This is a genomic window from Streptomyces sp. NPDC004031 (assembly GCF_053604375.1).
Genome location: NZ_JBSGHL010000063.1, coordinates 1 through 51,276 on the forward strand (window position 1 = coordinate 1; position 51,276 = coordinate 51,276).

Sequence of the window (51,276 nt, forward strand, 5' to 3'; positions counted from 1 at the left end):
GGCGTCGCCTGGCGCCGCCGGGCACCCGTCGAGGCGATCATGCCGCTGCGGCTGGCCAAGTACGGGGTGCCGCTCGCCGACACCGCCGAGGCCGGGCTCGCCGCGGCGGGCCTCGACCCGCTCGCGGGCCCCGCGCCCAAGGAACTGACCGCCGCGGCCCCCGCGCCCGAGCAGGTGCCGGAGGCCGCGCCGCAGCAGGCCGCCCCCGCGCCTGGCCCTGTCGCTGTCCCTGGCCCCGCCGCCGTCCCCGCCGCCGTCCCTGGCCCCGCCCCCGTCGCCGAGCCGGAGCCGGAGCGCGCCGAGCAGCCCGTGCCGCCGTCGCTGCCGGAGGGCGCGGAGCAGCCGGTGCCGTACGCCGAACCGGCCGGGCACGCGTACGACGCCCGCTTCGACCCGCGCGACGACCCGAGGTTCGATCCCCGGTACGACCCGCGCTACGACCCGCGCCTCGACGCCGGGTACGACCCCCGGTACGACCCGAGATTCGACCCCCGCTACGACCCGCGGTACGCCGAGGTGGCGCCGCAGGGGCAGTACGCGCCGATGGACGTCCCGCCGCAGCCGCAGGCCGGGGGCGAGGTGGAGCAGCCCGGCAGCCCCTGGTTCCACGCCCAGCGGCTGCCGGAGCGCCCGCAGCCCGTCCCGGCACCGGCCCCCGAGCCCGAGCCCGCGGCGGACGGACCGCGTATCCCCACCGCCCCGGGCCGCGACCGCCCGCTCGGCGTCGGCACGGGCCCGAACGGCGCCCCGCTGCCCTTCCCTGGGCCGCGCGAGGAGTACGCCCCGGAGCCCGGCCCCGAGCCGCTGCCGGGACCCGGACCGGAGCCCGGACCGGCGCCCGTCGTCGCGGCCGAGCCCGCCGCGACGTTCGACCTCCCCGAGGGGATCTCCGTCGAGGAGGCCTACTTCGCGGCCTACCGCCAGTACGTGCGCGAGAAGGGCGAGTTCCCGAACGCCCGGCAGTTCTCCCGCTACCTCCCGACGGTGTACGGCGGCACCGCGCCGGAGGAGCGCACCCTCGTCGCGGTCATCCGGGACATGCGCTACCGCTTCCAGTCCGAGTCGGACATCGAGCACATCCCGTAACCCGCTGCGGGGTCCGGCTACGGCCGCGCGAGGACACCGGTCGGCTGGAGCGGCTCGTAACCGCGGGCCAGCAGCTCGGCGGTCACCGCGACCGGGCCCGTCGAGCCGTCGGCGCAGGTGACGGTGAGGGACGTGCGGTACGTGCCGCCCGGCGCCAGGTCGGTGGCGGTCGCCGGGGTCACGACGGCGACGAGCGTGCCGTCCGGGCCCTCGGTCAGGGTCACCGGCGCGCCGTCCGCGGTCACGGTCACGTCGTCCGGGTGCAGGCCGCCGGGCCGGGAGAGCACCAGCCGGGTGCCGACCTCGGTGAAGTACGGGCCGTCCGCCGGGCTCGTGAAGACGACCTCGCCCGCGAGGGAGCAGGCGTCGTCGCCGCACCCGTCACCACCGCCGTGCCCGCCGCCGCCGCGCACCGAGGCCGGGAGCGCGCCGACGCGGGCGGGCGTGCCGCCGACGTTGTACGTGCCGGGGTGGCCGGGGCCGCCCGGCGCGGTGGGCGCGAGGTGGATGTGGCCGGTCGCGGTGCCGTCCACCAGGAAGTCGTAGACGGTGCCGTCCACCGTGAGGTTGTCGACGTAGGTGTCCAGGCTCGCGCTCGCGTCGCCGAGCCGGCCGACGTTGGCGATGACGCCGATCGCGCCGCTGCCCACCCCGCCGCACTCCGCGGCGTAGTCGCTGAACGGGTGGTCGCTGCCCGCCGCGAAGGAGCCCACCGCGCGCGAGGTGCGCCACAGCGCGTCGCCGCCCGCGTCGAAGTGCCGCCAGATGTCGGCGACCGCGCCGGTCCTGCCCTGCGCGTCGGTGGCCAGCTGCGGCTGGAAGCTGAGCGTGGTGAAGGCGCCGCGGCAGAAGCCGGGCAGCTGGAGGTTCGCGCCGAAGGGGATCGCGGAGGGGGTGGAGTCGGCGCTGCCCACGTAGAGGTCGTACGACAGCGGGGACGCGGCGATCCGGCTCCACTGCACCGGAAGGCCGAAGTAGCGGGCGGCCTGCGACTGCTCGGCCTCGGCGGCACCGGTCACGGCCAGGTGCAGGCTGCCGTTGAAGCGGACCGGGTCGGCGAAGGGCGAGACCTCCTGCGTGCCGAACGGCCGCCCGGCGTTCCCCGGGTCGTCCTGCAACCGCAGCCACGGGCCCTGCGGCCCGAGGTCGGCCGCGGTGACGGGTTGGCGTACGGCGTCCGCCGCCCCGGCCGGTGCGGCGCAGACGAGGACGGCGGGGACTGCCGCGACGGCGGCGGCGGTGAGTGACGCGGCGAACCGCGCGGCAAGACGGGACATACGGTCGAGCTCCCATCGGGATCGGGCGCAGCAAGCGCCCCCGATGGATCCCCGCACGCCACCCCTGCCGATGCCCCGCCCCGCCAATCTCACCCTGACGGCCTTGCCCGTCCCACCGGGGAGCCCAGCCCGCCGGGGAGCGGGCGGAGCCCGGCGGGAGCCCAGCCCGCCCGGGAGCCCAGCCCGCGCGGGCCCCGCCCTCCCGGGGTCCGGCGGGTGGCCGGGCTCCCGGGCGGGTGCGGGGGCCGGGTCAGGCCGCGGGCGCGCCCAGCAGGGTGCGGACGCGGTCCTGGCCCACCGCGAGGAGCAGGGTCGGCAGCCGGGGGCCGGTGTCGCGGCCGACGAGCAGTTCGTAGAGCAGGGCGAAGAAGGCCCGCTGTGCGATCTTCAGCTCGGGTGTCGGCTTGGCGTCCGGCTCCAGGCCCGCCTGGACCTTGGGCACGGCGTAGACCAGCGTCGTCAGACCGTCCAGCGACCAGTGCGACGCCAGCCCGTCGAGCAGCAGCTTCAGCGCGCCGCGGCCCGCGTCGTCCAGCGCGGCGAGGCGGCCCTCGTCCGGTTCGGCCCGCACCACCGTGCGCTGCTCGGCGGGCACCTGCGTGGTGATCCAGGCCTCCGCCCGGTCCAGCCGCGGGCGCACCTCGTCCAGCGCCGCGATCGGACGCTCCGGATCCAGCTCGGACAGGATCCGCAGCGTCTGCTGCTCGGCGCCCGCGGTGATGTCGGCGACCGAGGCCAGCGTCCGGTAGGGCAGCGGCCGCGGGGTGCGCGGCAGCTCACCGGCCGCCGTGCCGACCGCGCGGCTGTAGGCGGCGAGGTCGGCGGGCAGCGCGGTGCCGTCCTCGACCTTGCGCGTCAGGGCGTCCCACTCGTCGTACAGCCGCTGGATCTCCTGGTCGAAGGCGATCTTGAAGGACTGGTTGGGGCGGCGGCGCGCGTACAGCCAGCGCAGGATCTGCGGCTCCATGATCTGCAGCGCGTCCCCGGGCGTGGGGACTCCGCCCTTGGAGGAGGACATCTTCGCCATGCCGGAGATGCCCACGAAGGCGTACATCGGCCCGATGGGCTGCTCCCCGCCGAAGATCGGCCCGACGATCTGCCCGCCGACCTGGAAGGACGACCCGGGCGAGGAGTGGTCCACCCCCGACGGTTCAAAGACGACGCCCTCGTACGCCCAGCGCATCGGCCAGTCGACCTTCCAGACCAGCTTGCCGCGGTCGAACTCGCGCAGCAGCACCGTCTCGGTGTGGCCGCACGTGCACGTGTACGTCATCTCGGTCGTCTCGTCGTCGTACGAGGTGACCGTGGTGAAGTCCTTGCCGCACTGGGCGCAGAAGGGCTTGTACGGGTAGTACTCCGCGCCGCTGCCGCTGCCGTCGTCCTCGGCGGCCGCGCCTGAGCCCTCCGCGGCGGCGACCTCCGCCTCGTCGAGCGGCTTCTGCTGCTGCTTGGCGGGCGCCTTCTTCGTCCGGTACTGCGCGAGGATCGCGTCGATCTCCCCGCGGTGCCGCATCGCGTGCAGCACCTGCTCGCGGTAAGCCCCCGAGGTGTACTGCGCGGTCTGGCTGATCGGGTCGTACTCCACGCCCAGCTCGGCCAGCGAGGCGACGATCTGCGCCTTGAAGTGCTCCGCCCAGTTCGGGAACGCGGAGCCCGCGGGCGCGGGCACGGACGTGAGCGGCTTGCCGATGTGCTCGGCCCACGACGCGTCCACGCCCGGCACCCCACCCGGTACCTTGCGATACCGGTCGTAGTCGTCGAACGAGATCAGGTGCCGCACCTGGTGACCGCGGCGGCGGATCTCGTCGGCGACCAGGTGGGGCGTCATGACCTCGCGGAGATTGCCCAGGTGGATCGGGCCGGAGGGGCTGAGCCCGGACGCGACGACGACGGGTTTCCCGGGGGCGCGGCGCTCCGACTCGGCGATGACCTCGTCCGCGAAACGGGAGACCCAGTCGGTCTCGGTGCTGGCAGCCACTGCTCTGTCCTTTCCCCTGCTGGGCGGGCCGCCCCGGAGGCGTCCCGCTCCCTTGATTCTCCCAGACCCGCGAGCCCCGCCGGGCCGCCCTGTGGACAACCGGCCCTCCGCCCCCGCCTCGCCCCCACCCCTGTGGATAACCTGCTCGCCGTCCGCCGCACACGTGGGAAACTAAGGACGGCGGCCCCGCGCGGGCCACCACCCACGATCCCGACACACGAAACGGCACCTTTCATGGCCTCGGTCGCTTCCCTTTCCGCTTCGCTCCAGCAGCGTGTCTCGGCCGCCCTCGCGGCAGCCGTGCCGTCGGCCGCGGGTGCCGACCCGCTGCTGCGACGCAGCGACCGGGCCGACTTCCAGGCCAACGGGGTGCTGGGGCTCGCCAAGCGGCAGAAGACCAACCCGCAGGCGCTCGCCGCCCAGGTGGTCGAGGCGCTGCCCGCACTCGCCGCCGCGCAGCCCGGGGAGGACCCGGTCGCGGCCGTCGAGGTGTCCGGCCCCGGCTTCCTCAACATCACGGTCACCGACGCGGCGATCACCCGCAATGTCGCGGCCCGCGCCGCCGACGAGCGGCTCGGCGTGCCTTTCAAGGAGCACCCCGGCATCACCGTCGTGGACTACGCGCAGCCCAACGTGGCCAAGGAGATGCACGTCGGCCACCTGCGCTCGTCGGTGATCGGCGACGCGATCGTGAAGATCCTGGAGTTCGAGGGCGAGCAGGTCGTCCGCCGGCACCACATCGGCGACTGGGGCACGCAGTTCGGCATGCTCGTGCAGTATCTGATCGAGCACCCGCACGAGCTGGACCACACCGCCGACGAGGCGGACGCGGGCGAGGCCTCGATGTCCCGGCTGGACCGGCTCTACAAGGCGTCGGGCGCGCTGTTCAAGTCCGACGAGGGCTTCAAGGAGCGGGCCAGGCGCCGGGTGGTGGATCTCCAGGCGGGCGATCCGGAGACGGTCGCGCTGTGGCAGCGGTTCGTCGACGAGTCGAAGATCTACTTCGACTCGGTCTACGGCAAGCTCGACATCCAGATCCGTGACGAGGACATCGTCGGCGAGTCCGGCTACAACCACATGCTCGCCGAGACGTGCGAGCTGCTGGAGAAGTCCGGTGTCGCGGTCGAGTCCGACGGCGCGCTGTGCGTCTTCTTCGACGACGTCAAGGGCAAGGACGGCGAGCCGGTCCCGCTCATCGTCCGCAAGTCCGACGGCGGCTTCGGCTACGCGGCCACCGACCTGTCCGCGATCCGGAACCGGACGGGCGAGCTGCACGCCGACACCCTCCTCTACGTCGTGGACGTCCGGCAGTCCCTGCACTTCAAGATGGTCTTCGAGGCCGCCCGCCGGGCCGGCTGGCTGACCGACGAGGTCACCGCCCGGCATCTGCCCTTCGGCACCCTGCTCGGCAAGGACGGCAAGCCGTTCAAGACCCGGGCCGGGGAGAGCGTCAAGCTGGAGGCGCTGCTCGACGAGGCGGTCCAGCGGGCCACCGCGGTCGTACGGGAGAAGGGCGAGAAGATCGGCCTGACCGAGGACGAGATCCTCGCCAACGGCGCGCAGGTCGGCGTCGGCGCGGTCAAGTACGCCGACCTGTCGACCTCGCTCGGCCGCGACTACGTCTTCGACCTGGACCGGATGGTCTCGCTCAACGGTGACACCAGCGTCTACATCCAGTACGCCTACGCGCGGACGCAGTCGATCTTCCGCAAGGCCACCGCGGAGCAGCGGCCCGCCGCCCACCCGGAGCTGCCGCTGGAGCAGGCCGAGCGCGCGCTGGGCCTGCACCTGGACGCCTTCGGCGACACCCTCGCCGAGGTCGCCGAGGTGTACGAGCCGCACCGGCTCGCCGCGTATCTGTACCAGCTCGCGTCGCTGTTCACGACCTTCTACGAGCAGTGCCCGGTGCTGACCGCCGACGGCGGCCCCGCCCAGGTGGAGAACCGCCTGCTGCTGTGCGAGCTGACCGCCCGCACCCTGCGGCAGGGCCTGGCCCTGCTGGGCATCCGCACCCCCGACCGCCTCTGACCCGCCCCGCCGTCCGACCGTCCGGGTGCGGCCCCCGCCGGGCCGCACCCGCCCGCCGTAGGCCGGTCGCCGCTCGGCGGGCGGCCGGGCGGCTCCTGTGGTCCGATGGAAGTGTCAGCGGCGGCACCGAAGGCGGACGGACGGGCACGTGTCAGGCGACGGCGACGGACCCGGCATCGACTACCGGGCGGTCTACAAGGGGCTCCCGGCGGGCATCGCGCTGCTCGACCCGCAGCTGCGCTACGTCGACGTCAACGACGCCTACACGCGCCTGTCCGGCCACACCGCGGCCGACCTGGCCGGGCGCTACATCTTCGACGTCTTCCCCGACAGCCCCGAGCGCGCCGACGAGGCGAACGGCCCGGCGAACCTCGGCGCCTCGCTGCGCCACGTCCTGGCGACCCACGAGCGCGACTCGCTCCCCCTCCAGCGCTACGACGTGGAGCGCACGGACCGCCCCGGCGTCTTCGAGGAACGCTACTGGAGCACGATCAACACCCCCGTCCTCGACGACGACGGCGAGATCGCCCTCATCGTGCACCGCGTCGAAGAGGTCACCGCCTTCATGAAGGCCCGCGACGGCGGCCCGGCCAGCCACAGCAAGCTGGAGGCCGAGCTGTACATGCGGGCCCGCGAGCTGCAGGAACTGAACATGCGGCTGCGCCGCGCGCACGCCCACGAGCGGGAGGTCGCGCTCACCCTCCAGTCCGCGCTGCTGCCTGCCACCCGCCCGGTCGGCCACCGGGCCGCGGTGCGCTACCAGCCGGCGGTCAGCGCGCTCAACGTGTGCGGCGACTGGTACGACATGGCCGACCTGCCCGGCAACCGCACCACGGTGGCGGTGGGGGACGTCGTCGGCCACGGCCTGCGGGCCGCGACGGTGATGGGCCAGCTCAGAAGCGCGCTGAGCGCCGCCGCCCGGGTCACCGAGGGGCCGGCCGCGGCGCTGGACGCGCTGGGCCTGTACGCCGAGTCCGTCGAGGGGGCGGAGTCCACGACCGTGGTCAAGGCGCACGTCGACTGGAGCGGCCGCACCATCACGTACAGCACCGCGGGCCACCCGCCGGCCGCACTGGTGCACCCGGACGGCACGGTGGAATTCCTCGACCGGGCGACCGACCCGCCGATCAGCGCCAGCCCCGAGCCCGAGCCGCGCCCCGAGGCCGTCGTCGGTTTCGAGCCGGGCGCCACGCTCGTCCTCTACACCGACGGGCTCATCGAGCGCCGCGGGGAGGACATCGACGTCGGGCTGGGCCGCCTCGCGACGTCCCTGGCCCGGCACCGCGAGGCCGACCCCGAGCAGGTCGCCGACGCGCTGCTGGACGAGCTGCTCCCGCCGGAGGGCGCCACCGACGACACCGCCCTGGTCGTCCTGCGGCTGTGACGGGCCCCACCGGGTGACGCGCCGGGTGCCCGCCCCCGTACGGGCACCCGGCGCGGGCTCAGCGGACCCGCGGCGCGGACGGCGCCGACGGGGACTTCGGGGACGACGGCGCCGACGGGACCGACGGGGACGCGGGCAGTGACGGCGGCAGCCCGAACCACGGGTAGGTGCTGCCCTCGAAACGGCACAGCGCGGACACCCGCCCGCCGCTGAGCCCGAGCACGATCACGCCGATCCCGTACCGCTCGCCGTCCGCCGCCCGCAGGTAGACCCCGAAGGCCGGCTGGCCGTTGGCGCGGCTCGGCACCAGATCGAAGGCGCGGCCGCCGCCGAACAGCTCGGTGCAGAAGCGGCCCACCGCGTCCACGCCGAGGTACTCGAACGGCACCGGCGGCATGGACATGAAAACGTCGTCGGTGAACAGCGCGACCAGCCCCGCCACGTCCGCGGCCTCGTACGCGCTCACGAAGCGCGCCAGGATCTCCTCCTCGGCGGGCGACCCGGCGGCCGGCGGCGGCTCGTCGCCGGGGTCGGCGGCACGGTGCCGCTGCAGGCCCGCGCGGGCCCGCTTGAGGGCGCTGGTCACCGACTCGACGGTGGTGTCCAGCATCCCGGCGACCTCGCTCGCCCGGAAGCCCAGCACGTCCCGCAGCACGAGCACCGCGAGCTGGCGCGGCGGCAGCAGTTGCAGCGCGGTCACGAAGGCCAGCGAGATCGACTCGGTCTGCTCGTAGCGGGCCTCGGGCCCCAGCGGTACGTCGATCGCGCCCGCGAGCAGCGCGTCCGGGAAGGGCTCCAGCCAGACGGCCTCGCCCATCCGCGAGGGCTCCGGCGGGTTCAGCCCGGGGGCGTTCCACTCCTGGGCGGGCCGCCGGGCCTGCGACCGCAGCGCGTTGAGGCAGCGGTTGGTGGCGATCCGGTAGAGCCAGGTGCGCAGCGAGGCCCGCCCCTGGAAGCCGTCGAGGCCCTGCCAGGCGGCGAGCAGGCTGTCCTGGAGGGCGTCCTCGGCGTCCTGGAGGGAGCCGAGCATGCGGTAGCAGTGCACCAGCAGTTCGCGCCGGTGCGGTTCGGTGAGCGCCCGGAAGGCGTCGCCGTCCCCGCCGCGCGCCCTGGTCAGCAGGTCGGACGCCGCCGCTCTCACCGTCATGTGCCGCTCGCCTTCTTCCCGCCCGCGCCGGGCACCTCCCGCCGCCACCCGTACCGACACCGGCCGGGGCGCGAACTGGGCGGTCCGCGCCGCCCATTGTGGACCCGTTGTCAGACCCCGCCCCTACAGTCGGGACATGGCGACGCTCCCCGACCCGCTCCCGGCTCTCGCGGCCGACCCGACCGGCTCCGCCCTCGGCCTGGCCCTGCCGCCGGGCCGGCTCGTGCACGAGACAGAGGACGGCCCGCGCGCCGAGCCGCTGCTGTGGATATCCGAGCAGGCGGCGGGGCCGCGGTCCTGGGAGGACGCGCTGCCCGCACGGGCGGTGGGACTCCTCCCGGTGCTGCTGAACCTCGACGGATCCCCGCTCGCGGGCTGGGAGCTGTCCCCCGCGACGATGTCCTACCCCGGCGACCACGACGCCGAGGAGGTGCTCGCCGGGTACTGGACGGGCGAGGCGTGGCGGGACGGGGAGGACGACGACGCGGCAGGCGCGGAAGCGCAGGCGGACGGCGAGGAGGCGCACCACGACTGGCCCGGCCTCGCCCCCGCCCTGCCGGCGCAGGCCGACCCGGACGAGCGCGCGGCCGAGATCGCCGGGGAGCTTGCCGCCGCGGTGCCCGCGAACACGCGCGTCGCCCTCGTCCACGCCCGCCGCAGCGCCGACATACCCGCCGCGATCGGCTGGAACGGCCCGCTCAACCACGAGGACGACGTGGCGCGGCTGTGCGCGGTGCTGCGCTCGTGGGAGGAGCGCTTCGGGATACGTGTCGTGGCCCTCGGCTTCGACACCCTCACCGTCTCGGTGGCCGCCCCGCCGCGTACCCCCGAGGAGGCCGCGGCGGTGGCCGCCGAGCACTACGCCTTCTGCCCGGACAACGTCGACCAGGGCTGCGGCTCGCTGGAGGAGTACGCGGCCGGGGAGGTGCTGGGCCGCACGCTGTGGACGTTCTGGTGGGACTGACCCCGCGGGGCCGTAGGCGGCCCTGCCGTCAGAGGTTCTGCGCGACCTCGGTCGCCCAGTACGTGAGGATCATGTTCGCGCCCGCCCGGTGTATCGAGGTCAGCGTCTCGGTGATCGCCCGCTCCCGCTCGATCCAGCCGTTCGCCGCCGCGGCCTCGACCATCGCGTACTCGCCGGACACCTGGTAGGCGGCCACCGGCACGTCCACGGACTCCGCGACCTTCGTCAGCACGTCCAGGTACGGCAGCGCGGGCTTGACCATGACCATGTCGGCGCCCTCGGCGAGGTCCAGCGCCAGCTCGCGCAGCGACTCGCGGACGTTCGCCGGATCCTGCTGGTAGGTCTTGCGGTCGCCCTGGAGCCCGGAGTTCACGGCCTCCCGGAAGGGCCCGAAGAAGGCGGAGGAGTACTTCGCGGTGTACGCCAGGATCGCCACGTCCTGCCGGCCGATCTCGTCCAGCGCCTCGCGGATCACGCCGACCTGGCCGTCCATCATCCCGGACGGCCCGACGACATGGACGCCCGCATCCGCCTGGACCTGCGCCATCTCGACGTAGCGCTCCAGCGTCGCGTCGTTGTCGACCCGGCCCTCGGCGTCCAGGACGCCGCAGTGACCGTGGTCGGTGAACTCGTCCAGGCACAGGTCCGACATGACGACCATCGCGTCGCCGACCTCCGCGACGACGTCGCGGATCGCCTGCTGGAGGATGCCGTCAGGGTCCGTGCCCTGGCTGCCGACCGCGTCCTTCACCTCGGGCACGCCGAAGAGCATGATGCCGCCGACGCCCGCGGCGGCGGCCTCCGCGGCCGCCTTGCGCAGGGTGTCGCGGGTGTGCTGGACGACGCCGGGCATCGAGGAGACCGCCTGCGGCGCGGTGATGCCCTCCCGGACGAAGGCGGGCAGGATGAACTGCGCGGGATCCAGCCGGGTCTCCGCGACCAGGCGGCGCATCGCCGCGGACGTCCGCAAACGCCGGGGCCGCGCCCCGGGAAACTCCCCATACCTAGCCATACGATCCACGGTACGCCCGCGCGCGCCATGCTCTTCCCGACGCGAAGTCGGGGGCTCGCGAGGTACGCAGGCGCTTGCCGCGCCGGGCACCCGTTTTTGGGGGCGCGGGGAACTGCGCGCTCAGCCCACCACCGGCCGGTGGTCCGGTACGGACCGAACTGCCCCTTCGGGCCGGTTGACTATCCGCGCCCCGGTGGGGGCTTGTCGCGCAGTTCCCCGCGCCCCTAAAAAAACCGGGTGCCCCACGCGGCACGCGCACCCCCGAAAAACGGGTCCCCCCACGCCGCACACGCGTCCCCAAAAAACGGGTCCCCCCACGCGGCACACGCGCACCCGAAAACGGGTCACCCACGCCGCCACGCGCGCCCCTGAGAAACGAGGGCCCGGCGCGGCGGGCGCGGCCCGGGGGCGGGTGCCCCGCGAGGCGGGGACGCGGGCTCGGCGGGCGATCCGTGCCCTCTGAGCGGACCGCAGGTCAGACGCGGCGGCGGCGGGCGCCGGGACGGCGTTCGCTGGGCCTCGTGACGGGGTCGCCCGCGAGGACCGCCGCGTCGCGGCGCGCCGCGCCGAAGTCCGCGAGGGCCTGCGCGAGGGCGTGCACGGACGGCTCCGGGGCCATCACGTCGACCCGGAGCCCGTGCTCCTCCGCGGTCTTGGCCGTCGCCGGCCCGATACAGGCGATGACGGTCACGTTGTGCGGCTTCCCGGCGATCCCGACGAGGTTGCGCACCGTCGAGGACGACGTGAACAGGACCGCGTCAAAGCCGCCGCCCTTGATCGCCTCACGGGTGTCCGCCGGCGGCGGCGAGGCGCGCACGGTGCGGTAGGCGGTGACATCGTCGACCTCCCAGCCGAGGTCGACGAGGCCCGCGACGAGCGTCTCGGTCGCGATGTCGGCGCGCGGCAGGAAGACGCGGTCGATCGGGTCGAAGACCGGGTCGTAGGGCGGCCAGTCCTCCAGCAGGCCCGCGGCGGACTGCTCGCCGCTGGGCACCAGGTCGGGCTTGACGCCGAACTCGACGAGCGCCTGGGCGGTCTGCTCGCCGACGGCGGCGACCTTTATGCCGGCGAAGGCACGCGCGTCGAGCCCGTACTCCTCGAACTTCTCGCGGACCGCCTTGACCGCGTTGACGGACGTGAAGGCGATCCACTCGTAGCGGCCGGTGACCAGGCCCTTGACCGCACGTTCCATCTGCTGCGGGGTGCGCGGCGGCTCGACGGCGATGGTGGGCACCTCGTGCGGCACGGCGCCGTACGAGCGCAGCTGGTCGGAGAGCGAGGCGGCCTGCTCCTTGGTGCGCGGTACGAGCACCCGCCAGCCGAACAGCGGCTTGGTCTCGAACCACGACAGGTGCTCGCGCCGCCCGGCGCGCTCGCCGACCACGGCTATGGCCGCGACGGAGTCCTCGGGGGTGGGCAGTGCCTTGGTGGCCTTGAGCTCGGCGGCGATGGTCGCGAGCGTCGCGGTCCAGGTGCGCTGCCGGGTCGTGGTGCCGGCCACGGTCACCGTCAGCGGGGTGTCGGGCTTGCGGCCGGCGCCGATGAGTTCGGCGGCGGTGGCGGCGACGGTCTGGAGCGTGGTGGAGACGACCAGCGTCGCGTCGCTGGCGCCCGACTCGGTCCAGCAGCGCGGCGAGGCGGTCGGGGCGTCCACGAAGCGGACCCCGCCGTCGAGCGGCACTCCGGCGTACGCGGGCACGCCCACCTCGGTGGCGACACCGGGGACGACCTCGAAGGGGATGCCGGCCTGCGCGCACGCGAGCATCTCGGCGGCGGCGCAGGCGTCCAGCCCGGGGTCGCCGGCGACCGCACGGACGACCCGCTTGCCGGTGCGCGCGGACGCCATGACAAGCTGGGCAGCGGCATCGGCGAGGGCGGAGGTGTCCAACACCGCGCTGCCGGCGGCCGGTTCGGCTGCCCCGGCGGTGTCGCCGGACGGCTCGGCGGTGCCGACGTCGGCACGGGCATGGGTGCGGACGACGTCGAGCACGGAGCGGTCGCCGACCAGCAGGTCGGCGAGGGCGAGCGCTTCGACGGCACGCAGGGTCAGCAGCCCGGGGTCACCGGGCCCGGCACCGAGGAAGGTGACGTGACCGTGGGCGGTCCGCCCGGCGGGGCCGGGGCTTGCGGCGTTGCCGGCCGGCAGTGCCGCACCGGCGGTCGTGGTCGTAGCGACGGCGGCGGGGTTCAAAGTGTGCGCTCCCCCATAAGACCGGCCGCGCCCTTCGCGAGCATCTCGGCGGCGAGTTCACGGCCCAGGGCACGTGCCTCGTCGCCGGACGCCGGAACGCGGCCGGTGATGGACATCTGCACCAGTTCGGTGCCGTCGGTGGTCCCGACGACGCCGCGCAGGCGCAGCTCGGTAGTCTGCCCGTCGTCCACAAGGTCGGCCAGCGCTCCCACGGGGGCGCTGCAGCCGGCCTCGAGGGCGGCGAGCAGGGATCGTTCGGCGGTCACGGCGGCCCGGGTGTCCGGGTCGTCGAGTTCGGCGAGCCGTGCGGCCAGCTCCGGGTCCGAAGCGGCGCACTCGACGGCCAGCGCACCCTGTCCGGGAGCGGGCAGTACGGCGTCGGCCGAGATCAGCTCGGTCGCATCGGCGATCCTGCCGATACGGTTCAGCCCGGCGGCGGCCAGCACGACGGCGTCGAGCTTGCCGGAAGTAACGTACCCGATCCTGGTGTCAACGTTGCCACGGATCGGAACGGTCTCGATGTCCTGGCCGTGCGACCGGGCCCACGCGTTGAGCTGCGCCATGCGGCGCGGCGAGCCGGTGCCGATCCGCGCGCCCGGCGGGAGCGTCGCGAAGGTCAGCCCGGAGCGGGCGACCAGCGCGTCGCGCGGGTCCTCGCGTACGGGCACGGCCGCGAGCACCAGGCCCTCGGGCGGTGCGGTGGGCAGGTCCTTCAGGCTGTGCACGGCGAAGTCGATCTCGCCGGACAGCAGCGCGTCGCGCAGCGCGGACACGAAGACGCCGGTGCCGCCGATCTGGGCCAGGCTCTCGCGGGAGACGTCGCCGTAGGTGGTGATCTCGACGAGTTCCACCTCCCGCCCGGTCAGGGCGCGGACCCGGTCGGCGATCATGCCGGACTGGGCCATGGCGAGCTTGCTGCGCCGGGTGCCGAGGCGCAGTGCGCGCCCGGGGGCGCCGGACGGGGGCGCGGGGGTGGTCGCCGGGGTGGCGGGGGGATTCGCGGGGGTGTTCGCGGGGTTAGTCATCGCCGCTCTCGATTCGGTTGGGCACCCGGGCCACCGCGGGCCTGGGGGTCTCGGCCCGGCTGACGGCGGCGACCGCCTGCGGGTCGAGGTCGAAGAGTTCCCGCAGCGCGTCGGCGTACCCGGCACCGCCGGGCTCGCCCGCGAGCTGCTTGACGCGCACGGTCGGCGCGTGCAGGAGCTTGTCCACGACGCGGCGGACGGTCTGGCCGATCTCCGCGCGTTGCTTGTCGTCCAGGTCGGGCAGCCTACCGTCGAGCCGCGCGAGTTCCCCCGCGACGACGTCGGCGGCCATCGCGCGCAGCGCGACCACGGTCGGGGTGATGCGGGCGGCGCGCTGGGCGGCGCCGAAGGCGGCGACCTCCTCGGCGACGATGCCCTGCACGGCCTCCACGTCGGCGGCCATGGGCGCGTCCGCGGAGGCCGCGGCGAGCGACTCGATGTCGACGAGGTGGACGTGGTCCAGGTCGTGCGCCGCCGGATCGACGTCCCGCGGCATCGCCAGGTCGAGTACGGCCAGCGGGCCGGCCGCCGCGAGGTCCTCGGCGGTGAGCACCAGGCCGGTCGAGCCGGTGCACGACACCACGATGTCGGCCTCCGTGAGCGCGGCCGCCAGCTTGGCCATGCCCACCGCGTGCGCCTGCGTGCCCTGCTCGGTGAGCTGGGCGGCGAGCCGTACGGCCCGCTCGGGGGTGCGGTTGGCGATCGTCACACCGGCCACGCCGGAGCGCGCCAGGGTGACCGCGGCCAGCGACGACATCGAGCCGGCGCCGACGACCAGGGCGCGCTTGCCGGTCAGCGGGCCGGTCACGGGGGCGAGCTGGGCCAGGCCGAAGGTGACCAGGGACTGCCCGGCGCGGTCGATACCGGTCTCGGAGTGCGCGCGCTTGCCGACCCGCAGGGCCTGCTGGAAGAGGTCGTTGAGCAGCCGTCCGGCGCTGTGCAGCTCCTGCCCGACGGCGAGCGCGTCCTTGATCTGGCCGAGGATCTGGCCCTCGCCGACGACCATCGAGTCCAGCCCGCACGCCACCGACAGCAGGTGGTGGACGGCACGGTCCTCGTAGTGGACGTACAGGTACGGCGTCAGCTCGTCGAGGCCGACCTCGCTGTGCCGCGCCAGCAGCGTGGACAGTTCGGCGACACCGGCGTGGAACTTGTCGACGTCCGCGTACAGCTCGATGCGGTTGCACGTGGCCAGCGCCATGGCCTCGCTCGCGGGTTCGGCGGCGAGCGTGTCCTGGAGCAGCTTGGCGCGCGCGTCCGCGCTCAGCGCGGCGCGCTCCAGCACGCTCACCGGCGCACTGCGGTGCGACAGTCCGACGACCAGAAGACTCATGCGGGCATCACGGCGGGGACGTCCCCGTCCGGGTCCTGGCGGCCGTTCTCGCCCTCGCCGGCCTTGCGCTGCTCGTGGAAGGCGAGGATCTGCAGCTCTATGGACAGGTCCACCTTGCGCACGTCCACGCCGTCCGGCACGGACAGCACGGTCGGGGCGAAGTTCAGGATGGAGGTCACACCCGCGCCGACCAGCCGGTCGGTGACCTCCTGCGCGGCGCCCGCGGGCGTCGCGATGACGCCGATGGACACCTGGTTGTCGGCGACGATGCTCTCCAGCTCGTCGATGTGCCGCACCGGCAGGCCCGCGACCAGCCGCCCGGCGAGTCCCGCGTCGGCGTCCAGCAGCGCGGCGACGCGGAAGCCGCGCGAGGCGAAGCCGCCGTAGTTGGCGAGCGCGGCGCCGAGGTTGCCGATACCGACGATGACGACCGGCCAGTCCTGGGTGAGTCCCAGTTCCCGGCTGATCTGGTAGACGAGGTACTCGACGTCGTAGCCGACGCCCCTGGTCCCGTACGAGCCGAGGTAGGAGAAGTCCTTGCGCAGCTTGGCCGAGTTGACCCCGGCGGCGGCGGCGAGTTCCTCCGAGGACACGGTGGGCACCGAGCGCTCGGACAGAGCGGTCAGCGCCCGCAGGTACAGCGGAAGCCTGGCGACGGTGGCCTCGGGGATCCCTCGGCTACGGGTCGCCGGTCGGTGTGATCGGCCAGTTGCCACGGTGCTCCTGCGGGTAGAGCTGGGCTGAGAGCGGCCACGGTCGTTGGAGCCGCCCCGTGCGTGCCAGGCTATGTCTTTGTGAACGCGTGCACAAAGATGGTGTCCGTTTTGCCCGGCGGAAGTGATGGGCATCACGCACTCCCATGTCGGACATTGGGCACGTACTGCCCGGCCGAAACGTTGCTGCGCCGCTTCCACAACGCGTCCGCCGTCCGCAGCGGACCACCGGCCTCGGGCCAGCGCACATCCGCTGCCTGCGACAACCGCTCCGCCAGCGCCTCCGCGGCCGAGACCGCGCCGACCGTACCCGTCTCCGCCACGAAGTGGCCGAAAAGCGCCGCCGCGGTCCGGGCGTCCCCCAGCGCGGTGTGGGCATCCTCACCCCCGAGCCCCAGCGCGCGGGCGCACGCCCGCAGCGACAGCCCGTAGGTGTCACCCGTGGAGTACGCGGCGGCCATCCGCATCGTGCACAGCTCCGGCACCGCGGGCAGCACTATCCCGATCCGCGCGTACTCCGCCGCGAGGAACGCCCGGTCGCACCCCACGTTGTGCCCCACCAGCACACGCCCGCGCAGCAGCGCGAGCAGCCGCCCGGCGATCCCGGCGAAGTGCGGGGCCCCGCCGAGGTGGGCGGGCTCGATCCCGTGGATGTGCGTCGGCCCCACGGGCCCCTGCGGATCGACGAGCGTGCTGAACTCCCCTTCCGGGGAGAGGTCGAGCCCGAGCAGCACCACCGCGACCTCGACGACCCGGTGCCGCCGCGACGACGACCCGGTCGCCTCGACATCCACCACCGCGAACCCGCTGGGCGCGGCGCCTTCCACCGAGGGCACTCGGCACACTCCTCATACTTCGCCCCCGGCCGTACAAAACGCCCCCGATCCTACCTGACCTCGCCTTCTGCGTAAGGCGGTGCTTATCAGGGGCGCGGGGAACTGCGCGCTCAGCCCCCACCGGGGGCGCGGGTAGTCACCGGCCGAAAGGGGCAGTTGCTGTCGTTCCCGGACCACCGGCCGGTGGGTGGCTGAGCGCGCAGTTCCCCGCGCCCCTGCGGGGCGCAGCCCCTCCGCAGGAGGGGGGTCAGGAGGTGAGGGCGCGGTGGAGGCGGGCGCGGTCGACGCGCCAGAACGTGTGCTGCTCACCGTCGACCAGCACGACAGGAATCTGCTCCCAGTACCGCGCGTACAGCGCCTCGTCCTGCGTGATGTCCTGCTCCAGGACCACCGCCCCGGTCGCGGCGGCGACCTCCTCCACCACAGCGCGAGCGTCCTCGCACAGATGGCACCCCGGCTTGCCGATCAGCGTCACCGTCCGCGCGGCAGCCGCGCCCGCGCCCTCGCCCTCGTTCGTCGTTCCGCTCATCCGCTCATTGTGACTCCTGGCCGACACAGCCGGTTCACGCCCCGGCATCGTGCGCGAACCGACCTTGTCGCACGGGATCGTTATGCTCGACGACATGGCCGCTCCCCGATGGCTCACCCCCCGCAGACAGTCCGCCACGCAGCGGAGTGTGCAGGCCGGCGAGGCTGCCGCAGAGGCGGCGCTCGCGACGACGCCCCGGCCGGAGGACACCGCGCCGAAGGAGGCGGACAGGACGGAGGAGGTTCCCTTCCCGGTCGCCGGGGATCCGCGGGCCGCCGCGTTCTTCGACCTCGACAACACCGTGATGCAGGGCGCCGCGCTCTTCCACTTCGGCCGCGGGCTGTACAAACGGCATTTCTTCGACACGCAGGATCTGCTGCGGTTCGCGTGGCAGCAGGCGTACTTCCGGATGGCCGGCTCCGAGGACCCCGAGCACATGCAGGACGCGCGGGACAGCGCGCTGTCGATCGTCAAGGGGCACCGCGTCGAGGAGCTGATGGCGATCGGCGAGGAGATCTACGACGAGTACATGGCCGGCAAGATCTGGCCGGGGACGCGCGCCCTCGCGCAGGCGCACCTGGACGCCGGGCAGCGGGTGTGGCTGGTGACGGCCGCGCCGGTGGAGACGGCGACGATCATCGCCCGTCGGCTGGGCCTGACCGGCGCGCTGGGCACGGTCGCGGAGTCGGTGGACGGCGTGTACACCGGGCGGCTGGTCGGCGAGCCGCTGCACGGGCCCGCGAAGGCCGAGGCGGTGCGGGCGCTGGCGATGAGCGAGGATCTGGACCTGTCGGCGTGCGCGGCGTACAGCGACTCGCACAACGACATCCCGATACTGTCGCTCGTCGGACACCCGTACGCGATCAACCCCGACAGCCGGCTGCGCAAGCACGCCCGCGCGGAGGGCTGGCGGCTGCGCGACTACCGCACGGGGCGCAAGGCGGCCCGTATCGGGATCCCGGCGGCGGCCGGTCTGGGCGCGCTCGCGGGCGGTACGGCGGCGGCGGTCGCGATCAGCCGGCGGCACAAGTAGCCGCGCCGGCGGGCGGCCCGGCATCGTACGGCCCCGTCCGGCGGGCGGGTGTACGCCCCGCGCACGGCGCGCACACGGTCACATCACGGCCTCTGCGCGAGCTGTTCACGAACCCAAGTGGTCAACAACAGTCGCCTGTTCGATAATTGGTCGATCGTCAATCCGCACAGGAAATGGCGCAAACGACGATTTGCGCAACTCGGTGTAGCGTCTCCTGTACGAAGCGTTATTCTCCTCAGACGCAATCCGGTACCCACACGTCGCCACGACGGGTGAACGGTCCCGTACTGCACGTGATGGAAGTTCTGCCTCTGGGAGTCCCGTGTACCCACACGACGGGGTTGACACCTCCGGCCTGGCTGCGCTGCGCGCCATGGTGCTCCGGCACCTTGTGCACGCCGTCCCCGCGCACGCCGTGCCCGCCCTCGCCACGTCAGGTCCCACCGTCCCCGGGCCCGCGTACGCGCTGGCCGAAGTCAGCACAGCCGCAGGCAGACGCACCCGCAACAGCTCGGGATCCGCCGGTACCCACGCCGCCGCCCCGGGCGCCCAGCCGCGCCGCCCCGCCGCCGACACCGACTCAGGCCGCATGATGGACCTGGTCGAACGCGCGCAGGACGGCGAGACCGAGGCCTTCGGCCGCCTCTACGACCACTACAGCGACACGGTCTACCGCTACATCTACTACCGGGTCGGCTCCAAGGCGACGGCCGAGGACCTGACCAGCGAGACCTTTCTGCGCGCCCTGCGCCGTATCGGCACCTTCACCTGGCAGGGACGCGACTTCGGCGCGTGGCTGGTCACCATCGCGCGCAATCTGGTCGCCGATCACTTCAAGTCGAGCCGTTTCCGTCTCGAAGTGACCACCGGCGAAATGCTCGACGCGAACGAGGTCGAACGAAGTCCCGAGGATTCGGTCCTGGAGTCGCTGTCCAACGAGGCGCTGCTGACCGCGGTGCGCAAACTCAACCCACAGCAGCAGGAATGCGTGACACTGCGCTTCCTGCAAGGGCTTTCGGTCGCCGAGACGGCCCGGGTCATGGGAAAGAACGAGGGCGCGATCAAGACGCTGCAATACCGCGCCGTCCGCACGCTGGCCAGACTCCTCCCGGATGACGCGAGGTGAGGCCCCGGTGCCACCGCACGATCATCACACCTGCGTAACCCAACTGGCGCGGTGCTCGTTGCTTCCCATGCGGACACCCGCGCACCGCCCCGCACCCCTCGCTTTTCACCCGTTCGGGTGCATGGCCGAGGGGCCGCGCAACCCCCGGGCGGTGCGGGGAGTCGAGTGTGGATGACGAGAGGAGGTGCCGCGCGTGATCGGACAGGCAACGGCACACCGCCGGGCGAACGCCTTCGCCCAGGCGCTTGAGGACCGCGAGGCCCTTGAAGAGCGCGAAGGCGCCGCGGCAGCCCAGGACGGCACCGCGGCAGGCCGTCGGCCCGGTACGTCCGGCGCCGCCCACGGCAGCCACGCGGCGGCCCGGCACGCCGACCCCGACCAGAACACCCTGCTGGCCCTCGCCACGGCGCTGGCCGAGCAGCCGCGGCCCACGCTCGACCCCGAGCGCAAGACCGTGCAGCGCGCCCAGCTCATCGCCGCCATGGAGCAGGCCCTCGCCGACGGCAGCTTCCCGGTCACCGCCCGGGTGCCCGAGCAGCGCGACGGCGGCCGGAGCGGCAGGAGCGGGCTGCGCCGGCTCACCCCCGGCAGCAAGCTGTCCCGGCGGCTCGCGGTCGGCGGGCTCACCGTCAGCGTCGCCGCGGGCGCCTTCGGCGGGGTCGCCGCGGCCAGCACCAGCGCGCTGCCCGGCGACACGCTCTACCCGCTCAAGCGCGGCATGGAAGACCTCAAGCTCGACATGGCCAGCGGCGACGCCTCGCGCGGCAAGATCTACCTCGACATGGCCTCCACCCGGCTCCAGGAGGCCCGCCGCCTCATGGACCGCGGGCGGGGCGGGCAGCTCGACGACGAGTCGGTGGCCGAGGTGCGCAAGGCCCTGTCGGGCATGCACCAGGAGGCCACCGAGGGCCACAAGCTGCTCAGCCAGGCCTACCAGCACGACGGCGACCTCCAGCCGATCGAGACGCTCAACAACTTCACGGAGGCCCACCGCCAGGGCTGGACGGAGCTGCGCGGCAAGCTGCCCAGCCAGCTCACCGACGTCTCCGACCAGGTCTCCTCGGTCTTCGACGCCATAGACCAGGAGGTCGCGCCGCTCCAGGGGCTGCTGCCCCAGCCGAAGAAGCGGGAGTCGCACGGCTCCGGCTCCGGCGGTACGGGCGGCGGTTCGACCGGCAGCGCGTCCGCCCCGCCCTCGGCGTCGTCCAGCGCGGCGCCCGGCGCGGACGGTACGCCCGGGGCCACCCCGTCGCCGTCCGCGACGACGCCCGCCCAGGGCCTCATCGGCGGCACGAACCCGCTGGGGCCGCTCCCGGGCCTCACCGCCCCGGCCACCCCGACGTCCCCGCCGTCCACGGACCACTCCGTGACCCTGCCCCCGCTCCTCCCGGGCCTGCTGCCCGGCCTGGGCCTGGGCGCGTCGGAGGACGACGAGTAGCGCCCCGCAGGGGCGCGTGGGGCACCTCCCACGCGCCCCTGACGGTTGCCCCGCGCGGGGCGCCCGGCCTCAGAAGAACACGGACCGGCGCTGCACGAGCAGCTCGTACAAGGTGTGCTGAATCGTTTCGCGTACCTGGTCCGTCAGGTTGAACACGAGCATCGGGTCCTCCGCCGCCTCCGCCGGGTAGCCGTCCGTGGGGATCGGCTCGCCGAACTGGATGACCCACTTCGTGGGCAGCGGCACGACACCCGCGGGCCCGAGCCACGGGAACGTCGGGGTCAGCGGGAAGTAGGGCAGACCCAGCAGCCGGGCAACGGTCTTCGCGTTGCCGAGCATCGGGTACGTCTCCTCCGCGCCCACCACCGAGCACGGCACGATCGGCACCCCCGTCTTGAGGGCGGTCGCGACGAACCCGCCGCGTCCGAAGCGCTGGAGCTTGTAGCGGTCGGCGAAGGGTTTGCCGATGCCCTTGAAGCCCTCCGGCATGACCCCGACGACCTCGCCCCGCTCCAGCAGGATCTCCGCGTCCTCCGCGCAGGCCAGCGTGTGGCCGGCCTTCCGGGCCAGCTCGTTGACCAGCGGAAGCATGAAGACCAGGTCGGCGGCGAGCAGCCGCAGATGCCGTTTGGCCGGGTGGTGGTCGTGCACGGCGACCTGGGTCATGAGGGCGTCCAGCGGCAGCGTGCCGGAGTGGTTGGAGACGACGAGCGCGCCGCCCTCGGCGGGGATGTTCTCGATGCCGCGGACCTCGACGCGGAAGTACGACTCGTACAGCGGTCGCAGCACCGACATCAGGACCTGGTCGGTCAGCTCGGCGTCGTACCCGAACTCGTCGACCTCGTAGTCGCCCGTCACCCGGCGGCGCAGGAAGGCCAGGCCGGAGGCGACCTTGCGGTCCCAGTCGTCGCCCAGCAGCCGTCCGGCCACCGCGCCGAACAGCCCGCCGCCCGGAGCCGCGGGCGGCTCCTGCGCGGCCTCCGGGCCGGTACGCCCGCCCGCGGCCTGCGCGGGGATGCCCGGTGCGCCCTCGCCGCCCGCGGCGGAACCCGCCTCCCGGCGGGCGGCGGCGCGGCGGCCGCGCGCGCCCTCGTCGAACGGGATCACCTTCGCGTCGCCCACGGCCCCTGCTCCTTCCGCCGAACCTGAAGCACCCCTCGGCGCGCTCTCGCTCATCGCGTGTTCCCCGTCCCGCCCGGGACCGCCGCCGCGAGCCGGTCCACGCCTGCGGCCAGCAGCTGCGGGGGCAGCAGCCCGGGGCCGTGGGCGCGGGCGAAGTCGTGGAAGGCCTCGGCGGTGGTGTAGGTCGGGGTGAAGCCGAGCGTCTCGCGCATCTCGCGGGTGTCGACGACCCGCCCGTGCGTGAGCAGCCGGATCTGCTCGGGCGAGAAGTCGGTGACCGACACGGTGCGCAGCAGCTGCCCGATCCATGTGACGGCGGGCAGCAGCACCGGCACGGTGGGCTTGCCGAGCCGCCGTGCGGTCTGCGACAGCAGCAGCACCCCGTCCCCGGCGATGTTGAACGTGCCGCTGTTGAGCGTGCCGCGGCGGGCCTCGCGGGAGGCCAGCATGAGGACATCGACGACGTCGTCCTCGTGCACGAACTGCAGCCGCGGGTCGTAGCCGAAGACGGTCGGCAGCACCGGCAGCTTGAAGAACTCCGCGAGCGGGGTGTCGGCGGTCGGCCCGAGGATGTTCGCGAAGCGCAGCACCGCGACCGCGACGTCCGGGCGGCGCCGCGCGAAACCGCGGACGTAGCCCTCGACCTCGACGGCGTCCTTCGCGAAGCCGCCGCTGGGCAGCGACTTGACGGGGGTCGTCTCGCGGAAGACCGCGGGGTCGCGCGGCGCGGAACCGTAGACGCTCGTGGTCGACTTCACCACCAGGCGCCGTACCGTGGGCGCCTTCTGGCACGCGCCGAGCAGCTGCATCGTGCCGATGACGTTGGTCTCCTTGACCTGCGTGCGGCCGCCGGAGCCCAGCGGGGTGCCGGTCACGTCCAGGTGCACGACGGTGTCGACGCCGTGCTGGGCCAGCACCCTGGCGATCATCGGCTGCCGGATGTCGGCCCGGACGAACTCGGCGCCGCCGAGGTCGTGCTCGGGCGGCACCGCGTCGACGGCGACGACCCGGGCCACCGCCGGATCGCGCTGGATACGGCGGACGAAGCGCCCGCCCAGCTGCCGCGCCGCGCCGGTGACCAGCACCACGCCGCCGCCCACTCTGCCCTCGCTCACGCTCAGCGCCTCCTCAGGGGAACACTCGCACCGTATCCCCTGCGCCCGGACGCCGCCCGCCCCGACACAGACCCGTCACAGCCGCGACCCGGGCCCGTTCCCCGGCGCCGTCCGGTCCCGGACAGCGCACTGCCCTCCCCCGCCGCCCGGAGGCGGTGGAGGAGGGCAGGAAGCGGGACGGCGGCCGCAGGGCCGGAAGGTCGCCCGCGCTCATCCCCGCCGTGGGCGGGGACGGCTGCTACTTCTTGTTGCGGCGCTGGACACGCGTCCGCTTGAGCAGCTTGCGGTGCTTCTTCTTGGCCATACGCTTGCGCCGCTTCTTGATGACTGAGCCCACGACTACCCTCGCTTCGGTTTCACTCGGTGCGGGGCGTCCGAGCCCACACGACCTTCGTCGGCCTAGCCTACCCGCCCCGAGCGGAGGGGCATAAACGAGGCCCGATCCAAGCCGTCATCTGCCCGCCGGGGCGTTCTCAGGCAGATTCCACCCCCACGTACGACTCCCGGAGGTACTCGTGGACGGCCTGCTCCGGAACCCGGAACGAGCGACCCACGCGAATCGCCGGCAGATGACCGCTGTGCACCAGGCGGTACACCGTCATCTTCGAGACCCGCATCACCGCCGCAACTTCGGCGACGGTGAGAAAGACGACCTCGTTCAGAGGGCGCGTTTCAGTAGTAGCCATGTCACACCTGAACCTTCCGCACACGCCGGGCACCGGCTTCCCCTCCGGCGACTCAAAGCGGCATGTGCGCTCCCCACCAGATTAGGGGCGCATGAGGTATGTGGGGAAGAGGAGTTGCCTATGGATGACTACTGTGACAGCCAGGCCCGTTTGAGCACGTAGCGCGTCAATGGCCGGTAGTAATCGGACCTTACGGCGTCGTCCACCGGCACCGCCACCGATACGCTGCCCTCCGCCTCGGCGACGAAAACGGCGGGGTCGTCGCAGTCCGCCAGCCCGATGGCTTCAACCCCCAACTGACCTGCGCCGCACACGAATCCGTGATCTCCGACCACGAGTCCGGGCAGCATTCCGCCGTCTTCGGCGGCGGCCGCGAGCGCCGCTCTGACCGGCAGCGGCGAGTGGGTGTGCGCACCCGGCTCGACCGGCGCACCGTCACCCTCCGTGGCCACGGGACGGACGACGGCGACCCCTCCGACGTAGCGCAGGAGGTGACGGCGTACGCCGAACTGCGTGCGCATGTCCACTCCCGGACCATACGCAGGGGTGAGGACGACACATCCCGCCGCCGAGAGAGCGGCCGCCAGAGATGCGTAGAAACCGAGGAGACGGTGTGGATGTCCTGTGCCCAGAAGGATCGGAATACGGTCACGGGCCGCCCGTGCGAGGCGCTCCGCGAACGCGTCCAGCGCCGCGACCGTGCAGTCCGGGTCGATCGCCTCCTGACCCGAGGTGTGCGCGGGATCCGCCGACACCCCGCACCGGTCGGCCATCAGCCGCAGCAACTCCGGTACGTCCCACTCCCCTTGCGGGTCAAGGCCCAGCGTCAGCCGCGGATCCCGGGCGGCGAACAGCCGGTAGCTCGCCAGGCTCTTCTCGCGCGGCGTCCCGACCTTGCCGGCCAGGCCCGTCGCCTCCAGATGCGCGCGCAGCGCGCCCACACTCACCACGCCATGATCGTCCCGGCCCGTCCGCGGGGCGGCACCCCGAACCGGCCGAATTCACCCGCCGGAAACCCGTCCGGTCCGTCCGGCAGCTCCCCGGCACCCCGCTACGGCAGCAGGCCGTGCAGCGGGAAGACGGCCCGCCGGGTCGCCAGGATGGCCTGGTCCAGCCGGTCCGCCGGGTCGTACCCGGCCTCCGCGAAGCCCGTCCAGCGCGGCTCGCCCCCGTCCGTCATGCGCAGCGGCGCGGGCTGCCGGGTGCGCGCGTACACCTCGTGCCGCCACTCCTGCGGCACCTCCGTGGCTGGTGCCAGCGGCTCCCCCGCGGCGATCGCCACCAGGTGCGTCCAGGTGCGCGGCACCACGTCGGTGACCGCGTACCCGCCGCCGCCCAGCGCCACCCAGCGCCCGCCCGCGTGCTCGTGCGCCAGCGCGTGGCAGGCCTCGGCCACCGCCCGCTGCGCGTCCACCGTCACCGCCAGATGCGCCAGCGGATCCTCGACATGGGTGTCCGCCCCGTGCTGGCTGACCAGCACCTGCGGCCGGAAGGCGGCCAGCAGTTCGGGCACCACCGCGTGGAAGGCCCGCAGCCAGCCCGCGTCACCCGTGCCCGCGGGCAGCGCCACGTTCACCGCGCCGCCCTCCGCGTCCGGGCCGCCCGTCTCCTCCGCCCAGCCGCTGGTGTGCGGGAAGAGCGTGCGCGGGTGCTCGTGCAGCGACACCGTCATGACCCGCGGGTCGTCCCAGAAGGCCGCCTGCACCCCGTCCCCGTGGTGGACGTCCACGTCGATGTACGCGACCCGCTCCGCGCCCAGCTCCAGCAGCCGCGCCACCGCGAGCGCCGCGTCGTTGTAGACGCAGAAACCGGCGGCCGCGCCGGGCATCGCGTGGTGCAGCCCGCCGGTGAAGTTCACCGCGTGCGCCGCCTCGCCGCGCCACACCGCCTCCGCCGCCGCGACCGACTGGCCCGCGATCAGCGCCGAGACCTCGTGCATCCGCGGGAAGACGGGATTGTCCGTGGTGCCCAGCCCGTACGCGGCGAAAGCGGCGAAGGAGGCCCGCACCGCGTCCGGGTCCTCGCCCGCGCGCATCACCGCGGCCATGTAGTCCCCGTCGTGCACGAGCGCGAGCGTCGACTCCCCGGCGGGCGGCGCCGCCACCACCGTCAGCGCCCGGTCCAGCCCCACCGCCCGCACCAGGCCCCGGGTGAGCGTCAGCCGCACCGGGTCCATCGGGTGTCCGGGCCCGAAGTCGTAGCCGGTGACCCGCTCATCCCACATCAACAGTGCTCGGCCGCTCATGGCCGACACCGTACCCGCCGCCCGCCGCCCCGAAGGAGCGCGCGTAGTGCAGTGTCGCCGCGACCAGCACCATCGGGACGAGCATGGCGCCGCGGTAGCTCCACGCGTCGCCCAGCGCGCCCACCAGCGGCGAGCCGACGAGGAAACCGACGTAGTTGAAGACGTTCAGGCGCGCGATGGCCGCGTCCGACCCGTGCGGGAACATCCGCCCGGCCGCCGCGAAGGTCTGCGGCACGATGACGCACAGCCCGAACCCCAGCAGCGTGAAGCCCAGCATGCCGACCCACGCCCCCGGCGCCACCGCCACCACCGCGAAGCCCGCGACCGCCACCACCGTCCCGAGCCGCACGACCGGCACGGCCCCGTACCGCCGCACCCCGAAGTCGCCGACCGAGCGGCCGAGCAGCGTCGTGACCATGTAGACGGCGTAGGGGACGGTGGAGAGCTGCTCGGAACTGTGCAGGGTGTCTTGGAGGTACTTCGCGCTCCAGTTGGAGACGGTCGAGTCGCCGATGTAGGCGAAGCTCATGACCAGGCACAGCGGCAGCAGCACCCGCATCGCGACCTGCGGGCCCTTCCCCGCGGCGGCCTCCTGGACGGCGGGCCCGTCGTCCGCGTCGCGGTACCAGCGGCTCGCGGCGAGCGTGAGCGGGATCATCACCGCGGTGAAGGGCCCGTAGACGGTCACCAGGGCGATGTGCCAGTGCGCCCCCGACCAGGCCAGCACCGAGCCGACGATGCCGCCGAGGCTGTAGGCGGCGTGGAAGCCCAGCATGATGCTGCGCCCGTACGCCCGCTGAAGGCTCACCCCGAGCATGTTCATCGACGCGTCCAGCCCGCCGACGCACACCCCGAACAGCGCGAGCGTCACCGCGGCCGCCCACATCCGGTCCCCGGCACCGAGCCCGACCAGCACGAGCGCGACGACCGGCTGCACCCAGCGCAGCACCACGCTCGGCCGCACCCGCCGCACCAGCTGCTCGGTCACGACGCTGCCCGCGCCCGCCAGGATCGGCACGGCCGCCAGGAACACCGGCAGCAGCCCGTCGCTGATCCCGTAGCGGTCCTGGATCGCCGGGATCCGGGTCACCAGCAGCGCGAAGAGCGCCCCTTGCGCGAAGAAGCTCACCGCGAGGGCGGCGCGGCCCAGCCGCAGCGGCCGGGCGGGCTGCGGGACGTCGCGTACGTCGCTAGCGTCGCTCATGAGCGAGCACGCTAGACGCGAAAGCTACGCTTGAGTAGGTGTCCGGCGTCACGATCCGGCGTCACCTCTGACCAGGCGCGGGAGCGGCCCCCGGTTCAGCCGGAGAGCAGCGCGGGAAGCTCGGCCATCCCGCCGAAGAGCGCGGTGGCGTCCGCGAGCTTCGCGGCCGGTGTCATCGCGGTGTAGCCGAAGACGTCCATCCCGGCCGCCCGCGCCGCCTGCACCCCGAGCGCGCTGTCCTCGACCACCACGCACCGCTCCGGCGCCACACCCATCGTGCGGGCGGCGTGCAGGAAGAGGTCCGGCTCCGGCTTGCCCCGCCCGACGTCCTGCGCCGAGAACAGCCGCCGCTCGTCGAAGCGCCCGTAGAGCCCCGTCGTCCGCAGCGCGACCCTGATCCGCTCGTGCGTCGCCGACGACGCCAGGCAGTACGGCACCCCGTCCGCCGCCAGCTTCTCCAGCACCGTCCCGGCCCCGTCCACCGCCCGCAGCTCCTGCTCGAACGCCGCGAAGACCCGCCCGTGGTAGGCCGTGTCGAAGCCCTCCGGCAACGTCCCGCCGTGCCGCTCCCGGACGACGTCGTGCACACGGTGCATGGCCGCGCCCATGAAGTCCCGGACCGACTCCTCCGTCGTCGTCGGATACCCCGCCTCGGTGAGGCACTGCGCGAGGATCCGGTTGGAGATCGGCTCGCTGTCGACCAGCACGCCGTCGTTGTCGAAGATGATCAGTTCATACCGCACGGACCCACTCTAGGCGGCTCCGGTACGCGGGCCGGCCGCGCAGGGTGGCCGCCAGCCCGCCCGCCTCAGTGGATGTCGTGGTCGGGGTGGGCGTCGTCGTACGCGTGCCGGGCCTCGGCGATGACACCGCGGTGGGCCAGCGACCAGTCGGCCAGCGCCTTGACGAGGTGGGTGAGCCCCGCGCCGGTCTCCGTCAGCCGGTAGTCCACCTGCGCGGGCACGGTCGGATAGACGGTACGCAGCACGAGCCCGTCGCGCTCCAGCCTGCGCACGGTCAGGGTGAGCATGCGCTGCGAGATGCCGTCGATCGCGCGCTGGAGCTCCCGGAAGCGCCGCGGCCCGCCCGCCAGCTCGACGATCACCAGCACCGACCACTTGTCGCCGATCCGGTCCAGGACGTCCCGGATCCCGCAGTCGGGATGCTCCGGCAGCCCGCACGGATCGAGGGCCGCGGGCGCCGTCGGCGCGCTGACCAGTGCGGTTACCGCGGTGTGCGTGACGGACATCGAAATGCCTCCTTGTGGCCGGTGGACGGCCGATCAAGGATCAAGCCTAGTTACCGAAGAGAACCACGGCGGCCCGCCGCACGTACACGGACCGCCGAGAACGACGACGTACAACGACGAACGACGACGAACGACAGAACGACGACGGAAGACGGCGACTGATCATGATCCTGGTGACCGGAGCGAACGGAAACCTCGGCAGGGCCACCCGTGCCGCCCTGCACGCCCGCGGCGAGACGGCCCTCGGCGGCAGCCGCACCCCGGCCGAGGGCATACGCCCCCTCGACTTCGACACCCCCTCGACCCTCGACCTCTCCGGCGTCACGACGCTGGTCCTGGTCTCCGCGGGCTACGCCGAGGACGACGTGGTGATCCGCCGCCACACGGCGGCCCTGGACGCGGCCGTACGGGACGGGGTCGGCCACGTCGTCTACACGAGCCTCACGACCGCGGGCGACCACCTGGGCTTCGCCCTCGCCCACCGCGCGACCGAACGCCTCCTCCGGGCGAGCGGGCTGCCCTGGACGATCCTCCGCAACGGCCTGTACGCCGAGCTGTTCGGCGCCCTGCTGACGCCGGCGGGCGACGCCGCTGTGCAGTCCCCGTTCGGTGACGGCGCCCTGGCCGCGGTCGCCCGGGACGACCTCGCCGAAGCCGCGGCCGTCGTCGCCGCCGACCCCGCCGCCCACCAGAGCCGCGTCTACGACCTGGTCGGCACCCCGATCACGGCGGCCCAGGTCGCTGCCGAGCTGAGCGCCCCGCACCACACCCTCGACCTCGCCGAATACCGCCGACGGCTGCTGGAGACGCCGGACCTGCTGCCCTTCCAGCCCCCCATGCTGGCCTCCCTCGCGTCGGCCGTCCGCCACGGCTTCCTGGCCGACACCACTCCGGACCTCGCCGCACTCCTCGGCCGCGAGCCCCAGGACCCGCTGCCGATCGCCGTAGCGGCGGCGAAGTGAGGGCGGGCTCAAGCGCATCGTCGGCTCGCACTTCGCCAACTACCGTGAGGCCTGGGAGGCCAACCGGCTGATCGCCAAGGGGAAGATCCATCCGACAGTGTCCCGCTCCTACCCGCTGGCGCAGACCGGCCAGGCCGCGTACGACGTGCACCGCAACCTGCACCACGGCAAGGTCGGCGTGCTGGCGCTGGCCCCTGAGGAAGGCATGGGAGTGACCGACCCCGAGATGCGTGAACGCCACCTGGCGTCCATCAACCTCTTCCGCGACGCGGCGCGCGCGGCCACCGCGGCAGGGGCCGCGGCGGCGCCCGCCCGGTCCGCCGCATCCGCGGGGGCCGCCGCGTGAGCGGCCCCGGGCAGCGCGACCGGCCGTGGCTGATGCGGACGTACGCGGGCCACTCGACCGCGGAGGAGTCCAACGCGCTCTACCGCCGCAACCTCGCCAAGGGGCAGACGGGCCTGTCCGTCGCCTTCGACCTGCCGACACAGACCGGCTACGACGCCGACCACGTGCTGGCGCGCGGCGAGGTGGGCCGGGTCGGGGTGCCGGTCGGCCACCTCGGCGACATGCGGCGGCTGTTCGCGGACATCCCGCTGGACTACATGAACACCTCGATGACCATCAACGCCACCGCGATGTGGCTGCTGGCGCTCTACCAGGTGGTCGCGGAGGAGCAGGGGGCCGAACTGCCCGCCCTCCAGGGCACGACGCAGAACGACATCGTCAAGGAGTATCTGTCGCGCGGGACGCACGTCTTCCCGCCCGGCCCGTCGCTGCGGCTGACCACGGACATGATCACGTACGCGGTCCACCACGTCCCGCGCTGGAACCCCATCAACATCTGCAGCTACCACCTCCAGGAGGCGGGGGCGACACCGGTACAGGAGATCGCGTACGCGATGTCCACCGCGGTCGCCGTGCTGGACGCGGTGTTCGCCTCCGGGCAGGTGCCCGAGGAGCGGCGCGGCGAGGTCGTGGGGCGGATCTCCTTCTTCGTCAACGCCGGGGTGCGCTTCGTCGAGGAGATGTGCAAGATGCGCGCCTTCGGCCGGATCTGGGACACCGTCACGCGTGAGCGCTACGGTGTCCAGGACCCGCGGCAGCGCCGCTTCCGCTACGGGGTGCAGGTCAACTCGCTCGGCCTGACCGAGGCGCAGCCGGAGAACAACGTGCAGCGCATCGTGCTGGAGATGCTGGCGGTGACGCTGTCGAAGGACGCCCGCGCCCGCGCCGTCCAGCTCCCGGCCTGGAACGAGGCACTGGGCCTGCCCCGGCCGTGGGACCAGCAGTGGAGCCTGCGCATCCAGCAGGTCCTCGCCTACGAGAGCGACCTGCTGGAATACCCCGACCTCTTCGACGGCAGCCATGTCGTCGAGGCGAAGGTCGCCGAACTGGTCGGTCAGGCGACCGCCGAGATGGCCCGTATCGAGGAGATGGGCGGCGCGATGGCGGCCGTCGAGTCCGGCTACCTGAAGTCGGAGCTGGTGGCCTCGCACGCGGCGCGCCGGGCGCGTATCGAGTCGGGCGAGGAGAAGATCGTCGGCGTCAACGTCCACGAGGCCACCGAGCCGAGCCCGCTGACCGCCGACCTGGACACCGCGATCATGACCGTCGACCCGGCCACCGAGGCCCGTGTGGTGGCCGCGCTGGAGGAGTGGCGGCGCGAGCGCGACCAGCCCCGTGCCAAGGCCGCGCTGGCGGCGCTGCGGGAGGCCGCCGAGGGCACGGACAACCTGATGCCGGCGACCCTGGAGTGCGCCCGCGCGGGCGTGACGACCGGCGAGTGGGCGGGCGTGCTGCGCGAGGTCTTCGGGGAGTTCCGCGCCCCGACCGGGGTGGGCGGCGCGCCCGTGGCGGTCACGGCGGACGACGGCGGGCCGCTCGCGGAGGTACGCCGCCGGGTCGCGGCGACCGCGGAGGAGCTGGGCGGCGGGCGACTGCGGCTGCTCGTCGGCAAGCCCGGCCTGGACGGGCACTCCAACGGCGCCGAGCAGATCGCCGTACGCGCCCGCGACGCCGGCTTCGAGGTCGTCTACCAGGGCATACGGCTGACCCCCGAGCAGATCGTGGCGGCCGCCGTGGCCGAGGACGTGCACTGCGTGGGCCTGTCGATCCTCTCCGGGTCGCACGGCGCGCTGGTGCCGGACGTGCTGGAGCGGCTGAGCGCCGCGGGCGCGGACGACGTGCCCGTGGTGGTCGGCGGCATCATCCCGGCCGCGGACGCGGACGCCCTGCTCGCCGCCGGTGTGGCGGCGGTCTTCACACCCAAGGATTTCGGTATCACCGGGATCATCGGCCGGATCGTGGACGAGATCCGGCGCGCGCACGGCCTCGCCGGGTCCGCCGGACCCGCCGGGCAGAACGAGCTGGAGGTATGACCGTGCAGTTCGGCCGCACATACGAGGAGTTCGAGGTCGGCGCCGTGTACCGGCACTGGCCGGGAAAGACGGTCACCGAGTACGACGACCACCTCTTCTGCCTCCTCACCATGAACCACCACCCGCTGCACATGGACGCCAACTACGCGGAGCGGACGACCGACTTCGGCCGCAACGTGGTCGTCGGCAACTACGTCTACTCACTGCTGCTCGGCATGTCGGTGCCGGACGTGTCCGGCAAGGCCATCGCCAACCTGGAGGTCGAGTCGCTGCGGCACGTCGCGCCGACCTTCCACGGGGACACGATCTACGGCGAGACGACGGTGCTGGACAAGTGGCCGTCCAAGAGCCGGGACGACCGCGGCATCGTCCGCGTCGAGACCCGCGGCCACAACCAGGACGGCACCCTGGTGTGCGTCTTCCACCGCAAGGTGATGGTGCCGACCGCCCGCTACATCGAGCAGCGCGGCGGCGAGCAGCCCGGCCGCCCGCAGCCGCAGACGCAGCCCCAGTCGCAGTCGCAGCCCCAGTCGCAGCCGGAAGGGAAGTGACATGACCGACCGTCTCGCGCACACCGACGGCCTGACCGAGATCCAGCGGGAGATCCTGAGCACCGTCCGGGATTTCGTCGACAAGGAGATCCTGCCGGTCGCCACCGAGCTGGAGCACCGCGACGAATACCCCCTCGCCATCGTCGAGGGCCTCAAGGAGCTGGGCGTCTTCGGGCTGATGATCCCCGAGGAGTACGGCGGGCTCGGCGAGTCGCTGCTGACCTACGCACTGGCCGTGGAGGAGATCTCGCGCGGCTGGATGAGTGTGTCGGGCATCATCAACACGCATTTCATCGTCGCGTACATGATCCGCCAGCACGGCACCCAGGAGCAGAAGGATTACTTCCTGCCGCGGATGGCAGCCGGTGACGTGCGCGGCGCGTTCTCGATGTCGGAGCCGGGACTGGGCTCGGACGTGTCCGCGATCCGGACGAAAGCCGTCCGCGACGGGGACGCGTACGTGATCAACGGCCAGAAGATGTGGCTGACCAACGGCGGCTCGTCCAACCTGGTCGCGGTGCTGTGCCGGACCGACGAGGGGCAGCCGGCGGACGCGCCGCCGCACCGCTCGATGACCACCTTCCTGATCGAGAAGGAGCCCGGCTTCGGCGCCAACGCCACGGTGCCGGGCCTGACCGTGCCGGGCAAGATCGAGAAGATGGGCTACAAGGGCGTCGACACCACCGAGCTGGTGCTCCAGGACGTGCGGATCCCCGCCGACCGGGTGCTCGGCGGCACCAGCGGCCGCGGTTTCTACCAGATGATGGACGGCGTCGAGGTGGGCCGGGTGAACGTCGCCGCGCGTGGCTGCGGCGTCGCCAAGCGTGCGTTCGAGCTGGGTATCGGCTACGCGCAGCAGCGGCACACCTTCGGCAAGCAGATCGCCCAGCACCAGGCCGTGCAGTTCAAGCTCGCCGAAATGGCCACCAAAGTGGAGGCCGCCCACCAGATGATGGTCAATGCCGCACGCAAGAAGGATTCCGGCGAGCGGAACGATCTGGAGGCGGGCATGGCGAAATATCTCGCATCAGAGTTCTGCAAAGAAGTCGTCGAGGACGCCTTCCGCATCCACGGCGGCTACGGCTTCTCCAAGGAGTACGAGATCGAGCGGCTGTACCGGGAGGCCCCGATGCTGCTGATCGGCGAGGGGACCGCTGAGATCCAGAAAATGATCATCGGGCGGCGACTTCTGGAGGAGTATCGAATCCAGGGGTAAATGTCCAATTTTGGATGGATTTACCCGAGGCAAACATCACACTGCGCCGTGGTTTCGGCCGTTGTAGAGCCACCAGAACCGGCCATCGACTCGCCCTCGCGCTTGCCCAGTTGCCGGTGTCAGCCGATACCATCGACCAAAGCCGCCGTCCCCAGAAGCAATTCGCGGCATCCTCCGCTACGAAGGTCTTCCATGCCCCACAGCCATTCCCCTGCACCGCGCGGCCGGGTCCGCCTCGCCCGTGGAGCATCACCGTGGCTCTTCCCGACCGTCGCCACCGCGGCGGTCTCCCTCGTCAAGGCGCGCCACTCCGGCCGCTGGGCGACCGTGGCAGTCCCCGCCACCGCCCTGGCGGCCGGGATGCTGTGGTTCTTCCGCGACCCTGAGCGGGAGATCGCCGAAGGCCGGGTGATCAGCCCGGCCGACGGCGTGGTCCAGAGCATCATGCCGTGGAAGGACGGGCGCACCCGCGTCGCGATCTTCATGAGCCCGCTCAACGTGCACGTCAACCGCGCTCCGCTGGCCGGCACGATCTCCTCCGTCGAGCACATCCCGGGCGGGTTCGTCCCGGCGTTCAACAAGGAGAGCGAGAACAACGAGCGGGTCGTGTGGCACTTCGACACCGACCTCGGCGACATCGAGATGGTGCAGATCGCCGGCGCCGTCGCGCGCCGGATCGTGCCGTACGTGCCGCGCGGCTGCAAGGTCGAGCAGGGCGACCGCATCGGGCTCATCCGCTTCGGCTCACGCGTCGACGTGTACCTCCCCGAAGGCATTGAGGCGGGCGTCGAGGTCGGGCAGACCACCACGGCTGGGGTGACACGCCTTGACCGTGACTGACGGTGATACGGCGCAGTCCGACTGGGTGACCGAACTCCAGGACGAGGTCGACGACCTCCCCCTGTCCACCCGGCTGTCCATCGCGGACGCGCTCACACTCGGTAACGCGATCTGCGGCTTCCTGGCGGTCTACTTCACCACCACCGGGGTGCTGGTCCCGCACCTGAACGGCACGAGCGACGGCGGCATGTCCAAGCACAGCGCCGCCACCGCCGTCTCGCTCATGCTGCTGGCCTCCGTCTTCGACCTCTGTGACGGCCTGGTCGCGCGCAAGCTGCGCAGCTCGGCGATGGGCGCGGAGCTGGACAACCTCTCCGACCTGATCAGCTTCGGGCTCGCCCCGGCCTACTTCGTGGTCGTCTGGGGCCTGGTCGCCGACGACGCCTACGGCAAGGTGTCCGCGGCAGCGGCCGTCCTCGTGGTGCTCGCGGTCGTCCTGCGCCTCGCCCGCTTCTCCTGCACGACCCTGCGGGACGGCGTCTTCCAGGGCATGCCCAGCCCCTTCGGGGCGATGACCGTGGTCTCCCTGGTCCTGCTGGAACTGCCCTTCGCGCCGACCATCGGGGCGATCGTGGGTGTGGCGTGGCTCATGGTCAGCCGCGTCGAATACCCCAAGCCGCGCGGCCGGCTCGCCGCGCTGACGTTCGCCTGGACGATCGTGAGCATGGGCTGCCTCACGGCCTGGACGCTGGACGTGCCCGGCGGGCACCAGCTGCTCCAGACCGGGGCCGCGCTCCAGTGCGTGGCCGCGGCGGTGATTCCGTGCTTTGCGACGACGCGGCGGGTGAACACGATGCGGGCGAATCGCCGCGAGGCGCGCGCCACCGCGCTTCGGTAATACCGCGGCCCCTTCCGGGCCGCACCCCGTAGTCCCTGCCCGGCTGCGCAGAGTGAGCTTTCACCCTGCGCGGCCGGGTTTCCGCATTCCACGCTCCCGCGCGGGGGGTGCGCATGCCGCGCGGGTCGAGCGCTCAGCGCTGCCGCGCCGGGCACGCGTTTCCAGGCCGCGCCTGCGCCGCCGGGCACCTCGTTTTTCAGGGGCACGCCTGCGCTGCCCGGCACCCGTTTTTCAGGCCGCGCCTGCGCTGCCGGGCACTCGTTTTTCGGGCCACGCCTGCGCTGCCGGGGCACTCGTTTTTAGGGGCGCGGGGAACTGCGCGCTCAGCCCCCACCGGGGCGCGGGTCGTCACCGACCCGAAGGGTCTCTTCGGTCCGATCCGGACCACCGGCCGGTGGACGGCTGAGCGCGCAGTTCCCCGCGCCCCTGGTGGTTGCCCGGCGCGGCAGGCGCGTTGTCCGCGCGGCTTGAAAAACGGGGTGCCCGGCGCGGGATGTGCAGGGTCAGAGGAGGAGCTCTTGCGCCAGGGTCGTGGCGACGCGTTCGAGGAGGGGGCCGGCCGCGGCGATGGAGCGGGCCGGGTCGGGTTCGAGGGCGGAGAGGGGGTAGGCAGCGGAGATGCCGGCCGCGGCGAGCGCGGAGGGCGGGACGGCGAGCCGTCCGCACACCGCGGCGACGCGGACACCGCGAGCCGCGGCCGCGCGGGCGACGCCGACGGGCGCCTTCCCGTGCAGGGTCTGCTCGTCGAGCGAGCCCTCACCGGTGATGACGAGGGTCGCGCCCTCGACCGCGTCGGCGAAGCCCAGGACGTCGAGCAGGACGTCGATGCCGGGCCGGAAGGCCGCCCGCAGGGCGACGAGCGCTCCGAAGCCGATGCCGCCCGCGGCCCCCGCGCCGGGCGCGGCGGCGAGGTCGGCCGCGCCGAGGACTTCCGCGTAGTGCGCGAGCGCCGCGTCCAGGGCGCGTACGTCGTCGGCGTCGGCGCCCTTCTGCGGCCCGTAGACCGCGGCGGCGCCCGTCGGGCCGAGCAGCGGGTTGTCGACGTCGCTGGCGAGGACGACCTCGGTGGCGGCCAGCCGCGGGTCGAGGCCGCCGAGGTCGGCGGTGGCGAGGGAGGCGAGCGCGGCGCCGCCGGGTGCGACGGGGGCGCCGTGCGCGTCCAGCAGCCGGGCGCCGAGCGCGGCGAGCATGCCGGCGCCGCCGTCCGTGGTGGCGCTGCCGCCGACGCCGAGCACGATGGTGCGGGCGCCCGCGTCCAGCGCGGCCAGCAGCAGCTCGCCGGTGCCGTACGTGGTGGCGGTGCGGGGAGCGAAGACGCCGGGCGGCAGGTGGCGCAGCCCGGAGGCCTCGGCCATCTCCACCACGGCGGTGCCGTCGCGCAGCGCGTACGCGGCCTGGACGCTCTCGCCGAGCGGCCCGGTGACGCGGACGGTGTGCCGGGTGAAGCCCGCGGCGACGGCCGCGTCCACCGTGCCGTCCCCGCCGTCGGCGACCGGCAGCGCGGCGATGTCGAGGCCGGGTACGGCGGCCCGCAGGCCTGCGGCCACGTGCGCGGCGACCTGTACGGCGGTGAGCGAGCCCTTGAACTTGTCGGCGGCGATCAGCACCCGCCCCGGCGACTTCTGTGCGGTGTCGGCCACCTTGGTCAGCTCCCGTCCGATCATGGTTCAACGGCAGCTCGGACCTTATCCCGCTGCCCGGAGTGGCCCGCGCGGCGGGGCGGCGGACCGTAGATTCGAGGGATGACGACCGATTTCGCGACGTACATCGCCGGGCTGCCGAGGATCCTCGCCGGGGCCAACATGCTCTTCCGCTCCACGGACGGCCGGGTCCTGCTCGTGGAGCCCAACTACCGGGAGACGTGGACGCTTCCGGGCGGCACGATCGAGACGGACGAGAACGAGACGCCGCGGGAGGCGGCCCGGCGCGAGTCGGTGGAGGAGGTCGGGCTGGACGTGGAGCCCGGCGCGCTGCTGGTGATGGGGTGGACGACCGCGGGACCGGTGCGGCCGCCGTCGGTGACCTTCCTGTACGACGGCGGGGTGCTGACCGACGACCAGATCGCGTCGATCCGCCTCCAGGAGAGCGAGCTGGACTCGTGGAAGCTGGTCGAGCCCGCCGAGGTGGACCGCTACCTCACCCCCAACAGCGCGGGCGCGGTGCGGGCCGCGGTCGAGGCGCTGGCCACCGGCAGCGCGCCCGTGGAGCTGGTGGACGGCCGCCCGGGGGCCGACGCTAGGTGAGCAGGTCGCCGACCGCGGCGATGCCCTCGGCGACGGCGCGGCGCGGGACGTTGCCGTAGCCGAGCACGATCTGTGCGGGTCCGGTGCGCGTCGCGCGGCAGGCGCCGATGCCGTACAGGCCGACGCGGCGGGCCGACGCCGCCGTCACGACGTCCTGCTCGGCGGCGCCCTCGGGCAGGTGGGCGACGGCGTGGAAGCCCGCCGCCAGGCCCGTCACCGGGAGCCCGGGGGCGTGTGCGGCGAGCGCGTCGAGCAGCGCGGTGCGGCGGGCGGCGTAGCGGACGCGCATCCGGCGCAGGTGGCGGTCGAAGCGGCCGGACGCCATGAGCCGGGCCAGGGCGAGCTGGTCGAGGGTGGGGGTGCCGCGGTCGCTGAGGTACTTGTGTTCGGTGACCGGCCCGGTGAGGCCGGGCGGGCACAGCATCCAGCCGATGCGCAGGGCGGGGACGAGCGTCTTGCTGACCGTCCCGATCGCGATGACGCGGTCGGGCGCCAGGCCCTGGAGCCCGCCGACCGGTTCGCGGTCGTAGCGGAACTCCGCGTCGTAGTCGTCCTCGACGACGACCGCGTCGCGGCGGCGGGCCCAGTCGGCGAGGGCGAGGCGCCGCTCGGGGGCCAGGACGACCCCGGTGGGCCACTGGTGGGCGGGGGTGACCACGACGGCGCGGGCGCCGGTGGCGTCCAGGGCCGCCACGTCGAGGCCGTGGTCGTCGACGGGTACGGGGACGGCGTGCAGGCCCGCTGCCGCGGCGGCGGCGCGGACGGTGCCGGGCGAGCCGGGGTCCTCGAAGGCCACGCTGCGCACGCCGGTGTCCGCGAGGACGCGCAGGGCCAGGCCGAGGCCCTGGGCGTAGCCGTTGCAGACGACCAGGTGCTCCGGTTCCGCGGCGGCGGCGCGTACCCGGCGCAGGTATCCGGCCAGGACATCGCGCAGTTCGGCGCTGCCGCGCGGGTCGCCGTAGTCGAGGGCGCTCACCGGGAGGGCGCGGGCGGCCTCCCGGACGGCCCAGAGCCAGTCCTGGACGGGGAAGGCGCCGAGGTCGGGCACGCCCGCGCGGAAGTCGGCCAGCAGCGGCGGGGGCGGGGCGGGCGGCGCTGCGGCCGCGGGCGGGTCGCAGGTTCCGGCGGCCACCCGGGTCGCGGAGCCGGGGCGGGTCACCAGGTAGCCCTCGGCCTGGAGCTGGGCGTAGCACTCCTGGACCAGGCCGCGGGAGAGGCGGAGCGTGCGGGCCAGCTCCCGGGAGGACGGCAGGCGTTCGCCGACCCGCAGCCGTCCGGTCCTGATCGCGTCCCGCAGCCCGTGTTCGAGCTGGGCGCGCAGCGGCACCGGGCCGGTCCGGTCGACGGCCAGCAGTAGTTCGGGGGACGAACCGGCCCACTCCAGCGACATGCAACCGGAGCTTACCGGCGGTCCACCGGGCCGCTTACCGTCCTTGCGTGACCGACATCCTCGACTCCGCGTCCCGCGCCCCGGTGTCCCGCCCGCCGCTGGTGACACGGCCGTTGCTGCTGCGCTTCGTCTCCATCCTGGGCGCCTCGACCAGCTTCTACCTGCTGCTGTCCGTCGTCCCCGGCTACGCCGCCGCGCACGGCGGGGGCGGCGGCGCGGCCGGGCTCGTCACCGGCACGCTGATGCTCGCGACGGTCGCGGGCGAGCTGGTCACACCGGCGCTGGCGGACCGCTTCGGATACCGGATCGTGCTGGCCGCGGGGCTGTTCCTGCTGGGCGCCCCGGCGCTGGTGCCGCTCGCGGCCGGGGGGCCGTTCTGGATCCTGCTGGTCTGCCTGCTGCGCGGTCTGGGGTTCGCCTTCACGGTGGTCGCGGGCGGCGCCCTGACCGCGTCGCTCATCCCGGCCGAGCGCCGGGGCGAGGGGCTGGCGCTGGTCGGGCTGGTCTCGGGGGTGCCGGGGCTGGTGGCGCTGCCGCTGGGGGTGTGGCTGGCGGCGCACGCCGGGTATCCGGTGGTCTTCACCGCCGCGGCCGTCTCGGCGCTCGCCGCGGTCCTGTCGGTGCCGGCCCTGCCCGACCGGATCCGGACCGCCGGGCGGCCGGTCGGCCTGGCGGAGGGGCTGCGCGCGGCCGGGCTGCGGCGGCCCGCGGTGGTCTTCGCGGCGACCACCGCGACCGCGGGCGTCGTCGTCACCTTCCTGCCGCTGGCGGTGCCGGCGCACCCGGGGCTGGTCGCGCTGGCCCTCTTCGCGCAGCCCGCGGCGGCCACCGCGGCCCGCTGGCTGGCGGGCCGGTACGGCGACCGCCACGGGTCCGCCGTGCTGGTCCTCCCCGGTCTGCTGCTGTCGGCCGGCGGGACGCTGCTCATGGCGGTGACGGGCAGCGCCGCCGCCGTGGCCGCCGGGGCGACGCTGTTCGGCGCGGGGTTCGGGGTGGCGCAGAACGCGACGCTGACGCTGATGTACGCGCGCGTCCCGGCCTCCGGCTACGCGACGGTCAGCGCGGTGTGGAACGTCGCCTACGACGCCGGTATGGGTGCGGGCGCGGCGGTCTTCGGCTGGCTCGCGGCGGGCACCGGCTACTCCTGGGCGTTCGCGCTGACCGGCGCCGCCATGCTGGCCGCCGTCGTCCCGGCGTGCCGGGACCGCCGGGAGGGGTCTCAGGCCTTGGGGATGTCGAAGAAGTAGGTGAGCGAGCCCGCCAGCCGGATGTCGCCCTTGAGTTTGAGCTTGCGGGTGAAGAAGAGGGTGGGGCCGGAGGCGTTGCCGGAGACGAGCTTGAGGAATTCCGGTGCGGCCATGACCAGGCTGAGCTGCGGCTCGCGGTCGGTGCGTTCGGGGGTGACGGTGCAGGTGCCGCCGCCGATGTGTGTCTCGTAGACGTCGTCGGGGCCGCCGTCGGCGGCGGTGATGCGCCAGCGGACGAGGGCGTCGCGGCCCGCGGCGGCGTCCGGCTTGAAGAGGGTGTGCATGCGCCCGAAGACCTCGTCGAGGACGCGGCGGCGCTGCCGTCCGGCCATCAGCTCGGCGATCCGCGCGGCGGGCAGGCCCTTGACGATCCGGGCGAAGTCGCGGGGCTCGACCGTGCCGAAGTCCAGGGTTTCCAGGTCGAGGTCGTCCAGTGCCGCCATGGGTCCACCGTCCTTACTCCAAAGTAAACTTACCGACGGGTAAGGATAGTTTCCGCGCCCGCCGCCGACAACCCGCACCCTCGCACCCGCACCGCCGCCCACCGGAGGCGGGGCATGGCGCTGTCCGCCCACCGTCCGAAGATCGGGCGATAGCCGGTAAAGCCGCGACAGAGGGCAACCTTTACCCCTAAGCTTCCGAGTCGGCGCGGGTGAACTGCGGCGTCCCGGGGGCGTCTTGCGACCGCGCCGCACTGTCCCCAGCGCTCGCTCGCGCACCGCGAAAGGCTCCACCATGTCCCAGCCCCAGACCCAGACCCAGCAGCTCGGCAGCGGCCAGACCACGTCCGCCGAGAGCTTCTGGTACGTCCTGAACTGCATCGCCTTCGGGGCGGGCTACTTCGCCAAGGTCCCGGTCAAGAAGGCCCTCAGCGAGTACGGCCTGGTCCAGATGACCGGTGCGGAGAAGTTCTGGTACGTGGTGCAGAACATCTTCTTCGCGTCGGGCTACTTCGCCAAGGTCATCTACAAGAAGGCGCTGTCCGAGGTGCGGTTCGGCGTGCAGCCCGGCTACGGTGCGCAGCCCGGCTACCCCGCGCAGCCCGCGCCCGGCCAGTCTCCGTACGCGGGCTGACGGCCCTTCGGGACCGGATCCGGAGCCGCGGCGGGAGGACCCGCCGCGGCTTTCGCGTTCTCCCGGCCCGGTGCCCGGCGGTTCAGCGGCGGGCCGTGCGGCGCAGGTGGCGCAGCACCGCGCGGGCGGCGTTGTGGCCGCTCATGCCGTGCACACCGGGCCCCGGCGGGGTCGCGGACGAGCACAGGAAGACCCCGGGGCGCGAGGTCGCGTACGGGATCGCGGCGAGCCGCGGGCGCAGCACCGTCTGGAGACCGGAGAAGGCGCCGCACCCGATGTCGCCGCCCACGTAGTTGGCGTTGCGCGCGGCGAGCCCGGCGGGGCCGGTGACGGCGCGGGCCAGCACCAGGTCGCGGAAGCCCGGGGCGAAGCGCTCGATCTGCCGCTCGACGGCGTCCGTCGCGTCGCCGTGCCAGCCGTTCGGCACGTGCCCGTAGGCCCAGAAGACATGCTTGCCCGCGGGCGCGCGCGAGGCGTCGGCGACGCCCGGCTGGGCGGTGATCAGGAACGGGGTGTGCGGCGGGCGCCCGGTGACCGCGCGGTTCAGGGCGTCGCCGATCTCGGTGTACGTCGGGCCGACATGCACCGTTCCGGCCCGCCGCGCCTCGGGGGCGGTCCACGGGACGGGGCCGTCCAGGGCGTAGTCGATCTTGAAGACGGAGGGGCCGTAGCGGTAGCGCCGGTAGGCGTCGCCGAGCGCGGCGATCCGGGCCAGCGCGGTCGGCGAGGTGTCGAAGACGTAGGCGCGGGCGGGCGGCAGCTCGTCGAGCTTGCGGACCGTCACCCCGGTGCGGATCACCCCGCCCAGCTCGGTCAGGTACCCGGCGAGCGCGTCGGCGATCGACTGCGAGCCGCCGCGCGCGACGGGCCAGCCGCGCTCGTGCCCGGCGAGCGCGAACATCATCGCCATCGCCCCGGTGAGGGGCTGGCTCAGCCTGGTGATGGCGTGCCCGGCGAGGCCGGCGAGCATCCCGCGTGCCTTGGGGCCGTGGAAGCGCAGCGCGAGCAGCGACAGCGGCGGGGCGCCGGTGAGCCCGAAGCGCGCGAAGCGGTAGGGGTCGCGCGGTATCCCGGACCACTGCGGGCGGAAGAAGTCCGCGGCGATCGACTCCCAGTGGCCGATGTAGGGCGCCATCAGCCTGCGGTACGTGCCCGCGTCGCGCGGCCCGAGCGACGCGGCGGTCTCCCCGACGCTACGGGCGAGCACGGCGGCGGTGCCGTCCGGGAACGGGTGGGCCAGCGGCAGTTCCGGGTGCAGCCACTCCAGGCCGTGCCGGGCCAGCGGCAGCGCCTGGAAGGCGGGCGAGCCGACGCCGAAGGGGTGGACGGCCGAGCAGGGGTCGTGCCGGAAGCCGGGCAGCGTCAGCTCCTCGGTCCTGGCGCCGCCGCCGACGGTGTCCGCGGCCTCGTAGATCTGCACGCTCAGGCCCGCGCGGGCCAGTTCGACGGCGGCGGTCAGCCCGTTGGGACCCGCCCCGACGACGACCGCGTCCGCGACCACGGCCCGCCTCACGGCCCGACCGCCGTCCGGCCGCGGGCGCCCGTCCCGGCGTCGTCGCGGGGTGCGCGCGGGCCGCCCGCCGCCTCCGCCCCACCGGTCACCGCACCGACTCCGTTGCCCATGCGGCCCATCCAACCAGACCGCGGGGCCCTGTGGTCCGGTACCCCGGTACGGATGGCAGGGTCACGCCATCGCGGGGATGACATGCTCGCCGTACGCGTCCACGGTGGCCTGCTTGGCGTCGTGCATCGCGTAGAGGGCGAAGTGGTCGACGCCCAGGCCGCGCAGCGCGCGCATCCGGGCCACATGCGCCTGCGGGGGGCCGACGACGCAGAAGCGGTCCACGATCGCGTCCGGTACGAAAGCGGTGTCGGGGTTGCCGCTGCGGCCGTGGTGGGCGTAGTCGTAGCCCTGCCGCTGCCGGATGTACGCGGTCAGCTCCTGCGGCACCTCGGCGGAGTGCGCGCCGTAGCGGGCGACCAGGTCGGCGACGTGGTTGCCGACCATGCCGCCGAACCAGCGGCACTGCTCGCGGGCGTGCGCGAGGTCGGCGGGCGCGGCTCCCTCGGTGACGTACGCGGGCGCGGCCACGCACACCGTGACCGACGCCGGGTCGCGCCCGGCGCGTTCGGCCGCGGTGCGCACCGCCTTGACCATCCAGGCCGTCAGATGGACGTCGGCCAGTTGCAGGATGAAGCCGTCGGCCAGCTCGCCCGCCATGGCCAGCGCCTTCGGCCCGTACGCGGCCATCCACACCGGCAGCCGCCCCTCCCGTACCCACGGCAGCCGCAGCGCGGTGCCGTCGACGACCGCCTCGCGGCCCTCGGCCAGGTCGCGGATCGCGGTGATCGCGCGGCCCAGCCGGGCCAGCGTGGCGGGCGGCCGGCCCGCGACGCGCATCGCCGAGTCGCCGCGGCCGATGCCGCACACGGTGCGGTTGCCGTACATGGAGTTGAGGGTCGCGAAGGTGGAGGCGGTCACCTCCCAGGCGCGCGTCGAGGGGTTGGTGACCATGGTGCCGACGGTCAGCCGTTCGGTGTGCTCCAGGATGCGGCTGTGGATGACGAAGGGCTCCTGCCACAGCACGGCGGAGTCGAAGGTCCAGCCGTGCCGGAAGCCCCGGCTCTCGGCGCGCCGCATGAGCGCGACGACGTCGGACGCGGGCGGGTCGGTCTGCAGCACGAGGCCGAAGTGCATGGGGCCGCGCTCCTCGCTGGTGCGTGACGGTCACGGACACGGGTCACAGGTACTGGCACAGGCCCCGCGGGACGAACTGGCCGTGCCCCGCGCGGCCCACGTACGTACCGCGGTCGACGACCGGGACACCGCGCGACAGCACGGTCTCGACCCGGCCGGCGAGGGTGCGGCCCTCGTAGGCGGAGTAGTCGACGTTCATGTGGTGGGTGCGCGCGGAGAGGGTCTGCTCGGCGTGCGGGTCGTAGACGACGACATCGGCGTCCGCACCGGGCGCGATCGTGCCCTTGCGCGGGTAGAGGCCGAACATCCGGGCGGGCGCGGCGCACGCCACGTCGATCCAGCGGCGGCGGCTCAGCCTGCCCTCCACGACGGCCTGGTGCAGCAGGTCCATCCGGTGCTCCACGCCCGGCAGGCCGTTGGGGATGCGGGAGAAGTCGCCGCGGCCCAGCTCCTTCTGCCCGGCGAAGCAGAACGGGCAGTGGTCGGTGGACACCACCTGGAGGTCGTCGGTGCGCAGGCCGCGCCACAGCGCCGCCTGGTGCTCGCGCGGCCGCAGCGGGGTGCTGCACACGTACTTGGCGCCCTCGAAGTCCGGTGCGGCGAGATCGGCGGTGGACAGGAACAGATACTGCGGGCAGGTCTCGCCGAAGACCGGGAGCCCCAGGTCGCGGGCGGCGGTCAGTTCGGCGAGCGCCTGCTCGGCGGAGACGTGCACGACGTAGAGCGGGGAGCCCGCGACGCGGGCGAGCTGGACCGCCCGGTGCGTCGCCTCGGCCTCCAGCAGCACGTGCCGCACCTCGCCGTGCACGCGCGGGTCCGTCCGGCCCGCCTCCAGGGCCTGCCGGACCAGCACGTCGATGGCGATGCCGTTCTCGGCGTGCACCATCGGCAGGGCGCCGTTGGCCGCGGCCCGCTGGAAGGCGCGCAGGATCCGCCCGTCGTCGCTGTAGAAGACGCCGGGGTAGGCCATGAAGAGCTTGAAGCTGGTGACGCCCTCCTCGACCAGGGCGTCCATCTCGCGCAGCGTCCGGTCGTGGACGTCGGCGACGATCATGTGGAAGCCGTAGTCGACCGCGCAGCGCCCGTCGGCCTTCTCGTACCAGGTGTCCAGGCCCGCGCGCAGCGAGCCGCCGACCTGCTGGACCGCGAAGTCCACGATCGTCGTGGTCCCGCCCCACGCGGCGGCCCGGGTGCCGGTCTCGAAGGTGTCGGACGCGGTGGTGCCGCCGAACGGCATCTCCATGTGGGTGTGCGCGTCCACACCGCCGGGGACGACGTAGCGGCCCGTCGCGTCGATCACGGTGTCGGCGGTGAAGGACGCGGCGGCGGCGCTGTCGTGCGCCGCCAGCGCGGCGATCCGGCCCGCCTCGATCAGCACGTCGGCGTGCGTCTCCTCGGCGGCGGTGACGACGAGGCCGCCGCGGATCAGGGTCCGCGGCGTCACAGGGCCACCCGCGCCGCGTAGTCCTGGTGGGCCGCGGCGAGCGCCGTCTCCAGGATGTCCGCGCCCTCCTCGGCCTCGGCGACGGTCAGCGACAGCGGCGGCGCGATCCGCAGCACGTTGCCCGCCCTGCCGCCCTTGCCGACGAGCAGGCCGTTCTCCCGCGCGGCCTCCAGGACCGCGCTCGCGGCCTGCGCCGAGGGGCGGTCGGTGCCGGGCACGACCATCTCCACCCCGAGCATCAGACCGCGCCCGCGCACCTCGCGCACCAGGTCCAGCCGCGCGGCGGCGGCCTCGATCCGGGCCCGCAGCAGGCCGCCGACCCGGCGGGCGTTGCCCTGGAGGTCGTGGCCGACGAGGTAGTCGAGGTTGGCGAGCGCCGCGGCGGCCGTGACCGGGCTGCCGCCGAAGGTCGAGATGGAGTTGGCGGTCAGGCAGTTCATCACCTCGGCGCGGGCCACGACACCGCCCATCGACATGCCGTTGCCGATGCCCTTGGCGAAGGTGAGGACGTCCGGCGGCCCGGCCGCCGCGTGCGCCTGCCAGCCCCAGAAGTGGTCGCCGGTACGGCCCCAGCCGGTCTGCACCTCGTCGGTGATCCACAGGATGCCGTGCTTGTCGAGCACCTGCTTGAAGGCCGCCAGCAGCCCGTCGGGCGGCATCGTGAACCCCCCGACGCCCTGCACCGGTTCGGCCACCAGCGCGGCGACCCGGCCGCCCGCCTGCCCGAGCACGTCCTCCAGATCGGCCACGCACGCCGTCACGAAGTCCGGGTCCGCCAGGTGAGCGTACGGGCCGCGGCCGCGTACCCCGCCGTGCACGTACAGCGTCTGGAGCGGGGACAGACTCGTCGGCGACCAGGCCGCGTTGCCGGTCACGCCGACCGCGCTGAAGGAACGGCCGTGGTAGCCGTTGCGCAGCGCCAGCACCTGGTTGGAGCCGCGGTAGGCGGTGGCCAGCAGCAGCGCGGTGTCGTTGGCCTCGGTGCCGGAGGTCGTGAAGAACACCCGGGCGTCCGGGATGCCCGACAGTCGCGCGATCCGTTCTGCCAGCTCCACGGCCTGGCTGCTCAGGTAGAGGGTCGAGGAGTGCAGCAGCCGCCCTGCCTGCGCCGCGACCGCCGCGGTGACCTCGGGCAGCGCGTGCGCGGTCATGGTCGTGAGGATGCCGCCGAAGAAGTCCAGATAGCGGTTGCCCTCGGCGTCCCACACATGGCGGCCCTCGCCCCGCGTCAGCTCGATCGGCCGCTCGTAGTACGTCGCCAGCCAGTCCGGCAGCACCGCGCGGTGCCGGGCGTACAGGGCCTCGTGCGGTCCCTCGGTCACGGTGGCCACGTCCTCACGCCCCCGTCAGGATGCCGTACGCGTCCGGGCGCCGGTCGCGGTAGAAGGCCCACTGGGTGCGGACCTCGTCCAGCAGGCCGAAGTCCAGGTCGCGGACGAGGAGTTCCTCCTCCGTGGCGGACGCGGGATCGCCGACGAGCTGCCCGCGCGGGTCGGCGAAGTAGCTGGTGCCGTAGAAGTCGTCGTCGCCGTACTCCTCGCGGCCCACCCGGTTGATCGCCGCCACGAAGTACTCGTTGGCCACCGCCGCCGCAGGCTGCTCCAGCTGCCACAGGTACGACGACAGGCCACGGCTGGTCGCGCTCGGGTTGAACACCAGCCGCGCCCCCGCCAGCCCCAGCGCCCGCCAGCCCTCCGGGAAGTGCCGGTCGTAGCAGATGTAGACACCGACCCGGCCCACCGCCGTGTCGAAGACCGGCCAGCCGAGATTGCCCGGCCGGAAGTAGAACTTCTCCCAGAAGCCCGGCAGTTGCGGCAGATGGTGCTTGCGGTACTTGCCGAGGTAGCTGCCGTCCGCGTCGATCACCGCGGCGGTGTTGTAGTACACGCCGGGCTGCTCGATCTCGAAGACCGGTACGACGATCACCATGCCCGTCTCCCGGGCGAGGTCCCGCATCCGCCGGACGGTCGGCCCGTCCGGCACGGCCTCCGCCCAGCGGTGGTGCGCGGTGTCCTGCACCTGGCAGAAGTACGGGGCGTTGAACAGCTCCTGGAAGCCGATGACTTGCGCGCCCTGCGCGGCGGCGGAACGGGCGTGCGCTTCGTGCTTGGCGACCATCGAGTCGGTGTCGCCGGTCCAGGCCGCCTGGACCAGTGCGGCGCGTACGACGTTGCTCATGCGGCTGTTGCCCCTCTGACGTGGCGTCACGTCGCCCCACTGTCCCCCGCGGGGTGCGCTCGCGCGCGGCCGTCGCCCCTGTGTCGCCGCGGGCTGACCCGTACGGCCCACTCGCCGTGGGGGCGTTGGCCTTTCCGGCGCGGGGGAGGGCGCTTCGCCCTGCGGGCTGCCGGGCGCGGTGGCCCCGGGACCCTGCGACCAGCCACGACGGCGGGAAGGTCACGCGGACCACCGCACGAGGCACCCCCCGGCGAGAAGGGCGCGTGGCCGGAAGGTGACGGTCGTGTTCGAGGGCGCGGCCCTCGGAAGCCGCACCGAGGGGGCGGGGTGTTCGAACCCCGGGGGACGCGCGGTCGGTTCACGCCATACTCCCCCATTCCGCTGACCTGATGGAATATCAGCTTTTACCGTAATGTTCGTGAAAGCCGTACGCCGTCCGCGGTGGCCCCTCCCCGTGGCCACCGCGTCCGCACTCCTGCTGGCCGCAGGCCCCTCCGCAGCGTCCACGCCCGCGCCCGGTCCCTCGCACGGGCCGCGCGGGGTGACCGTCGTCGTGTGCGGGCGGGACGGGCGGGTCGAGGTGCTGGTGCGGGTGGACGGGGTGGTCCTGCTGCCGATCGGCCCGGTCACCGTCCGGGTGGGCGACGCGTGCGGCCCGCATCCGAGTGCCCCGCCGACTGCTCCGCCGAGCACCCCGCCGGGCACGCCCCCGGCGACGCCGACCGGACCGCCGCCCGTCACCCCGCCGCCCACGACGCCGCCCACGACCCGGCCGGTGACGTCCCCTCCCCCACCGCCGCCCCCGGCGGCCTCACCGCCCGCCGCCTCTCCCGTCGCCGGGTCCGCACCCGGGCCCGCACGAAAGCGGCCGGACCCGCCCGTACGCAGCGGTCCGGGCAGGGCGCCCGCCGCCCGCGTGTCCGCGTCGCCGTCCGGTGCGCAGGCCTACGCCCTTCCGCAGCCGGGCGGTGAACCGTACCCGCACGGGGCCGGGGGCGGCGCCGCGCGCTGGTGGCTGCTCACGATGGCGGTCGTGCTGCTGCCCGCCGTGCTCGCGGCCGTCCCCTACCGCACGTTCCGGCGCCGGCGCTGACGCCCGCGCCGTCCCTCCCCCTCCCGTCGCACCCCTGGGAGCGCCATGCCGCACTACCTGCTCTTCGTCCTCTCCGCGCTCGGCGGCGCGGCCTTCGCCCTCACCACCGGGTGGTTCCTCGGACGGCGCCGCGTGCCCGCACCCGACGGCGACTCCGGCAACGGACTGTCCCTGATCGGGGCAGTGCTGCTCAGCTCCTTCATCCTGCTGACGGGCTTCCAGGTCGCGGGCAGCTGGTCCGCGCTGGGCAACGCGCGCACCGGCACGTACGACGAGGCGCGGGCGCTCACCGACACGTACTGGGCGGCGGGCGGGCTCGCCCCCGCCGACCGCACCTCGGTGCGCGGGCTGCTGCGCGCGTACACGGAAGACGTCCGCGACGTCGAATACCCGCAGCTCGCCCGTGGGCGGACCAGTCCGCAGACGTGGCAGGCACTCGACCGGGTACGGGCGGCCGTGCGCGGCGCCTCGGCGGCGCGGCCGGAGGAACAGGCGGCGAAGGCGGCGGCGCAGTCGGCGCTGGCGACCGTGTACGAGACCAGGTCCGACCGCGCCGCCGCGGTCACCGCGGGGATCCCGCGGGTCGTGTGGGTGGCGATGGTCGTCTCCGGGGCCTTCCTGCTCACCTTCCCGGCGGTGCTCGGGCTCACGGCCGCGCCGCGCCACCTCGTCGCGGTGGGGTTCGCCGGGGCGGCGGTGGCCTTCGCGATCGTGCTCGCGGCTCAGCTCAACCAGCCCTTCCGCCAGCCTTTCGGGGTGGGGGGCGGCGCGTTCCGCTCCGCGGAGGCCCGCTTCACACAACTGGACGCGCCCCGTCCTTGAGCTCGCCCCCAAGAACGGAGGCCTCTCCCCCCGGCGCGGGGGGCACGCTTCGCCCTGCGGGCTGCCGGGTGCGGTGGCCCCGGGACCTTACGGCCGGTGGGTGGCTTGTCGCGCAGTTCCCCGCGCCCCTGAAAACGCTCACCCTTCACCGCAGGGCAAGCCCCTCCAGGGACGCGAGAACCTGCGCGACCAGCCACCGCGGCGGGAAGGTCACACGAACCACCCCAAGAGGCACCCCGGCGTGAAAGGGGCGCGGGGAACTGCGCGACAAGCCACCACAGGCCGGAAAGTCACGCGAACCACCCCAAGAGGCACCCCGGCGTGAAGGGGGCGCGGGGAACTGCGCGACAAGCCACCACAGGCCGGAAGATCGCGCAAACCACCCCAAGAGGCACCCCCAGGCGAAAGGGGCGCGGGGAACTGCGCGACAAGCCACCACGGCGGGAAGGTCACGCGGACCACCGCGAGAGGCACCCTGGGGTGAAAGAAGCCAAGCCCCGCAAGGGTCATCCGCGGAGGAGGGCCGCGGCCACGTCGCGGCGGCAGGGTGGGGCGACGCGGGCGGCAGCGGCGAGGAGGGCCGCCGTGAGGGCGGGGCGGGCGCGGGCGATGTCCGCCGCGGCGTCCGCGGGCCGCGCACGGGCCACCGTTTCGAGGAGTTCCGCCGCCTCCCCGGTGTGCCCGGCGGAGTGCAGGAGGTCGGCGACGGCCGCGACCTCGGCCGCGGGCCGGGCGGCGATCTGGTGCAGCAGCGTGCGGGCGTGCGCGTCGCGCCGGTCGACGGCGAGCGCGGCCACCGCCGCGGCGACCGCGGCGGGCGGCAGCGCGGCGATCTCCCACAGGAGGGTCCCGGCGTCGGCGGTGAGCCCCGTGCGTTCCAGGGCCCGCACGAGGTACGGGATGCGCTCGGCGGGCCCCTGCGCGGCAGCGCTGAGCACGAGGTAGGCGGCACCGGTGTCCCCGGCCGCGAACCCGATGCCGCTAGATCCGCCCTCCCTAATGTTGACAATCGATGACATTGGAATTCTGGGCAGCGCAGTGCGATAGGTAAAACACGAGTTCTGTGATCCAGCGGTACGCGAAAGGTATCGCATGATCGATCTGCGCCAGTTCAGGCGGTTCATCGCGGTCGCCGACACGTTCAGCTTCCGGCGCGCGGCCGAGCGGCTGCACATGGCGCAGCCGCCGCTCAGCGCGGCGATACACAAGCTCGAGGACGAGCTGGGCGTCGACGCGCTGCGCGACACTACGCGCCACGCGGTGCGCGAACAGGGGCTCGCGCTGGTGACGTGACCGCCCGCGCGGCGCTCAGCCGCCGAGGATGTTGAGCGCGACCGTGAGCACGGCCTGCTTGAATTCCTGCTGCCGCGTGGGCAGCGACGTGAACTCGCGAATCATGTGGCTGTACGACACGGCCGAGCCGACCGCGCTCGCGACCATGAAGAACAGCACGTCGGGATCCGCCGCGCGAATCTCGCCGGCTTCCACTGCCTCCGCCAGCAGCGGGAACATCACGTCGCGGTACGGGCGGACGAGCCGCTCCTGCAACATCTCGAGCCGCACGCCCTCCTCGGTCGCCG

Annotated in this window: 47 protein-coding genes and 2 pseudogenes; 20 read left to right on the forward strand and 29 right to left on the reverse strand. The window is 73.7% G+C overall.

Annotation, left to right across the window (positions count from 1 at the left end):
- Nucleotides 1-1,086 (forward strand): annotated as a pseudogene (locus ACWERV_RS30250) (hypothetical protein); the annotation flags it as partial.
- A gap of 17 nt (nucleotides 1,087-1,103) precedes the next feature.
- Here ACWERV_RS30250 and ACWERV_RS30255 read toward each other — a convergent pair.
- Entirely contained in the window at nucleotides 1,104-2,363 is a 1,260-nt protein-coding gene (locus tag ACWERV_RS30255; RefSeq protein WP_452939087.1) for a hypothetical protein, read from the reverse strand.
- 250 nt (nucleotides 2,364-2,613) lie between these two features.
- Nucleotides 2,614-4,341: a lysine--tRNA ligase gene (gene lysS / locus ACWERV_RS30260; protein ID WP_452939088.1), complete on the reverse strand. Its 1,728-nt coding sequence runs from the start codon at nucleotides 4,339-4,341 to the stop codon at nucleotides 2,614-2,616.
- A gap of 234 nt (nucleotides 4,342-4,575) precedes the next feature.
- Between lysS and argS the strand changes: the two genes are divergently transcribed.
- Together argS and ACWERV_RS30270 are read left to right on the forward strand one after the other, a co-directional pair.
- Nucleotides 4,576-6,369, forward strand: coding sequence for an arginine--tRNA ligase (gene argS, locus ACWERV_RS30265; RefSeq protein ID WP_452939091.1), 1,794 nt, complete (start codon nucleotides 4,576-4,578; stop codon nucleotides 6,367-6,369).
- Between the two features lie 148 nt (nucleotides 6,370-6,517).
- A complete protein-coding gene (locus ACWERV_RS30270) occupies nucleotides 6,518-7,753 on the forward strand; it encodes a PP2C family protein-serine/threonine phosphatase (RefSeq protein WP_452939094.1) in 1,236 nt (411 codons plus the stop codon).
- A gap of 58 nt (nucleotides 7,754-7,811) precedes the next feature.
- Here ACWERV_RS30270 and ACWERV_RS30275 read toward each other — a convergent pair whose 3' ends face one another.
- Nucleotides 7,812-8,900, reverse strand: a complete 1,089-nt coding sequence (locus ACWERV_RS30275) for a sigma-70 family RNA polymerase sigma factor (RefSeq protein WP_452939097.1) — start codon at nucleotides 8,898-8,900, stop codon at nucleotides 7,812-7,814.
- A gap of 136 nt (nucleotides 8,901-9,036) precedes the next feature.
- On the opposite strand from ACWERV_RS30275, the gene ACWERV_RS30280 reads away from it, so the two are divergent.
- Nucleotides 9,037-9,864, forward strand: coding sequence for a DUF4253 domain-containing protein (locus tag ACWERV_RS30280; RefSeq protein ID WP_452939100.1), 828 nt, complete (start codon nucleotides 9,037-9,039; stop codon nucleotides 9,862-9,864).
- Nucleotides 9,865-9,892: 28 nt separating this feature from the next.
- On the opposite strand, the gene hemB is transcribed toward ACWERV_RS30280, so the two are convergent.
- The 7 genes from hemB to ACWERV_RS30315 form a co-directional block, all read right to left on the reverse strand.
- Nucleotides 9,893-10,876: a porphobilinogen synthase gene (gene hemB, locus ACWERV_RS30285; protein WP_452939103.1), complete on the reverse strand. Its 984-nt coding sequence runs from the start codon at nucleotides 10,874-10,876 to the stop codon at nucleotides 9,893-9,895.
- A gap of 475 nt (nucleotides 10,877-11,351) precedes the next feature.
- Nucleotides 11,352-13,022, reverse strand: coding sequence for a bifunctional uroporphyrinogen-III C-methyltransferase/uroporphyrinogen-III synthase (locus ACWERV_RS30290; protein ID WP_398192833.1), 1,671 nt, complete (start codon nucleotides 13,020-13,022; stop codon nucleotides 11,352-11,354).
- A 41-nt stretch (nucleotides 13,023-13,063) separates the two neighbouring features.
- Entirely contained in the window at nucleotides 13,064-14,092 is a 1,029-nt protein-coding gene (gene hemC / locus ACWERV_RS30295) for a hydroxymethylbilane synthase (RefSeq protein ID WP_452939105.1), read from the reverse strand.
- A complete protein-coding gene (locus tag ACWERV_RS30300) occupies nucleotides 14,085-15,425 on the reverse strand; it encodes a glutamyl-tRNA reductase (protein ID WP_452939107.1) in 1,341 nt (446 codons plus the stop codon). Before ACWERV_RS30300 ends, hemC begins: the two co-directional genes overlap by 8 nt.
- Complete coding sequence (locus ACWERV_RS30305; protein ID WP_398192819.1) at nucleotides 15,422-16,141, reverse strand: redox-sensing transcriptional repressor Rex; 720 nt, start codon at nucleotides 16,139-16,141, stop codon at nucleotides 15,422-15,424. Before ACWERV_RS30305 ends, ACWERV_RS30300 begins: the two co-directional genes overlap by 4 nt.
- A gap of 131 nt (nucleotides 16,142-16,272) precedes the next feature.
- Entirely contained in the window at nucleotides 16,273-16,974 is a 702-nt protein-coding gene (locus ACWERV_RS30310) for a 3'-5' exonuclease (protein ID WP_452939109.1), read from the reverse strand.
- A gap of 247 nt (nucleotides 16,975-17,221) precedes the next feature.
- A complete protein-coding gene (locus ACWERV_RS30315; protein ID WP_398192821.1) occupies nucleotides 17,222-17,503 on the reverse strand; it encodes a glutaredoxin family protein in 282 nt (93 codons plus the stop codon).
- Nucleotides 17,504-17,597: 94 nt separating this feature from the next.
- On the opposite strand from ACWERV_RS30315, the gene ACWERV_RS30320 reads away from it, so the two are divergent.
- The 3 genes from ACWERV_RS30320 (at nucleotide 17,598) to ACWERV_RS30330 (ending at nucleotide 21,100) form a co-directional block, all read left to right on the forward strand.
- Entirely contained in the window at nucleotides 17,598-18,536 is a 939-nt protein-coding gene (locus ACWERV_RS30320) for an HAD family hydrolase (RefSeq protein WP_452939111.1), read from the forward strand.
- Nucleotides 18,537-18,858: 322 nt separating this feature from the next.
- Nucleotides 18,859-19,662, forward strand: coding sequence for an ECF subfamily RNA polymerase sigma factor, BldN family (locus tag ACWERV_RS30325; RefSeq protein ID WP_398192823.1), 804 nt, complete (start codon nucleotides 18,859-18,861; stop codon nucleotides 19,660-19,662).
- A gap of 193 nt (nucleotides 19,663-19,855) precedes the next feature.
- Nucleotides 19,856-21,100 carry a DUF5667 domain-containing protein gene (locus tag ACWERV_RS30330; RefSeq protein ID WP_452939113.1) on the forward strand — a complete coding sequence of 415 codons (1,245 nt, stop codon included), beginning with the start codon at nucleotides 19,856-19,858 and terminating at the stop codon, nucleotides 21,098-21,100.
- A 69-nt stretch (nucleotides 21,101-21,169) separates the two neighbouring features.
- On the opposite strand, the gene ACWERV_RS30335 is transcribed toward ACWERV_RS30330, so the two are convergent.
- The 9 genes from ACWERV_RS30335 to ACWERV_RS30375 form a co-directional block, all read right to left on the reverse strand.
- Complete coding sequence (locus ACWERV_RS30335; RefSeq protein WP_452939114.1) at nucleotides 21,170-22,222, reverse strand: lysophospholipid acyltransferase family protein; 1,053 nt, start codon at nucleotides 22,220-22,222, stop codon at nucleotides 21,170-21,172.
- Between the two features lie 50 nt (nucleotides 22,223-22,272).
- A complete protein-coding gene (locus tag ACWERV_RS30340; RefSeq protein ID WP_452939117.1) occupies nucleotides 22,273-23,337 on the reverse strand; it encodes an NAD-dependent epimerase/dehydratase family protein in 1,065 nt (354 codons plus the stop codon).
- 238 nt (nucleotides 23,338-23,575) lie between these two features.
- Nucleotides 23,576-23,674, reverse strand: a complete 99-nt coding sequence (locus ACWERV_RS30345; RefSeq protein WP_003948845.1) for a 30S ribosomal protein bS22 — start codon at nucleotides 23,672-23,674, stop codon at nucleotides 23,576-23,578.
- Between the two features lie 136 nt (nucleotides 23,675-23,810).
- On the reverse strand, nucleotides 23,811-24,023 hold the full coding sequence (locus tag ACWERV_RS30350; protein ID WP_031524045.1) for a helix-turn-helix domain-containing protein: 213 nt from the start codon (nucleotides 24,021-24,023) through the stop codon (nucleotides 23,811-23,813).
- A 128-nt stretch (nucleotides 24,024-24,151) separates the two neighbouring features.
- Nucleotides 24,152-24,973, reverse strand: coding sequence for a phosphatase (locus ACWERV_RS30355; RefSeq protein ID WP_398192827.1), 822 nt, complete (start codon nucleotides 24,971-24,973; stop codon nucleotides 24,152-24,154).
- A 101-nt stretch (nucleotides 24,974-25,074) separates the two neighbouring features.
- Nucleotides 25,075-26,268 carry an acetoin utilization protein AcuC gene (locus ACWERV_RS30360; RefSeq protein WP_452939120.1) on the reverse strand — a complete coding sequence of 398 codons (1,194 nt, stop codon included), beginning with the start codon at nucleotides 26,266-26,268 and terminating at the stop codon, nucleotides 25,075-25,077.
- Nucleotides 26,237-27,472, reverse strand: a complete 1,236-nt coding sequence (locus tag ACWERV_RS30365) for an MFS transporter (protein ID WP_398192829.1) — start codon at nucleotides 27,470-27,472, stop codon at nucleotides 26,237-26,239. Before ACWERV_RS30365 ends, ACWERV_RS30360 begins: the two co-directional genes overlap by 32 nt.
- Before the next feature lie 95 nt (nucleotides 27,473-27,567).
- A complete protein-coding gene (locus ACWERV_RS30370; protein WP_398192830.1) occupies nucleotides 27,568-28,215 on the reverse strand; it encodes an HAD family hydrolase in 648 nt (215 codons plus the stop codon).
- A 65-nt stretch (nucleotides 28,216-28,280) separates the two neighbouring features.
- Nucleotides 28,281-28,721 (reverse strand): winged helix-turn-helix transcriptional regulator, encoded by a 441-nt coding sequence (locus tag ACWERV_RS30375; protein WP_452939121.1) that lies wholly within the window; start codon nucleotides 28,719-28,721, stop codon nucleotides 28,281-28,283.
- Nucleotides 28,722-28,885: 164 nt separating this feature from the next.
- Here ACWERV_RS30375 and ACWERV_RS30380 point away from each other — a divergent pair, with 164 nt between their 5' ends.
- The 7 genes and pseudogenes from ACWERV_RS30380 (at nucleotide 28,886) to pssA (ending at nucleotide 35,507) form a co-directional block, all read left to right on the forward strand.
- Nucleotides 28,886-29,683 (forward strand): NAD(P)H-binding protein, encoded by a 798-nt coding sequence (locus ACWERV_RS30380; protein WP_452939124.1) that lies wholly within the window; start codon nucleotides 28,886-28,888, stop codon nucleotides 29,681-29,683.
- 7 nt (nucleotides 29,684-29,690) lie between these two features.
- A pseudogene (locus ACWERV_RS30385) lies at nucleotides 29,691-30,029 on the forward strand (hypothetical protein); the annotation flags it as partial.
- Nucleotides 30,026-32,062, forward strand: a complete 2,037-nt coding sequence (locus ACWERV_RS30390) for a protein meaA (RefSeq protein WP_452939127.1) — start codon at nucleotides 30,026-30,028, stop codon at nucleotides 32,060-32,062. The pseudogene ACWERV_RS30385 and the gene ACWERV_RS30390, both read left to right, overlap by 4 nt.
- Nucleotides 32,063-32,064: 2 nt before the next feature.
- Nucleotides 32,065-32,613 carry a MaoC family dehydratase gene (locus ACWERV_RS30395; RefSeq protein WP_452939168.1) on the forward strand — a complete coding sequence of 183 codons (549 nt, stop codon included), beginning with the start codon at nucleotides 32,065-32,067 and terminating at the stop codon, nucleotides 32,611-32,613.
- Nucleotide 32,614: 1 nt separating this feature from the next.
- A complete protein-coding gene (locus ACWERV_RS30400) occupies nucleotides 32,615-33,829 on the forward strand; it encodes an acyl-CoA dehydrogenase family protein (RefSeq protein ID WP_452939129.1) in 1,215 nt (404 codons plus the stop codon).
- Nucleotides 33,830-34,021: 192 nt separating this feature from the next.
- Entirely contained in the window at nucleotides 34,022-34,669 is a 648-nt protein-coding gene (locus ACWERV_RS30405; protein WP_398178828.1) for a phosphatidylserine decarboxylase, read from the forward strand.
- Complete coding sequence (gene pssA / locus ACWERV_RS30410) at nucleotides 34,656-35,507, forward strand: CDP-diacylglycerol--serine O-phosphatidyltransferase (RefSeq protein ID WP_398178825.1); 852 nt, start codon at nucleotides 34,656-34,658, stop codon at nucleotides 35,505-35,507. The genes ACWERV_RS30405 and pssA overlap by 14 nt, the downstream gene beginning before the upstream one ends.
- Nucleotides 35,508-36,010: 503 nt before the next feature.
- On the opposite strand, the gene ACWERV_RS30415 is transcribed toward pssA, so the two are convergent.
- Complete coding sequence (locus ACWERV_RS30415) at nucleotides 36,011-37,171, reverse strand: glycerate kinase (RefSeq protein WP_452939133.1); 1,161 nt, start codon at nucleotides 37,169-37,171, stop codon at nucleotides 36,011-36,013.
- A 78-nt stretch (nucleotides 37,172-37,249) separates the two neighbouring features.
- Here ACWERV_RS30415 and ACWERV_RS30420 point away from each other — a divergent pair, with 78 nt between their 5' ends.
- Entirely contained in the window at nucleotides 37,250-37,750 is a 501-nt protein-coding gene (locus ACWERV_RS30420; protein WP_452939136.1) for an NUDIX domain-containing protein, read from the forward strand.
- On the opposite strand, the gene pdxR is transcribed toward ACWERV_RS30420, so the two are convergent.
- Nucleotides 37,743-39,140, reverse strand: a complete 1,398-nt coding sequence (gene pdxR / locus ACWERV_RS30425; protein ID WP_452939139.1) for a MocR-like pyridoxine biosynthesis transcription factor PdxR — start codon at nucleotides 39,138-39,140, stop codon at nucleotides 37,743-37,745. The two genes, ACWERV_RS30420 and pdxR, sit on opposite strands and share 8 nt — an antisense overlap.
- 47 nt (nucleotides 39,141-39,187) lie before the next feature.
- Between pdxR and ACWERV_RS30430 the strand changes: the two genes are divergently transcribed.
- Nucleotides 39,188-40,387: an MFS transporter gene (locus ACWERV_RS30430; RefSeq protein WP_452939142.1), complete on the forward strand. Its 1,200-nt coding sequence runs from the start codon at nucleotides 39,188-39,190 to the stop codon at nucleotides 40,385-40,387.
- Here the strand turns inward: ACWERV_RS30430 and ACWERV_RS30435 are convergent.
- Nucleotides 40,360-40,830 carry an SCP2 sterol-binding domain-containing protein gene (locus ACWERV_RS30435; RefSeq protein ID WP_398178811.1) on the reverse strand — a complete coding sequence of 157 codons (471 nt, stop codon included), beginning with the start codon at nucleotides 40,828-40,830 and terminating at the stop codon, nucleotides 40,360-40,362. The two genes, ACWERV_RS30430 and ACWERV_RS30435, sit on opposite strands and share 28 nt — an antisense overlap.
- A 292-nt stretch (nucleotides 40,831-41,122) precedes the next feature.
- Here ACWERV_RS30435 and ACWERV_RS30440 point away from each other — a divergent pair, with 292 nt between their 5' ends.
- Nucleotides 41,123-41,461, forward strand: coding sequence for a hypothetical protein (locus ACWERV_RS30440; RefSeq protein ID WP_452939144.1), 339 nt, complete (start codon nucleotides 41,123-41,125; stop codon nucleotides 41,459-41,461).
- 82 nt (nucleotides 41,462-41,543) lie between these two features.
- Here ACWERV_RS30440 and ACWERV_RS30445 read toward each other — a convergent pair whose 3' ends face one another.
- From ACWERV_RS30445 to ACWERV_RS30465, 5 genes are all read right to left on the reverse strand, one after another.
- Nucleotides 41,544-42,962 (reverse strand): phytoene desaturase family protein, encoded by a 1,419-nt coding sequence (locus tag ACWERV_RS30445; protein ID WP_452939146.1) that lies wholly within the window; start codon nucleotides 42,960-42,962, stop codon nucleotides 41,544-41,546.
- A 183-nt stretch (nucleotides 42,963-43,145) separates the two neighbouring features.
- Nucleotides 43,146-44,159 (reverse strand): TIGR03842 family LLM class F420-dependent oxidoreductase, encoded by a 1,014-nt coding sequence (locus tag ACWERV_RS30450; protein WP_452939149.1) that lies wholly within the window; start codon nucleotides 44,157-44,159, stop codon nucleotides 43,146-43,148.
- 43 nt (nucleotides 44,160-44,202) lie between these two features.
- Nucleotides 44,203-45,603 carry a dihydropyrimidinase gene (hydA, locus tag ACWERV_RS30455; RefSeq protein ID WP_452939151.1) on the reverse strand — a complete coding sequence of 467 codons (1,401 nt, stop codon included), beginning with the start codon at nucleotides 45,601-45,603 and terminating at the stop codon, nucleotides 44,203-44,205.
- On the reverse strand, nucleotides 45,600-46,925 hold the full coding sequence (locus ACWERV_RS30460) for an aspartate aminotransferase family protein (RefSeq protein ID WP_452939153.1): 1,326 nt from the start codon (nucleotides 46,923-46,925) through the stop codon (nucleotides 45,600-45,602). Before ACWERV_RS30460 ends, hydA begins: the two co-directional genes overlap by 4 nt.
- Before the next feature lie 13 nt (nucleotides 46,926-46,938).
- Entirely contained in the window at nucleotides 46,939-47,781 is an 843-nt protein-coding gene (locus ACWERV_RS30465) for a nitrilase-related carbon-nitrogen hydrolase (RefSeq protein ID WP_452939155.1), read from the reverse strand.
- 418 nt (nucleotides 47,782-48,199) lie between these two features.
- On the opposite strand from ACWERV_RS30465, the gene ACWERV_RS30470 reads away from it, so the two are divergent.
- Together ACWERV_RS30470 and ACWERV_RS30475 are read left to right on the forward strand one after the other, a co-directional pair.
- Complete coding sequence (locus tag ACWERV_RS30470) at nucleotides 48,200-48,874, forward strand: hypothetical protein (RefSeq protein WP_452939158.1); 675 nt, start codon at nucleotides 48,200-48,202, stop codon at nucleotides 48,872-48,874.
- A gap of 45 nt (nucleotides 48,875-48,919) precedes the next feature.
- The gene (locus ACWERV_RS30475; protein WP_452939160.1) at nucleotides 48,920-49,696 is read left to right on the forward strand and encodes a bestrophin-like domain; all 777 of its coding nucleotides are present in this window, start codon (nucleotides 48,920-48,922) and stop codon (nucleotides 49,694-49,696) included.
- Between the two features lie 506 nt (nucleotides 49,697-50,202).
- Here ACWERV_RS30475 and ACWERV_RS30480 read toward each other — a convergent pair.
- Entirely contained in the window at nucleotides 50,203-50,715 is a 513-nt protein-coding gene (locus ACWERV_RS30480; protein WP_452939162.1) for a hypothetical protein, read from the reverse strand.
- A 73-nt stretch (nucleotides 50,716-50,788) separates the two neighbouring features.
- On the opposite strand from ACWERV_RS30480, the gene ACWERV_RS30485 reads away from it, so the two are divergent.
- Complete coding sequence (locus ACWERV_RS30485; protein ID WP_258181735.1) at nucleotides 50,789-50,989, forward strand: helix-turn-helix domain-containing protein; 201 nt, start codon at nucleotides 50,789-50,791, stop codon at nucleotides 50,987-50,989.
- A 15-nt stretch (nucleotides 50,990-51,004) separates the two neighbouring features.
- On the opposite strand, the gene ACWERV_RS30490 is transcribed toward ACWERV_RS30485, so the two are convergent.
- Nucleotides 51,005-51,276, reverse strand: a 272-nt coding sequence (locus ACWERV_RS30490; RefSeq protein WP_452939165.1) for a hypothetical protein, incomplete at its 5' end; no start/stop codon positions are given.

Bases quoted from the DNA above. Each gene is read 5' to 3' on its own strand.
- ACWERV_RS30280 (WP_452939100.1), top strand. From the start codon at position 9,037: ATGGCGACGCTCCCCGACCCGCTCCCGGCTCTCGCGGCCGACCCGACC.
- ACWERV_RS30300 (WP_452939107.1), bottom strand. From the start codon at position 15,425: ATGAGTCTTCTGGTCGTCGGACTGTCGCACCGCAGTGCGCCGGTGAGC.
- ACWERV_RS30365 (WP_398192829.1), bottom strand. From the start codon at position 27,472: ATGAGCGACGCTAGCGACGTACGCGACGTCCCGCAGCCCGCCCGGCCG.
- argS (WP_452939091.1), top strand. From the start codon at position 4,576: ATGGCCTCGGTCGCTTCCCTTTCCGCTTCGCTCCAGCAGCGTGTCTCG.
- ACWERV_RS30380 (WP_452939124.1), top strand. From the start codon at position 28,886: ATGATCCTGGTGACCGGAGCGAACGGAAACCTCGGCAGGGCCACCCGT.
- ACWERV_RS30465 (WP_452939155.1), bottom strand. From the start codon at position 47,781: ATGAGCAACGTCGTACGCGCCGCACTGGTCCAGGCGGCCTGGACCGGC.
- ACWERV_RS30480 (WP_452939162.1), bottom strand. From the start codon at position 50,715: ATGTCATCGATTGTCAACATTAGGGAGGGCGGATCTAGCGGCATCGGG.
- ACWERV_RS30275 (WP_452939097.1), bottom strand. From the start codon at position 8,900: ATGACGGTGAGAGCGGCGGCGTCCGACCTGCTGACCAGGGCGCGCGGC.
- ACWERV_RS30435 (WP_398178811.1), bottom strand. From the start codon at position 40,830: ATGGCGGCACTGGACGACCTCGACCTGGAAACCCTGGACTTCGGCACG.
- ACWERV_RS30375 (WP_452939121.1), bottom strand. From the start codon at position 28,721: ATGTCCGTCACGCACACCGCGGTAACCGCACTGGTCAGCGCGCCGACG.
- ACWERV_RS30315 (WP_398192821.1), bottom strand. From the start codon at position 17,503: ATGAGCGGAACGACGAACGAGGGCGAGGGCGCGGGCGCGGCTGCCGCG.
- ACWERV_RS30450 (WP_452939149.1), bottom strand. From the start codon at position 44,159: ATGCACTTCGGCCTCGTGCTGCAGACCGACCCGCCCGCGTCCGACGTC.
- hemC (WP_452939105.1), bottom strand. From the start codon at position 14,092: ATGACTAACCCCGCGAACACCCCCGCGAATCCCCCCGCCACCCCGGCG.
- ACWERV_RS30485 (WP_258181735.1), top strand. From the start codon at position 50,789: ATGATCGATCTGCGCCAGTTCAGGCGGTTCATCGCGGTCGCCGACACG.
- ACWERV_RS30255 (WP_452939087.1), bottom strand. From the start codon at position 2,363: ATGTCCCGTCTTGCCGCGCGGTTCGCCGCGTCACTCACCGCCGCCGCC.
- ACWERV_RS30415 (WP_452939133.1), bottom strand. From the start codon at position 37,171: ATGATCGGACGGGAGCTGACCAAGGTGGCCGACACCGCACAGAAGTCG.
- ACWERV_RS30400 (WP_452939129.1), top strand. From the start codon at position 32,615: ATGACCGACCGTCTCGCGCACACCGACGGCCTGACCGAGATCCAGCGG.
- ACWERV_RS30440 (WP_452939144.1), top strand. From the start codon at position 41,123: ATGTCCCAGCCCCAGACCCAGACCCAGCAGCTCGGCAGCGGCCAGACC.
- ACWERV_RS30405 (WP_398178828.1), top strand. From the start codon at position 34,022: ATGCCCCACAGCCATTCCCCTGCACCGCGCGGCCGGGTCCGCCTCGCC.
- ACWERV_RS30420 (WP_452939136.1), top strand. From the start codon at position 37,250: ATGACGACCGATTTCGCGACGTACATCGCCGGGCTGCCGAGGATCCTC.
- hemB (WP_452939103.1), bottom strand. From the start codon at position 10,876: ATGGCTAGGTATGGGGAGTTTCCCGGGGCGCGGCCCCGGCGTTTGCGG.
- ACWERV_RS30360 (WP_452939120.1), bottom strand. From the start codon at position 26,268: ATGAGCGGCCGAGCACTGTTGATGTGGGATGAGCGGGTCACCGGCTAC.
- ACWERV_RS30350 (WP_031524045.1), bottom strand. From the start codon at position 24,023: ATGGCTACTACTGAAACGCGCCCTCTGAACGAGGTCGTCTTTCTCACC.
- ACWERV_RS30475 (WP_452939160.1), top strand. From the start codon at position 48,920: ATGCCGCACTACCTGCTCTTCGTCCTCTCCGCGCTCGGCGGCGCGGCC.
- pdxR (WP_452939139.1), bottom strand. From the start codon at position 39,140: ATGTCGCTGGAGTGGGCCGGTTCGTCCCCCGAACTACTGCTGGCCGTC.
- ACWERV_RS30320 (WP_452939111.1), top strand. From the start codon at position 17,598: ATGGCCGCTCCCCGATGGCTCACCCCCCGCAGACAGTCCGCCACGCAG.